59 protein-coding genes (1 of these 59 running past the window's edge) are annotated in these 54,882 nt (G+C 66.2%); 31 read left to right on the top strand and 28 right to left on the bottom strand.

From position 1 onward, the window contains the following. The 7 genes from rpsK to PAM7066_RS12965 form a co-directional block, all read right to left on the bottom strand. Positions 1-108: the beginning of a 30S ribosomal protein S11 gene (gene rpsK, locus PAM7066_RS12995; RefSeq protein WP_085854642.1), read on the bottom strand. The gene continues 285 nt to the left of window position 1, outside the view; 108 of the gene's 393 nt are visible here — the first part of the coding sequence; its start codon is at positions 106-108; its stop codon lies beyond the left edge, outside the window. A gap of 15 nt (positions 109-123) precedes the next feature. Next, a complete protein-coding gene (rpsM, locus tag PAM7066_RS12990) occupies positions 124-492 on the bottom strand; it encodes a 30S ribosomal protein S13 (protein ID WP_085854641.1) in 369 nt (122 codons plus the stop codon). A 486-nt stretch (positions 493-978) separates the two neighbouring features. Then, on the bottom strand, positions 979-1,629 hold the full coding sequence (locus PAM7066_RS12985; protein WP_085854640.1) for an adenylate kinase: 651 nt from the start codon (positions 1,627-1,629) through the stop codon (positions 979-981). Next, the gene (gene secY, locus PAM7066_RS12980) at positions 1,626-3,005 is read right to left on the bottom strand and encodes a preprotein translocase subunit SecY (RefSeq protein ID WP_085854639.1); all 1,380 of its coding nucleotides are present in this window, start codon (positions 3,003-3,005) and stop codon (positions 1,626-1,628) included. Before secY ends, PAM7066_RS12985 begins: the two co-directional genes overlap by 4 nt. Before the next feature lie 187 nt (positions 3,006-3,192). Then, the gene (locus tag PAM7066_RS12975; RefSeq protein ID WP_085854638.1) at positions 3,193-3,873 is read right to left on the bottom strand and encodes an outer membrane protein; all 681 of its coding nucleotides are present in this window, start codon (positions 3,871-3,873) and stop codon (positions 3,193-3,195) included. Between the two features lie 185 nt (positions 3,874-4,058). After that, on the bottom strand, positions 4,059-4,544 hold the full coding sequence (gene rplO, locus PAM7066_RS12970) for a 50S ribosomal protein L15 (protein ID WP_085854637.1): 486 nt from the start codon (positions 4,542-4,544) through the stop codon (positions 4,059-4,061). Positions 4,545-4,672: 128 nt separating this feature from the next. Beyond that, on the bottom strand, positions 4,673-5,362 hold the full coding sequence (locus PAM7066_RS12965; RefSeq protein ID WP_085854636.1) for a M48 family metallopeptidase: 690 nt from the start codon (positions 5,360-5,362) through the stop codon (positions 4,673-4,675). 116 nt (positions 5,363-5,478) lie between these two features. Here PAM7066_RS12965 and PAM7066_RS12960 point away from each other — a divergent pair, with 116 nt between their 5' ends. After that, positions 5,479-5,721: a DUF8831 family protein gene (locus PAM7066_RS12960; RefSeq protein WP_085854635.1), complete on the top strand. Its 243-nt coding sequence runs from the start codon at positions 5,479-5,481 to the stop codon at positions 5,719-5,721. On the opposite strand, the gene PAM7066_RS12955 is transcribed toward PAM7066_RS12960, so the two are convergent. Then, positions 5,722-5,970 (bottom strand): DUF167 domain-containing protein, encoded by a 249-nt coding sequence (locus PAM7066_RS12955; RefSeq protein ID WP_085854634.1) that lies wholly within the window; start codon positions 5,968-5,970, stop codon positions 5,722-5,724. Positions 5,971-6,078: 108 nt separating this feature from the next. On the opposite strand from PAM7066_RS12955, the gene PAM7066_RS12950 reads away from it, so the two are divergent. Beyond that, positions 6,079-6,657: a nitroreductase family protein gene (locus PAM7066_RS12950; RefSeq protein ID WP_085854714.1), complete on the top strand. Its 579-nt coding sequence runs from the start codon at positions 6,079-6,081 to the stop codon at positions 6,655-6,657. Then, the gene (locus PAM7066_RS12945) at positions 6,654-7,385 is read left to right on the top strand and encodes an EI24 domain-containing protein (RefSeq protein WP_085854633.1); all 732 of its coding nucleotides are present in this window, start codon (positions 6,654-6,656) and stop codon (positions 7,383-7,385) included. The genes PAM7066_RS12950 and PAM7066_RS12945 overlap by 4 nt, the downstream gene beginning before the upstream one ends. Here the strand turns inward: PAM7066_RS12945 and PAM7066_RS12940 are convergent. Further along, complete coding sequence (locus PAM7066_RS12940; protein ID WP_085854632.1) at positions 7,312-7,611, bottom strand: DUF1467 family protein; 300 nt, start codon at positions 7,609-7,611, stop codon at positions 7,312-7,314. The genes PAM7066_RS12945 and PAM7066_RS12940 overlap by 74 nt on opposite strands. 1 nt (position 7,612) lies before the next feature. Continuing rightward, the gene (gene mce, locus PAM7066_RS12935; RefSeq protein ID WP_085854631.1) at positions 7,613-8,017 is read right to left on the bottom strand and encodes a methylmalonyl-CoA epimerase; all 405 of its coding nucleotides are present in this window, start codon (positions 8,015-8,017) and stop codon (positions 7,613-7,615) included. Between the two features lie 129 nt (positions 8,018-8,146). Between mce and PAM7066_RS12930 the strand changes: the two genes are divergently transcribed. Further along, complete coding sequence (locus PAM7066_RS12930; protein ID WP_085854630.1) at positions 8,147-8,866, top strand: response regulator; 720 nt, start codon at positions 8,147-8,149, stop codon at positions 8,864-8,866. A 9-nt stretch (positions 8,867-8,875) separates the two neighbouring features. On the opposite strand, the gene PAM7066_RS12925 is transcribed toward PAM7066_RS12930, so the two are convergent. Continuing rightward, a complete protein-coding gene (locus PAM7066_RS12925) occupies positions 8,876-9,340 on the bottom strand; it encodes a DUF1993 family protein (protein ID WP_085854629.1) in 465 nt (154 codons plus the stop codon). A 104-nt stretch (positions 9,341-9,444) separates the two neighbouring features. On the opposite strand from PAM7066_RS12925, the gene PAM7066_RS12920 reads away from it, so the two are divergent. Both PAM7066_RS12920 and PAM7066_RS12915 read left to right on the top strand, forming a co-directional pair. After that, entirely contained in the window at positions 9,445-10,077 is a 633-nt protein-coding gene (locus PAM7066_RS12920; RefSeq protein WP_090929012.1) for an MT-A70 family methyltransferase, read from the top strand. A gap of 1 nt (position 10,078) precedes the next feature. After that, positions 10,079-10,786, top strand: coding sequence for a BglII/BstYI family type II restriction endonuclease (locus PAM7066_RS12915; protein ID WP_085854627.1), 708 nt, complete (start codon positions 10,079-10,081; stop codon positions 10,784-10,786). A 6-nt stretch (positions 10,787-10,792) separates the two neighbouring features. Here the strand turns inward: PAM7066_RS12915 and aspS are convergent, their stop codons facing one another. Continuing rightward, entirely contained in the window at positions 10,793-12,565 is a 1,773-nt protein-coding gene (aspS, locus tag PAM7066_RS12910) for an aspartate--tRNA ligase (protein WP_085854626.1), read from the bottom strand. A gap of 137 nt (positions 12,566-12,702) precedes the next feature. Between aspS and PAM7066_RS12905 the strand changes: the two genes are divergently transcribed. From PAM7066_RS12905 to PAM7066_RS12885, 5 genes are all read left to right on the top strand, one after another. Then, positions 12,703-13,911, top strand: a complete 1,209-nt coding sequence (locus tag PAM7066_RS12905) for an SAM-dependent methyltransferase (RefSeq protein ID WP_085854625.1) — start codon at positions 12,703-12,705, stop codon at positions 13,909-13,911. 48 nt (positions 13,912-13,959) lie between these two features. Continuing rightward, positions 13,960-14,601 (top strand): CPBP family glutamic-type intramembrane protease, encoded by a 642-nt coding sequence (locus PAM7066_RS12900; protein ID WP_085854624.1) that lies wholly within the window; start codon positions 13,960-13,962, stop codon positions 14,599-14,601. A gap of 59 nt (positions 14,602-14,660) precedes the next feature. Continuing rightward, the gene (gene carB, locus PAM7066_RS12895; protein WP_085854623.1) at positions 14,661-18,014 is read left to right on the top strand and encodes a carbamoyl-phosphate synthase large subunit; all 3,354 of its coding nucleotides are present in this window, start codon (positions 14,661-14,663) and stop codon (positions 18,012-18,014) included. A 64-nt stretch (positions 18,015-18,078) separates the two neighbouring features. Further along, entirely contained in the window at positions 18,079-18,510 is a 432-nt protein-coding gene (locus tag PAM7066_RS12890) for a DUF2267 domain-containing protein (protein WP_085854622.1), read from the top strand. Positions 18,511-18,549: 39 nt separating this feature from the next. Then, positions 18,550-19,137 carry a thymidine kinase gene (locus tag PAM7066_RS12885; protein WP_085854713.1) on the top strand — a complete coding sequence of 196 codons (588 nt, stop codon included), beginning with the start codon at positions 18,550-18,552 and terminating at the stop codon, positions 19,135-19,137. Positions 19,138-19,146: 9 nt separating this feature from the next. Here the strand turns inward: PAM7066_RS12885 and PAM7066_RS12880 are convergent, their stop codons facing one another. Then, on the bottom strand, positions 19,147-19,926 hold the full coding sequence (locus tag PAM7066_RS12880) for a TerC family protein (RefSeq protein WP_085854621.1): 780 nt from the start codon (positions 19,924-19,926) through the stop codon (positions 19,147-19,149). Between the two features lie 142 nt (positions 19,927-20,068). Between PAM7066_RS12880 and PAM7066_RS12875 the strand changes: the two genes are divergently transcribed. Both PAM7066_RS12875 and PAM7066_RS12870 read left to right on the top strand, forming a co-directional pair. Further along, entirely contained in the window at positions 20,069-21,361 is a 1,293-nt protein-coding gene (locus PAM7066_RS12875; RefSeq protein ID WP_085854620.1) for an adenylosuccinate synthase, read from the top strand. A 3-nt stretch (positions 21,362-21,364) separates the two neighbouring features. Further along, positions 21,365-21,589 carry a DUF2842 domain-containing protein gene (locus PAM7066_RS12870; RefSeq protein ID WP_085854619.1) on the top strand — a complete coding sequence of 75 codons (225 nt, stop codon included), beginning with the start codon at positions 21,365-21,367 and terminating at the stop codon, positions 21,587-21,589. Positions 21,590-21,603: 14 nt separating this feature from the next. Here the strand turns inward: PAM7066_RS12870 and PAM7066_RS12865 are convergent, their stop codons facing one another. Next, entirely contained in the window at positions 21,604-23,181 is a 1,578-nt protein-coding gene (locus tag PAM7066_RS12865) for a hypothetical protein (RefSeq protein WP_085854618.1), read from the bottom strand. Between the two features lie 107 nt (positions 23,182-23,288). Here PAM7066_RS12865 and PAM7066_RS12860 point away from each other — a divergent pair, with 107 nt between their 5' ends. Further along, positions 23,289-23,957: a thiamine diphosphokinase gene (locus PAM7066_RS12860; protein ID WP_245749679.1), complete on the top strand. Its 669-nt coding sequence runs from the start codon at positions 23,289-23,291 to the stop codon at positions 23,955-23,957. 4 nt (positions 23,958-23,961) lie between these two features. Here PAM7066_RS12860 and PAM7066_RS12855 read toward each other — a convergent pair whose 3' ends face one another. Then, positions 23,962-25,335: an L-serine ammonia-lyase gene (locus PAM7066_RS12855; protein WP_085854617.1), complete on the bottom strand. Its 1,374-nt coding sequence runs from the start codon at positions 25,333-25,335 to the stop codon at positions 23,962-23,964. Between the two features lie 160 nt (positions 25,336-25,495). On the opposite strand from PAM7066_RS12855, the gene rpiA reads away from it, so the two are divergent. Next, positions 25,496-26,278 carry a ribose-5-phosphate isomerase RpiA gene (gene rpiA, locus PAM7066_RS12850; RefSeq protein ID WP_085854616.1) on the top strand — a complete coding sequence of 261 codons (783 nt, stop codon included), beginning with the start codon at positions 25,496-25,498 and terminating at the stop codon, positions 26,276-26,278. 37 nt (positions 26,279-26,315) lie between these two features. Here rpiA and PAM7066_RS12845 read toward each other — a convergent pair whose 3' ends face one another. Further along, positions 26,316-27,131, bottom strand: a complete 816-nt coding sequence (locus PAM7066_RS12845; protein ID WP_245749678.1) for a MipA/OmpV family protein — start codon at positions 27,129-27,131, stop codon at positions 26,316-26,318. Between the two features lie 141 nt (positions 27,132-27,272). Here PAM7066_RS12845 and PAM7066_RS12840 point away from each other — a divergent pair, with 141 nt between their 5' ends. The 5 genes from PAM7066_RS12840 (at position 27,273) to PAM7066_RS12820 (ending at position 31,175) form a co-directional block, all read left to right on the top strand. Further along, positions 27,273-27,716: a tellurite resistance TerB family protein gene (locus tag PAM7066_RS12840; RefSeq protein ID WP_085854615.1), complete on the top strand. Its 444-nt coding sequence runs from the start codon at positions 27,273-27,275 to the stop codon at positions 27,714-27,716. 19 nt (positions 27,717-27,735) lie between these two features. After that, positions 27,736-28,542 carry an ABC transporter ATP-binding protein gene (locus PAM7066_RS12835; RefSeq protein WP_085854614.1) on the top strand — a complete coding sequence of 269 codons (807 nt, stop codon included), beginning with the start codon at positions 27,736-27,738 and terminating at the stop codon, positions 28,540-28,542. 157 nt (positions 28,543-28,699) lie between these two features. Further along, the gene (locus tag PAM7066_RS12830) at positions 28,700-29,419 is read left to right on the top strand and encodes a transporter substrate-binding domain-containing protein (protein ID WP_085854613.1); all 720 of its coding nucleotides are present in this window, start codon (positions 28,700-28,702) and stop codon (positions 29,417-29,419) included. Between the two features lie 95 nt (positions 29,420-29,514). Continuing rightward, positions 29,515-30,372, top strand: a complete 858-nt coding sequence (locus PAM7066_RS12825) for an ABC transporter permease (RefSeq protein WP_085854612.1) — start codon at positions 29,515-29,517, stop codon at positions 30,370-30,372. Beyond that, positions 30,369-31,175 (top strand): ABC transporter permease, encoded by an 807-nt coding sequence (locus PAM7066_RS12820; RefSeq protein WP_085854611.1) that lies wholly within the window; start codon positions 30,369-30,371, stop codon positions 31,173-31,175. Before PAM7066_RS12825 ends, PAM7066_RS12820 begins: the two co-directional genes overlap by 4 nt. Before the next feature lie 3 nt (positions 31,176-31,178). Here the strand turns inward: PAM7066_RS12820 and PAM7066_RS12815 are convergent, their stop codons facing one another. The 11 genes from PAM7066_RS12815 to coxB form a co-directional block, all read right to left on the bottom strand. Next, positions 31,179-32,573, bottom strand: a complete 1,395-nt coding sequence (locus PAM7066_RS12815; protein WP_085854610.1) for an FAD-binding oxidoreductase — start codon at positions 32,571-32,573, stop codon at positions 31,179-31,181. Then, complete coding sequence (locus PAM7066_RS12810; protein WP_085854609.1) at positions 32,570-33,382, bottom strand: MBL fold metallo-hydrolase; 813 nt, start codon at positions 33,380-33,382, stop codon at positions 32,570-32,572. Before PAM7066_RS12810 ends, PAM7066_RS12815 begins: the two co-directional genes overlap by 4 nt. A 67-nt stretch (positions 33,383-33,449) precedes the next feature. Continuing rightward, positions 33,450-34,034: a GNAT family N-acetyltransferase gene (locus PAM7066_RS12805; protein WP_085854608.1), complete on the bottom strand. Its 585-nt coding sequence runs from the start codon at positions 34,032-34,034 to the stop codon at positions 33,450-33,452. After that, complete coding sequence (locus tag PAM7066_RS12800; RefSeq protein ID WP_085854607.1) at positions 34,034-35,293, bottom strand: M16 family metallopeptidase; 1,260 nt, start codon at positions 35,291-35,293, stop codon at positions 34,034-34,036. The genes PAM7066_RS12805 and PAM7066_RS12800 overlap by 1 nt, the downstream gene beginning before the upstream one ends. Next, positions 35,290-36,669, bottom strand: a complete 1,380-nt coding sequence (thrC, locus tag PAM7066_RS12795; RefSeq protein WP_085854606.1) for a threonine synthase — start codon at positions 36,667-36,669, stop codon at positions 35,290-35,292. The genes PAM7066_RS12800 and thrC overlap by 4 nt, the downstream gene beginning before the upstream one ends. Before the next feature lie 3 nt (positions 36,670-36,672). Continuing rightward, positions 36,673-37,350 carry an SURF1 family protein gene (locus tag PAM7066_RS12790; protein WP_085854605.1) on the bottom strand — a complete coding sequence of 226 codons (678 nt, stop codon included), beginning with the start codon at positions 37,348-37,350 and terminating at the stop codon, positions 36,673-36,675. A gap of 69 nt (positions 37,351-37,419) precedes the next feature. Further along, positions 37,420-38,211, bottom strand: a complete 792-nt coding sequence (locus PAM7066_RS12785; RefSeq protein WP_085854604.1) for a cytochrome c oxidase subunit 3 — start codon at positions 38,209-38,211, stop codon at positions 37,420-37,422. Between the two features lie 13 nt (positions 38,212-38,224). Further along, positions 38,225-38,782 (bottom strand): cytochrome c oxidase assembly protein, encoded by a 558-nt coding sequence (locus PAM7066_RS12780; RefSeq protein ID WP_085854603.1) that lies wholly within the window; start codon positions 38,780-38,782, stop codon positions 38,225-38,227. Beyond that, complete coding sequence (locus PAM7066_RS12775; protein WP_085854602.1) at positions 38,782-38,973, bottom strand: cytochrome c oxidase system small membrane protein; 192 nt, start codon at positions 38,971-38,973, stop codon at positions 38,782-38,784. Before PAM7066_RS12775 ends, PAM7066_RS12780 begins: the two co-directional genes overlap by 1 nt. After that, entirely contained in the window at positions 38,970-39,899 is a 930-nt protein-coding gene (cyoE, locus tag PAM7066_RS12770; RefSeq protein ID WP_085854601.1) for a heme o synthase, read from the bottom strand. The genes PAM7066_RS12775 and cyoE overlap by 4 nt, the downstream gene beginning before the upstream one ends. Before the next feature lie 9 nt (positions 39,900-39,908). Continuing rightward, on the bottom strand, positions 39,909-40,910 hold the full coding sequence (gene coxB / locus PAM7066_RS12765; protein ID WP_085854600.1) for a cytochrome c oxidase subunit II: 1,002 nt from the start codon (positions 40,908-40,910) through the stop codon (positions 39,909-39,911). Between the two features lie 239 nt (positions 40,911-41,149). On the opposite strand from coxB, the gene tldD reads away from it, so the two are divergent. From tldD to PAM7066_RS12735, 6 genes are all read left to right on the top strand, one after another. Beyond that, positions 41,150-42,571 carry a metalloprotease TldD gene (tldD, locus tag PAM7066_RS12760; protein ID WP_085854599.1) on the top strand — a complete coding sequence of 474 codons (1,422 nt, stop codon included), beginning with the start codon at positions 41,150-41,152 and terminating at the stop codon, positions 42,569-42,571. A 198-nt stretch (positions 42,572-42,769) separates the two neighbouring features. Beyond that, positions 42,770-43,900: a DNA-processing protein DprA gene (gene dprA / locus PAM7066_RS12755; RefSeq protein ID WP_085854598.1), complete on the top strand. Its 1,131-nt coding sequence runs from the start codon at positions 42,770-42,772 to the stop codon at positions 43,898-43,900. A 66-nt stretch (positions 43,901-43,966) separates the two neighbouring features. Next, positions 43,967-46,633: a type I DNA topoisomerase gene (gene topA / locus PAM7066_RS12750; protein ID WP_085854597.1), complete on the top strand. Its 2,667-nt coding sequence runs from the start codon at positions 43,967-43,969 to the stop codon at positions 46,631-46,633. A 99-nt stretch (positions 46,634-46,732) separates the two neighbouring features. Then, positions 46,733-48,349, top strand: coding sequence for a DUF1217 domain-containing protein (locus PAM7066_RS12745; RefSeq protein WP_085854596.1), 1,617 nt, complete (start codon positions 46,733-46,735; stop codon positions 48,347-48,349). Between the two features lie 90 nt (positions 48,350-48,439). Continuing rightward, the gene (locus PAM7066_RS12740; RefSeq protein ID WP_085854595.1) at positions 48,440-49,144 is read left to right on the top strand and encodes a CoA transferase subunit A; all 705 of its coding nucleotides are present in this window, start codon (positions 48,440-48,442) and stop codon (positions 49,142-49,144) included. Continuing rightward, a complete protein-coding gene (locus tag PAM7066_RS12735; RefSeq protein WP_085854594.1) occupies positions 49,144-49,773 on the top strand; it encodes a 3-oxoacid CoA-transferase subunit B in 630 nt (209 codons plus the stop codon). Before PAM7066_RS12740 ends, PAM7066_RS12735 begins: the two co-directional genes overlap by 1 nt. A 99-nt stretch (positions 49,774-49,872) precedes the next feature. Here the strand turns inward: PAM7066_RS12735 and PAM7066_RS12730 are convergent, their stop codons facing one another. Next, entirely contained in the window at positions 49,873-50,709 is an 837-nt protein-coding gene (locus tag PAM7066_RS12730; protein ID WP_085854593.1) for a lytic transglycosylase domain-containing protein, read from the bottom strand. A gap of 342 nt (positions 50,710-51,051) precedes the next feature. On the opposite strand from PAM7066_RS12730, the gene PAM7066_RS12725 reads away from it, so the two are divergent. The 5 genes from PAM7066_RS12725 to PAM7066_RS18670 all read left to right on the top strand — a co-directional run bounded on the left by PAM7066_RS12725 (position 51,052) and on the right by PAM7066_RS18670 (position 54,846). Next, positions 51,052-51,255 carry a hypothetical protein gene (locus tag PAM7066_RS12725; protein WP_085854592.1) on the top strand — a complete coding sequence of 68 codons (204 nt, stop codon included), beginning with the start codon at positions 51,052-51,054 and terminating at the stop codon, positions 51,253-51,255. A gap of 142 nt (positions 51,256-51,397) precedes the next feature. Continuing rightward, entirely contained in the window at positions 51,398-51,604 is a 207-nt protein-coding gene (locus PAM7066_RS12720; RefSeq protein WP_085854591.1) for a Flp family type IVb pilin, read from the top strand. A 199-nt stretch (positions 51,605-51,803) separates the two neighbouring features. Then, positions 51,804-52,628: a Flp pilus assembly protein CpaB gene (gene cpaB, locus PAM7066_RS12715; protein WP_085854590.1), complete on the top strand. Its 825-nt coding sequence runs from the start codon at positions 51,804-51,806 to the stop codon at positions 52,626-52,628. A 151-nt stretch (positions 52,629-52,779) separates the two neighbouring features. Then, the gene (locus PAM7066_RS12710; RefSeq protein ID WP_090929009.1) at positions 52,780-54,174 is read left to right on the top strand and encodes a type II and III secretion system protein family protein; all 1,395 of its coding nucleotides are present in this window, start codon (positions 52,780-52,782) and stop codon (positions 54,172-54,174) included. Continuing rightward, complete coding sequence (locus PAM7066_RS18670) at positions 54,175-54,846, top strand: OmpA family protein (RefSeq protein WP_090928993.1); 672 nt, start codon at positions 54,175-54,177, stop codon at positions 54,844-54,846. It abuts the gene before it with no gap. Positions 54,847-54,882 lie beyond the last annotated feature (36 nt).

Here is a 54,882-nt window from a genome sequence, read left to right as displayed (position 1 = left end):
GGAGATCAGGATCTTGGTGTTGTTGAACGAAGAGTTCACGTGAGCAACGCCGGCGGCGATGTTCTTGGAAACCTTCTTCTTCGCGGTAGCGCGACGATCGCGTGCCATGTGTCCGGTCTCCCCTTACTTCTTCTTGCCGGCAATGGCCTTTGCGGGGCCCTTGCGCGTGCGTGCGTTGGTGTGGGTGCGCTGGCCGCGCACGGGGAGGTTGCGGCGATGGCGCAGGCCGCGGTAGCTGCCGAGGTCCATCAGGCGCTTGATATTCATCTGCGTCTCGCGGCGCAGGTCACCTTCGACGGTGTAGTTCTCGTCGACATGCTCGCGCAGCTTCAGGACTTCGGCATCCGACAGCTCGTTGACGCGGCGGCTGGCTTCGATGCCGACGGCCTCGCAGATCGCGCGAGCCGAGGAGGGACCGATGCCGGTAACGTAGGTAAGCGCGACGGGGACGCGCTTGGCGGTGGGGATGTTGACCCCTGCGATACGTGCCAAGTGTACTCTTCCTCTTCGTTGCGAGCCCGTAACCCCAGGCCCTTTTTTCACAACGTAAGCCCGAAGCGGTCCGCCGCAGGCTCAGGTCATTTCAGTCGCGGTTTCACGGAGCAGCGAGGCCCCGTATCATCCACATCTCATAGGATGGTGCGCCTTAGTCGGGATTCGCCCCGGGGTCAAGGGCAGCGCATGCGAATAGACGCCGCCCCGGGCGGATGGCCAGCATCTCGCAGGTGGGGCGTCAGTCCTCGTCGCGATCCTCTGCCCGCTTCAGGGCGCGGAGGGTCACGATCCCGCCGGCGATGAACAGCGCACTGCCAGCGCCGACCAGGAAGGTCAGTGTCACGAAATCCATGGGTCTGCCTCGGTCTGCTTCTTTTTATGGGACCGAAGCTACGCCCGATGGCGGGGGTCGCAAAAGGGGATTGGCCGGCGATCGGCGGGGCGTCGCCGAGGGGCCGCGGGCTGTGCCGCGGCCGCTGGAAGTCAGGCGTCGAGGACCTTTGCGATCGCGGCTGAAACCGTGTCGATCTCGCCCAGCCCATCCACGCGGGTCAGCTGGCCCTTGGCGTGGTAGTAGCCGATCAGCGGCGAGGTCTTCTTGTAGTATTCCAGGAGCCTCTGGCGGAGGCTGTCCTCGTTGTCGTCGGCCCGGCGCTTGAACTCGGTGCCGCCGCAATTCGCGCATTTTCCGTCCGCGGGGATCGGCTTGGTGATGTCGTTATAGACCTCGCCGCACTGGGCGCAGGTCGACCGGGCGATGATGCGCTTGACCAGCGCCTCGTCATCCACCTGCATCTCGATCACCGCGTCGAGACGCGCACCCTTCTTGTTCAGAAGCGCCGCAAGCGCGTCGGCCTGCGCGAGCGTCCGCGGAAAGCCGTCGAAGATGAAGCCGGTGCCGCCATCGGCGTCGAGCTTTTCCTCGATCAGGCCGATGACGATCTCGTCGGTGACAAGCTCGCCGCGATCCATGACCTCGGCGACGCGGTTGCCCATGTCGGTGCCCGAGCTGCGCGCCTCGCGCAGCATGTCGCCCGTCGAGAGCTGGATCATGCCGCGCTCATCCTCGAGCCGCCTTGCCTGCGTTCCCTTGCCGGCGCCTGGTGGCCCCAGAAGAATGATGTTTGTCGTCACCGACGTGCCCCTCCCCGTTTGGCTCCCTTCGCGGAGCCTTTGCCGCTGCGCTTCTTCCCGCGCAGCTGCGATTTTTCGATCAGGCCCTCGTACTGATGGGCCAGCATATGGCTTTGAACCTGCTGGATTGTATCCATCGTGACAGAGACCACGATCAACACGCTCGTGCCACCGAAATAGAAGGGGATGGCGGCCTGGTGGCGGACGATCTCGGGCAGGAGGCAGACCGCCGTCAGGTAGGCCGAACCGAGCACGAGGATCCGGACCACGACGTAGTCGAGATATTCCTCGGTGCGCTTGCCGGGGCGGATGCCGGGGATGAAGCCGTTCTGGTTCTTCAGGTTCTCGGCCACGTCCTCGGATTTGAAGGCGACGTTGGCGGTGTAGAAGTAGGTGAAGAACACGATCATCGCGCCGAAGAACAGCAGGTAGAGCGGTTGACCGGGCCCGAAATAGGCCAGGATCGCCGACAGGACCGGGCCGCTTTCGTTGCCCGAGAAGGTCGCGAGCGTGGTCGGCAGCAGAAGAAGCGACGAGGCGAAGATCGCAGGAATGACGCCCGCCGGGTTCACCTTGATCGGCAGATGCGACGAGCCGCCGTCATAGACCTTCATCCCGACCTGCCGACGCGGGTACTGGATGTGGATCTTGCGCAAGGACCGTTCCATGAACACCACGAAGGCGATCACGGCCACGATCATCAACAGGATGCCGACGATCAGCGCGGGACTGATGGCGCCCGAGCGACCGCTCGCGAAGAACTGCGCCAGCGCGGACGGGACCTCGGCGATGATGCCGACGAAGATGATCAGCGAGATGCCGTTGCCGATGCCGCGGTTGGTGATCTGCTCGCCCAGCCACATCAGGAACATGGTGCCGCCGACCAGCGTGATCACGCAGGCGATGCGGAAGAACCAGCCGGGTTCGGTCACCAGCCCGCCCGCCTCGAGTGACACGGCAAGGCCGTAGGCCTGGAAGGTCGCGAGGAACACGGTGCCGTAGCGGGTGTACTGGTTGATCTTCTTGCGGCCCTGCTCGCCCTCTTTCTTGAGCTGCTCGAGCTGGGGGACCATCGCCGTCATCAGCTGAACGATGATCGAGGCCGAGATGTAGGGCATGATGCCGAGGGCGAAGATCCCCATCCGGCCGATCGCGCCGCCGGTGAACATGTTGAGGATGCCGCCGAGACCGGCGCTCGCCTGCTCGATGAAGTCGCGCAGCTCGTTGCCGTCGATCCCGGGCACCGGGATGTAGGTCCCGAGGCGGTACACGCAAAGTAGCCCGAGCGTGAAGAGGATGCGGGAGCGAAGCTCGGTCGCCTTGCCGAAGGCAGACCAACTCATGTTCGCGGCCATCTGTTCCGCTGCTGATGCCATGGGGGGCCTTTCGAAGTCACAATGGGCCGATACGCTCGCGCCCGGCCTGGAGGATCCACGCCGATGTAAAGGCGCGGGAACGCCAGCGCAACCACCCTTGGCCTTCCCTCAAAGCGCTGGCCGCAGGGCCGTCACGCAACGGGGCAGCCGTGTGGCCGCCCCGTCCGTCGTCCGGCGATGAAGAGGATCAGAACCTGTAGGCGACGCGGGCTTGGAAGGTGATCACCTCGGCGTCGAGACCTTGCTCGGCGCCCAGTTCGTCCGCATCGGCCAGCGCGTCGAACTTGTGGTAGAGAACCTCGCCGCCGATCGAGACGCGGTCGCTGACGAGGACATCCGCGCCGGCGCCGACGACGTAGCCCCAGTCGCTCGCATCATCTTCGCCGCTGAGACCGTCGAGATCGTCCACTTCAACGTGTAGGTTGCCATAGGCGGCCCCGGCGACGCCATAGACCAGCGCACGGCCCGCATCGTAGCCCGCGCGCACCTTCAGGCGGTGAAGGCGGTCCACCGAGATGTCGACGCCGTCGAGGTCGATCGCGTCGACGTCGACATCGAGATTCGCGAGATTCGCGTCGAGTTCGGCGCCGAGGACGAAGCTGCCGAAATCGTGCTGGTAGCCGGCGAAGACGCCGCCGATGGCACCGCTGGCGTCGAGGTCGAGCGGTTCGACGATCTCGGCGTCGACATCACCGTAGCCGAGCGAGGCGCCAACATAGCCGCCGGTCCAATCAAGCTGCGAGACCGGAATGGGCGCCGGTTGCGGTTGCGGTTGCGGTTGCGGGTCCAGCGCGGGCGCGGTGACGCCACCGGCATGGGCGGACCCGGCGGCCAGAACGGCGGCAGCGAGCAGACAAATGGTTTTCATAATGGATTCCCTCAATGCCCCCCGTGGGCAACGCGGGTTCTACTGCCGGAGGTTGCGTGCGTATAGACGCCCCCGTGGTGCGGGGAAGCCCTGTGGCGGCGTCGACACGACCCTCGCCCGAATGGAAAGCGGCGCGCCCCGAGGGAGCGCGCCGCCAGCACAATCGATTGGTCGAAGGGGCCGGATCAGGCCGCGTCTTCGCCCTCGCCGGGGCGAGTGCCGCCGGTGACGGTGACCGAGCCGCCGGCTTTCTCGACCGCGTCGATGGCGCCCTTGGAGGCACCCGACACGGTGATCTTGGCGGCCGTCGTCAGCTCACCCTTGGCCAGCAGGCGGATGCCGTCGCGCTTGCGGCGCACGAGGCCCGAATCGAGCAGCTCGGTCTCGGTGATCTCTTCGCCAAGCTTGCCGGCGTCGATGAATTTCTGGATCAGGCCCAGGTTCACCACCGCGTAGGTCTTGCGGTTGATGTTGTTGAAGCCACGCTTCGGCAGACGCTGGTAGAGCGGCATCTGGCCGCCCTCGTAGCCCTTGATCGCCACGCCCGAGCGGGATTTCTGGCCCTTGATACCCCGGCCGGCGGTCTTGCCCTTGCCCGAGCCCGGGCCGCGGCCGATGCGCTTGGCTTTCTTGGACGCGCCGTCGTTGTCGCGCAGTTCGTTCAGTTTCATGTCGCTCTCCTACCTTGCCGGAAATGCCCCCCAAGCGACGGGAGCGGGCACACGCGGCGTTTCACGGATTCGCAGCCCCGAGGGCCACCGGGCGCCTATAAACGCCGGGCGCGCATGACGCAAGCGCGTCACGACCCCGCCAATGCCCGGCGCACGATGTCGACCCGAGCCGCGTTCGGCGGGTGGGTCCCGAGGAAACTGCTCCCTGGATCGGGCGCGTTCTGGAAGAACATCACGCCGCGCAGGGGATCGTAGCCGGCCTCGCGCGCGATCAGCGCGCCGAGCGCGTCGGCCTCGAGCTCGAACTCCTGCGCGTAGCGGCGCGCGCCCAGGAAGGCGCCGAAGTTCTGCGCCTCGCGGATGGCGACATCGTTCCCTCCGCCCGCCGCGACGAGCCCGCCGATCAGATCGGCGCCGATCCGGGCCGAGTTCTGCCCCCGCGCGATGTGCCCGGCGATATGGTGTGCGGCCTCATGGGCGAGGATGAAGGCCAGTTCGTCCGCGTTGCGGGTCTGCTGGACGAGCGGCAGGGTGAAGCCGATCACCGGGCGGCCATCGCGCGAGAGGGTCTGGAAGGCGTTCGCCTCGATATCAGGCGAATCGTCCAGCGCCACGAGGAAGTCGCACCGTTGCCTGGTGCGCTGGCTGCGGCAGGCGCGGACGGCCACCGGCATCACGCGGTTGACCACCTCGACCAGCGGCTGGGCCGAGGGCGGCACCGCGGCCGTGGGAGGCGGAGGCGGAGGGGGCGCCGGTGCCACCGGCACGCTGCAGGCGGTGGTGAGCGCCAGAAGGATCGAAAGGACGAATGCGCGCATCGGGTCGCTCCGGGTCGGGATCGACCGCAACATATCGGCGACGCGCGCGGGGACCAGCCCATTGCACCCCAGGCGGTTCCGCGAGAGGGTCGGCCCCAAGGACAAGGGGACGGGCAATGTTCACCATCGAGCACGAATTCGACGCCACGGTCATTACTCTGGTCGACGACCCGGCCGGACACCGGCAGGAGGATGTCACGATCAACGCCTTCGAGGATTGCGTGACGGTCGAGCAGTTCGACCCCCGTACCGAGCGGCCGCACAAGATCACCCTTTCGTTCGCGCAGGTGGCGGATCTGGCAGCGGCGCTCGACCTGCCCGAGGGCGCCTACAAGCTGGGCCGCCCCGTGAAGCGCTGACTAGAGGATGCGCAAGGTCTTGTTGCGGCCGGTGGCGCCCGAGGCGATCTCGAGCCGGGATTTCGGAACGTCGAGAGCCTTCGACAGGGCCTTGAGCACCGCAGCATTGGCCTTCCCCTTCTCGGGCGGGACGGTCACGCGGATGCGGATCGTGTCGCCCTCGGCCCGGATGTCGGCGGTGCGGGCATTCGGCGTCACGCGCAGGCTGAGGGTCGTGCCGGGCCGGGCGAGATGGCTGAGGTCGGTCATGCCCCTGCCCTACCACCCGGCCGCCGGAATTTCGCGCCGAATGTGGCCGCAGCCGTTGACCGCCCGCCAGCACGGCCCGACATGGAAGGCGAACCGACCGGAGTGCACATGCCACAGCCTGACCCAGCCGCCCTCGACTTCCTGCTGTCCCGCCGATCGCGCCCGCACAAGACGCTGGCGGATCCCGTGCCCGATCGCGCCGCGCTGGATCCGATCCTGACGGCGGCGCTGCGTGCACCCGATCACGGCAAGCTGGAACCCTGGCGCCTGATCGTGCTGGAGCGCGCTGCCCTGATGCGACTGGCCGAGCTTGTGAGCACGCGCGGCGAAGCACTCGGCCGTGCGCCCGAGGAGATCGACAAGCAACGCTCGCAATACGCCAACGGGGGCCTTGCCGTCGCGGTGGTCTGCACGCCGGTCGAGCACCCCAAGGTGCCCCGGGTCGAGCAGGTCCTGTCGTCCGGGGCCGTCTGCCTGCAATTGCTGAACGCCGCGCTGGCCAGCGGATGGGGCGCGAACTGGCTGACCGGCTGGGCCTGCCATGACGAGACCTTCGCGCGTGAGGGCCTCGGCCTCGAACCGCACGAGCTGGTCGCCGGTCTCATCCATATCGGCACGGAGACGAGCGCACCCCCCGACCGGCCGCGCCCCGACATGGCCGCCAAGATCAGCTGGGTGCTGGAGTGAAATTCCTTTCGGACGTTGCGAAGGCGGCCCGGCAGCTGGGCGATCCGGCGTTTCAGCGGGTGCTCTGGACCGGGCTGGCGCTGACCGTCGGGCTGCTGATCGCCTTCGGCGCGGCGTTCGTCTGGGGGATGAACTGGCTGCTGCCCGACACGGTTGCCCTGCCCTGGATCGGCGAGATCGGGTGGCTGGACGACATCGCCTCGGGCGCGTCCGTCATCGGATTGCTGGTCCTGTCGGTGTTCCTGATGGTGCCCGTCGCCTCGGCCTTCACCTCGTTCTTCCTGGACGACGTGACCGACGCGGTCGAGGCGAAGCACTACCCGCAGCTCTCGCCTGCGCCGCGCCTGTCGCTGGCCGATTCGATCCGCGACGGGGCCGGGTTCCTCGGCGTGCTGATCCTTGCGAACATGGCCGCCTTGGTGGCGTATCTGCTGCTGCCGCCCTTCGCGCCGCTCATCTTCTACGCGCTGAACGGCTTTCTGCTGGGTCGCGAGTATTTCCAGCTGATCGCCGCGCGCCGGCTGGGACGCGAGGGCGCGGCCGCGCTACGCCGGCGGTACAGCCTGCGGATCTGGGCGGCGGGTTGCGTCATGGCGGTGCCGCTGACGGTGCCGATCGTGAACCTGCTGGTGCCTCTCCTGGGTGCGGCGAGTTTCACGCACCTGTATCACCGGCTTCCCCGGCCCGCGGGCTCATCCGGTCGAACCAGTCGAAATCCTGCACGCTGATCTTCCCCGAGACGATCACCGCGGCGATCACCGCCCAGATCAGCGTGCCCCAGATCGTCGTCTGGATCACCTTGCGCTTCAGCGGAAAGCGCGCCGGGCTGCCGGCGTGGGTGCCGGGCACGATCTCGCCCTCGTCGCCCTGGGTCGAGAGGCCGATCGGCAAGATCACGAAGAACACCATGAACCAGACCACGGCATAAAGAACGATTGCGGCTGTCGGTCCCATGTCAGACCTCCTCGAGTTCGATCAGGCAGCCGTTGAAATCCTTGGGGTGCAGGAACAGCACGGGCTTGCCATGCGCGCCGATCCTGGGCTCTCCGTCTCCGAGTACGCGCGCGCCGTCGGCCTTCAGGCGGTCGCGCGCGGCAAGGATGTCGTCGACCTCGTAACAGATGTGATGGATGCCGCCCGCCGGGTTCTTCTCGAGGAACCCGCGGATCGGGGACGCGTCGCCGAGCGGGTACAGAAGCTCGATCTTGGTGTTCGGCAAGGTGATGAAGACGACGGTGACGCCGTGATCGAGCTCGTCCTGCGGCGCACCGACTTCGGCGCCGAGCGTATCGCGGTATTGCGCGGCGGCGGCTTCGAGGTCGGGGACTGCGATGGCCACGTGGTTCAGTCGTCCGATCATGCGAGACTCCGGGTTGCGGGGCGCTGATACGCGCCGCGCCGCGCCACGGCAACAGCACCGTGCGCTCTGGTTAGGGAGCTGTTAACCCTCGTCATGTCACACCTTTGCGTGAAACGAGGGAGACGGGGCATGGATGACGCGTCGAAGTTGAATTTCGCCCGCCGCGGCACGGCAGACAAGCCGCTTCTGGGGCAGACGATACTGGTGATCGAGGACAGTCGCCACGCCGGTGAGACGATGCGGCTGATGTGCCTGCGCGGCGGTGCGCGGGTGCGGCGCGCCGACAGCGTGCGGGCGGCCGAACGCCACCTGATCTCGTACCGGCCAAGCGCGGTGATCGCCGATCTGGGCCTGCCGGACGGGTCCGGTCTGGACCTGATCGGGCGGCTGTCGCGGGCGGTGCCGCGCGTGGGCGTGCTGATCGCGGTGTCGGGCGATCCGACGCTGGAGGAAGCGGCCATCGATGCCGGCGCCGACGAGTTCCTCGCCAAGCCATTCGCCTCGATCGCTGCGTTCCAGGCCGCGATTCTGCACCACCTGCCGGCCGACGCGCTGCCCCGTGGGCCGCGCCTCGTGGGCGACGAGATGGTCGAGCCGGACGCCGCCGCACTGCAGGACGACCTGGCCCATGTGGACGACCTGCTCGATCACGGCGCCGATGTCGCAACGCTGGCCTACGCGGCAGCCTTCACCTACGGGCTTGGCCGGACGATCGGCGACACCGAGATGACGGACCGCGCGGCAGCCCTGTCCTCTGCGCTCGAAGACGGCAAGCCGCAGCTTCCCGCGATATCGGCCCTTGCGGGGCTGGTGCAGGCGCGGATGTCGGGCGAACGGGTCGCGATCTAAGCGTCCACTTCAGGAATAGATGTGGAGGCCATCGAAATCGGCCTTCCCAAGGTCCACTCCCGCCGCGCGGAGGATCGCGTAGGTCATGGAGAGGTGGAACCACAGGTTCGGCAGGGCGAAGGTCGCGAGGTAATCCTCGGCGGTCTGGTCCAGCGTCGCCTCGCCGGCAAGATGAGCGATTCGCTCCGGCGCCGGGCCTTCGGCTGCGGCAATTTCGGCCCGGGCTGCGAAGATCGTGGCGCGCAGGCCCTCTTCGGTCAGATCGGCCTCGACCCTCTCGGGTGCGATGCCTTTTAGCGGCAGCACGGCCCGGCGGGTGAACCCGATCGCGCTGAACAGCTGCTGGCGCAGCGTCCACATGTCGGGCGCCAGCCGCGCGCCCAGCAGATCGTGGCGCGCGGCGATCGCCAGAAGCGCCTCGGCCCGGTCGAGGGCGTGCAGCGCGGATTTGAGGGCGAGGCGGTTGGTCTCCATCCGCGGACCGTGCGGTGGCAAGGGGGTGGCGTCAACCGGAACTCGTGGCTAAGTTCGCACAATGTTCTAGTGACAAGGTGCAGTCGGTGAGCGATATGTCGGACATGACGACCCAGCCCGCACAAGACTTATCCGAGTTTCTCGGCAAGGACCGGTTCGGCTGCGTGCTGGCCGATCCGCCGTGGCGCTTCACCAACCGCACCGGCAAGGTCGCGCCCGAGCACAAGCGGCTGGCGCGCTATCCCACCATGACGCTGGAAGAGATCTGCGCCCTGCCCGTCGCCGATCACCTGATGGACCGGGCGCATTGCTACATGTGGGTGCCGAACGCGCTGCTGCCTGACGGGCTGGAGGTGCTGCGCGCCTGGGGGTTCGAATACAAGTCGAACATCGTGTGGCACAAGGTGCGCAAGGATGGCGGCTCGGACGGGCGCGGCGTGGGGTTCTATTTCCGCAACGTGACCGAGATCCTGCTTTTCGGCACGCGCGGCAAGGACGTGCGCACGCTGCCCCCCGGACGGCGGCAGGTTAACATGATGCAGACCCGCAAGCGCGAGCATTCACGCAAGCCCGACGAGCAATACGACCTGATCGAGGGCTGCTCGTGGGGGCCGTACCTGGAAATGTTCGGGCGCGGCATCCGCGAGGGCTGGACCGTCTGGGGAAACCAGGCCGATGCGGACTGGAAGCCCGACTGGTCCACCTATTCCTACAATTCCGGCGTCGCGGCCGAGTAGGATGCGCCGGGTCGAGGATGCGGTCTTCGATCCCGCCGAGATGACGCGGGGCATCCTGCCCGAACACCTGCGCGACCGCTATTCCGTCACCAGCTACCGCAGCGCGGCGGCCGTCTTGCGCCAACGGGCGCCGGACGACTTGGAGCGGATCCTGCGAATCCTGGATGCGTTCACCATCACCCGGACCGAGATCCGCAAGCCCGGCGGCAACCGCATGGACGCCACGCGCCGCTTTGCGGACCTCGCCCTGATGGAGGGGTTCGAGGAAGAGGTGCGGATCGAGGCCGACCTGTATGTGACGCTGCGGGCGGGCAAGGGTGCAGGCGCCCCCGAGATCGACCGGATCCTGCGCGAGGATTACATCCACAACCACATGGTCGATTTCTGGCGCGGCCGCGTGGCGTTCGATTACGAGTGGAACTCGAAGGACCAGACCTACGACCGCGACCTCTACGCCTTCCGCTCGTTCTTCGAGGCGGGCGTGATCGACGTGGGCGTCATCGTCACGCGCGAGCTGTCGCAGGGGTTCTTCGCCTCGCTCGGCCCCGCGCTGAAGAAGGACGGGACCGAGGCGGGAACGACCGTGGCGGCGAAGTTCGGCGCCTCGACCACCGGCACGCACAAGCTGATCAGCCGCATCGCCGCCGGACGCTCGGGCGGATGCCCCGTGCTGGTGTTCGGCATCCTGCCTGGCAACGTCACCGGCTGAACCGGGTCACTCCCTGGGGAGGACCCGGAGGCCGAGTTCGCGCAGCTGCTGGGGCGTCGGTTCGGACGGGGCGCCCATCATCAGGTCCTGCGCCTGCTGGTTCATCGGGAACATGATGACCTGACGGATATTCTGCTCGTCCGCGAGCAGCATCACCATCCGGTCGATCCCGGCAGCGCAGCCACCGTGCGGCGGGGCGCCGTACTGGAACGCGTTGACCATGCCGCCGAAGCGGTTGCGGACCTCGGCCTCGTCGTAGCCGGCGATCTCGAACGCCTTGAACATGATCTCGGGGCGGTGGTTCCGGATCGCGCCGGACACCAGCTCGTAGCCGTTGCAGGCCAGGTCGTACTGGAAGCCCTTTACCTCGAGGGGGTCGCCGTCCAGCGCCTCCATCCCGCCCTGCGGCATCGAGAACGGGTTGTGCGAGAAGTCGATCCCGCCCTCGTCGTCCTTCTCGTACATCGGGAAGTCGATGATCCAGCAGAAGGCGAAGCGGTCCTTGTCGGTCAGCTCCAGCTCGTCGCCGATGACGGTGCGGGCGCGGCCGGCGACGCCTTCGAACTCGGACGGTTTGCCGCCGAGGAAGAAGGCCGCGTCACCCTTGCCGAGCGACAGCTGCTGGCGGATCGCCTCGGTCCGCTCAGGGCCGATGTTCTTGGCCAGGGGGCCTGCGGCTTCGAGTCCGTCCTCGCCGTCGCGCCAGAAGATGTAGCCCATGCCGGGCAGGCCCTGTTCCTGCGCGAACTTGTTCATCCGGTCGCAGAACTTGCGGCTGCCGCCCTTGGGGGCGGGGATGGCGCGGATCTCGGTCCCTTCCTTTTCGAGCAGGTTCGCGAAGATCGCGAAGCCCGAGCCGGCGAAGTGTTCGGACACGACCTGCATCTCGATCGGGTTGCGCAGGTCGGGCTTGTCGGTGCCGTATTTCAGCAGCGCCTCGGCATAGGGGATGCGCGGGAAGGCCTGGTCGACGGTGCGGCCGCCGCCGAACTTCTCGAAGCAGCCGCGCATGACGGGTTCGATCGTGGCGAAGACGTCTTCCTGTTCGACGAAGGACATTTCCAGGTCGAGCTGGTAGAAATCGGTGGGCGAGCGGTCGGCGCGCGGGTCCTCATCGCGGAAGCAGGGCGCGATCTGGAAATACTTGTCGAAGCCCGACACCATGATCAGCTGCTTGAACTGCTGCGGTGCCTGCGGAAGCGCGTAGAACTTGCCGGGATGCAGGCGCGACGGCACGAGGAAGTCGCGCGCGCCCTCGGGCGACGAGGCGGTCAGGATCGGCGTCTGGTACTCGTTGAAGCCCTGGCCCCACATCCTCTCGCGCAGGTCGCGCACCACGTCGGATCGCAGCACCATGTTCTTGTGCAGCGTCTCGCGGCGCAGGTCGAGGAAGCGGTATTTCAGGCGGGTTTCCTCGGGGTAGTCGGGCTCGCCGAAGACCGGGAGGGGCAGCTCGCCCGCGCGGCCCAGCGTCTCGATCCCGCGGCAATAGACCTCGATCTCGCCGGTCGGCAGGCGCGGGTTGATCAGGCTTTCGTCGCGCGCCTTCACCGTGCCGTCGATGCGGATGCACCATTCGGACCGGACCTTTTCCACGTCCGCAAAGACCGGGGAATCGGGGTCGCAGATCACCTGGGTCATGCCGAAATGGTCGCGCAGGTCGATGAACAGCACGCCACCGTGATCGCGCACGCGATGGACCCAGCCGGCAAGACGCACGGTGTCGCCCACGTTCTCCTTGGTGAGATCGGCGCAGGTATGGCTGCGATAGGCGTGCATGGCGAGGGTCCTTCGGTCCGGTTCGACAGGCGCGATGAACATGGGCAACGCCACGAAGTCAAGCGCGCGAGGGCCTTGACGATCCCGTGATCACGGACAGACTGCCCCTCGGGACAAGTGAACGAAGGGGTGGGGCCATGTGGGAGCGGCTTTTCGAGCGGATTCTGCGCTCGATCGTGAAGGACGGCACGCTCGAACTGACGCTTCCTTCCGGGCGGGTGATCGTCATGGGCCACGGCACCCCGCATGTGAAGGCACGGATCACCAGCGAAAGCCGCATCGCCGCGGTGGTGAAGGACCCCGACCTGGGCACCGCCGAGGGCTACATGAACGGCGAGATCCTGGTCGAGGGCGACAAGCCCGAGGACGAGGCGCTGCGCGACTTCCTTGGCCTGGTGCTCGACAACATGCGCAAGGGTCACCGGCATTGGAGTCAGGATGCCGTGGTCCGGATCGGCAAGCACGCGCGCCGGCTGTCGCAGTTCAACCCGGCGCCCAAGGCCCGCAAGAACGTGGCGCATCACTACGACCTGTCGGCCAAGCTCTACGACATCTTCCTCGACGAGGACCGGCAGTATTCCTGTGCCTACTGGCCGACGGACGACATCACGCTGGAAGAGGCGCAGCTGGCCAAGAAGCGGCATATCGCGAAGAAGCTGCTGATCGAGCCGGGGATGCGCATTCTCGACATCGGCTGCGGCTGGGGCGGCATGGCGATCACCCTCGCGGAAGAGTTCGGCGCCGAAGTCGTCGGCGTCACCCTGTCCGAGGAACAGCACAAGCTGGCCACCGAGCGGGTGCGCCGGAAGGGCCTGGACGGCAAGATCGACATCCGCCTGCAGGATTACCGCGACGTCGAGGGACCGTTCGACCGGATCGTCTCGGTCGGGATGTTCGAACATGTCGGCCAGCCGCATTACGACGAGTATTTCCGCAAGTGCCGCACGTTATTGAAAGAGGACGGGGTCGCGCTGATCCACACCATCGGGCGGACGAACCCGCCGGGGATCACCTCGGCGTTCATCCGCAAGTACGTCTTTCCGGGCGGCTACATCCCCGCCTTGTCCGAGACGTCGGCCGCGATCGAACGGCAGGGGCTGGTGACGTCGGACCTCGAAGTCTGGCGGCTGCACTATGCCAAGACGCTGCGGGTCTGGGCCGACCGCTTCGAGGCCGGCGCCGACGCGGCGCGAGCGCTCTATGATGACCGGTTCGTGCGGATGTGGCGCTACTACCTCGTGGCGTCCGAGATGAGCTTCGTTCAGGGCCAGCAGGTCGTGTTCCAGTTCCAGCTGGCGCGAAAGAACGACGCGGTGCCGATCACGCGGGACTACCTCTACAACTGACCGTGTTCCGTCATGGCCCCGTCGCGTGGCCATGCCATCTGAGCAGCCATGACACCCCCCTCCCCTGCCCGCCTGCGGGTCGAATTCGTCCTGCTGTTCGTGGTCGCCCCGGTGGCTGTTGCCGTGCTCTTGCCCGCCAGCAGCCTGTTTCCGGTCCTCTTCGCGCTGGTGGTCCTGTCGGGCTGGTTGCTCTTTCGCACGCCAGGTTTCGTGCTGAGCAAGCTCTGGCAGGGTCGGGTGTCGTGGTTCCGGGTCATCGCCTTCGCGGGTATCGCGGCGGGCCTCTCGGCGGTTCTGGTCACGAGCCTGCGGCCGGAGGCCTGGCTGATGCCGGGACGGGCGGCACCGTGGCTTCTGGTCGCGATCCTGCTTCTCTACCCGCTGCTGTCGGCCCTGCCGCAAGAGCTGATCTTCCGCACCCTCTTCTTCGAACGCTACGGCCCGATCCTGCCGGACGGCACAGCCGCGCTGATCCTGAACGCCGCGATCTTCTCGCTGGCGCACCTGATCTACTGGAACTGGATCGTCGCCGCGCTGACCTTCGCCGGCAGTCTGGCCTTCGCCCATAGCTACCGCGACAGGCGCTCTTTCCCCGAGGCGCTGGCGATGCACGCGGTGGCCGGCAACATCCTGTTCGCGCTGGGGATGGGTGCGTGGTTCTACTCGGGCAACGTGACCCCGCCGTTCTGAGGCCTTGCGCCGACGCGCCTGCCCCGTATAACCCCCGGCGATTTGCCTCGGGGGACGCCATGCCGAAACGCACCGATATCCAGTCCATCATGATCATCGGGGCCGGCCCCATCATCATCGGGCAGGCCTGCGAATTCGACTATTCGGGCGCACAGGCCTGCAAGGCCCTGCGCGAGGAAGGCTACCGGGTCATCCTGGTCAACTCGAACCCCGCGACGATCATGACCGATCCGGGGCTGGCCGACGCCACATACATCGAGCCGATCACCCCCGAGGTCGTCGCAAAGATCATCGAGAAGGAGCGTCCCGACGCGCTGCTGCCGACCATGGGCGGGCAGACGGGCCTGAACACCGCGCTGAAGCTCGAAGAGATGGGCGTGCTGGAAAAGTACGGGGTCGAGATGATCGGCGCCCGCCGCGAGGCCATCGAGATGGCCGAGGACCGGGGCCTCTTCCGCGAGGCGATGGACCGGATCGGGCTGGAGAACCCCCGCGCCACGATCGTCTCGGCCCCGAAGGCCGCCAAGAAGGGCTACGACATCAAGGCGGGCGTCGCGAAGGCGATGGAGGCGCTCGAGGATATTGGCCTGCCCGCGATCATCCGCCCCGCCTATACCCTGGGCGGAACGGGTGGCGGCGTGGCCTACAACCGCGAGGAATACGAGCACTACGTCCGCACCGGCATGGAAGCCTCGCCCGTCGCGCAGATCCTCGTGGACGAAAGCCTGCTTGGCTGGAAGGAATTCGAGATGGAGGTCGTCCGCGACAAGGCGGACAACGCGATCATCGTCTGCGCCATCGAGAACGTCGATCCGATGGGCGTCCATACCGGCGACTCGATCACCGTGGCCCCTGCGCTGACGCTGACCGACAAGGAATACCAGCAGATGCGCGCCGCGAGCATCGCCGTGCTGCGCGAAATCGGGGTCGAAACCGGCGGGTCGAATGTGCAATGGGCCGTCGATCCCGACACCGGCCGGATGGTCGTGATCGAGATGAACCCGCGCGTGTCGCGATCGTCGGCGCTGGCCTCCAAGGCCACCGGCTTTCCCATCGCCAAGATCGCCGCGAAGCTGGCCGTCGGCTACACGCTCGACGAGTTGGACAACGACATCACCGGGGTAACCCCCGCCGCGTTCGAACCGTCGATCGACTATGTCGTCACCAAGATCCCGCGCTTCGCATTCGAGAAGTTCCCCGGGTCCAAGCCCGACCTGACAACCGCGATGAAATCCGTGGGCGAGGCGATGGCCATCGGCAGGACCTTCCACGAATCGGTGCAGAAGGCGCTGGCATCGATGGAAACCGGCCTGACCGGCTTCGACGAGATTGCCATCCCCGGCATCGGCGAAGACCCCACCTCGTCCCAGTCGCGCGCCGCGATCACCAAGGCGCTGGCCCGGCAGACCCCCGACCGGCTGCGCGTGGCGGCCCAAGCCATGCGCCACGGGCTGAGCATCGACGACATCCACGAGGTCACGAATTTCGACCCCTGGTTCCTGGCCCGGATCCGCGAGATCGTCGAGGCCGAGGCGCAGGTCGCGAAGAACGGTCTGCCGCGGGACGAGGACGGTTTGCGCGAGCTGAAGATGATGGGCTTCACCGATGCCCGCCTCGCCACGCTGACGGGACGCGAAGAGGCGCAAGTCCGCCGCGCCCGCGAGAACCTGGGCGTGCGCGCCGTGTTCAAGCGCATCGACACCTGCGCCGCCGAATTCGAAGCGCAGACCCCCTACATGTACTCGACCTACGAAGTACCGGTCTTCGGCGAGGTCGAGGACGAGGCGCGGCCCTCGGACCGCAAGAAGGTCGTCATCCTCGGCGGTGGTCCGAACCGGATCGGCCAGGGGATCGAGTTCGACTATTGCTGCTGTCACGCCTGCTATGCGCTCAGCGAAGCGGGCTACGAGACCATCATGGTCAACTGCAACCCCGAGACCGTCTCGACCGACTACGACACGAGCGACCGGCTGTATTTCGAGCCGCTGACGCTGGAACACGTGATGGAGATCCTGCGCGTCGAGCAGGAGAACGGCACGCTTCACGGCGTGATCGTCCAGTTCGGCGGGCAGACGCCGCTGAAGCTGGCCAACGACCTCGAAGCCGCGGGCATCCCGATCCTGGGCACGCAACCCGACAAGATCGACCTGGCCGAGGATCGCGAGCGGTTCCAGGGCATGCTGAACGAGCTGGGGCTCAAGCAGCCGAAGAACGGCCTCGCCCGGTCGGATGAACAGGCCATCGAGATGGCGCGCGAGGTCGGCTATCCGCTGGTCATCCGGCCATCGTACGTGCTGGGCGGCCGCGCGATGGAGATCGTGCGGGACGAGGATCACCTGCGCCGCTACATCCGCGACGCCGTGGACGTGTCGGGCAAGAACCCGGTGCTTCTCGACAGCTACCTGTCGGGCGCGGTCGAGGTCGACGTGGATTGCCTGTCCGACGGCGAGAGCGTGCACGTCGCCGGCATCATGCAGCACATCGAGGAAGCCGGCGTCCATTCCGGCGACAGCGCCTGCTGCTTGCCACCACACACCCTGCCCCGCGACATCGTCGAAGAGATGGAGCGTCAGTCCGCTGCCATGGCGCTGAAGCTGGGCGTCGTCGGGCTGATGAACGTGCAGTTCGCTGTCAAGGACGGCGAGATCTACGTGCTCGAGGTCAACCCCCGCGCCTCGCGGACCGTGCCCTTCGTCGCCAAGGCCACCGACAGCGCCATCGCATCCATCGCCGCGCGGCTGATGGCGGGCGAGAAACTGTCGGCCTTCCCCGAGCGCGCGGCCTATCCCGACGGCGTCAGCGTGGACGACACGATCCCTCTTGCCGACCCGATGACGCTGGCCGATCCGCACATGCCCTGGTTCAGCGTCAAGGAATCGGTGCTGCCCTTCGCCCGCTTCCCCGGCGTGGACACGCTGCTCGGGCCCGAGATGCGTTCGACCGGCGAGGTCATGGGCTGGGACCGCGACTTCGCGACGGCGTTCCTGAAGGCGCAGATGGGCGCGGGCGTCGACCTGCCGACCGAGGGCACCGTGTTCCTGTCGGTGCGCGACTCGGACAAGTCGGACCTGCTGATCGAAACGGCGCGGCTGGTCAGTGACCTGGGGCTGTCGATCCTCGCCACGGCCGGGACTCACAAGGTCCTGAGCGACGCCGGGATCGAGTCGAAGAAGGTGCACAAGGTCTACGAAGGCGGGCGCACGATCGTCGACATCCTCAAGGACGGCGGGGTCGACCTCGTGATGAACACCACGGAAGGCGCGCAGGCGGTCGAGGACAGCCGCTCGATCCGGGCCGTCGCGCTGAACGACAAGATCCCTTACTATACAACGCTTGCGGGCGCCCATGCGGCCGCTTTGGCCATGCAGGCACGGCAAAAGGGCGAGATCGTGGTGCGCGCGCTTCAAGGCTGATCGGAACGCCGGGCGGGCAGTCTCCGTTCATTCACCAAGTGTATGAGTGAAAAGGAGATTGCCCATGTCCGACCTCGGTCTTTCGATGATCGACGACACGGTGAACGAGACCAACAACTGGCTGAACACGCTCGGCCAGGACCTCGGTCTCAATCACCAGCACGCCTACCACACCCTGCGCGCCGGTCTTCACACGGTGCGCGACCGCCTGACCGTGGACGAGGCCTCGGCGCTTGGCGCGCAGCTGCCCCACCTGGTGCGCGGTATCTACTACGAGAACTGGCGCCCCGCCGATACGCCGGTCACGACGCGTTCGACCAGCCAATATTGCGAAGAGTTGGGCGCGCACCTGGTGGATGCCCACGATCCCGACCCCGAAGCCGCCGCCCGCGCCATCTTCCGCCTGCTGAAGGGGAAGCTTGGCAGCGGCATCATGCAGAAGATCCGCGAGTCCCTTCCGAAGGATGTGGCCGAGGATCTCTACGACACGGCCTGAGGCTTGAGCACCATGCTCCGCCGGGCTAACCCGGCGCGCATGGCCAAGCTGTACTTCCACTACTCGACGATGAACGCGGGAAAGTCGACCCTGCTGCTTCAGGCGTCCTACAACTACAACGAGCGCGGGATGGAAACGCGCTTGCTGACGGCCCGCATGGATGCCCGCGCAGGCCCGGGGCGGATCGGCAGCCGGATCGGCATCTCCTCCCCGGCCGAGACCTACGGCCCCGAGGATGACCTCTTTTCCCGGATCGCCGGGTGGCGAGACGACGCGAAGATCGCCTGCATCTTCATCGATGAGGCGCAGTTCCTGACCCGGGCCCAGGTCTGGCAGCTGGCCCGCGTGGTGGACGACCTGAACCTGCCGGTGATGTGCTACGGGTTGCGCGTCGACTTTCAGGGCAGCCTATTTCCGGGCTCGGCTGCGCTTCTGGCCTGGGCGGACGAGATGCGCGAGGTGCGCACCATCTGCCATTGCGGCAAGAAGGCGTCGATGGTCGTGCGCCAGGGACCCGAGGGCAGCGTGCTGACGGAAGGGGACCAGGTGCAGATCGGCGGCAACGAGGCCTACGTCTCGCTCTGCCGCGTCCACTGGCGTGAGGCCACGGGCGACCGGGAAGTCTGAACCCGACCGCTACTCATGCGCTGCGGCTGGTTGGCGCGCGTGCCGGCGCCGCCGGGCGAACATGTTCAGCACCTCGACCAGCACCGCGAAGGCCATGGCCGAGTAGATGTAGCCCTTCGGCACGTGCCGCCCGAACCCGTCGGCGATCAGCACCATGCCGATCATCAGGAGGAACGCCAGCGCCAGCATGACCACGCTGGGATTGGCGTTCACGAACCGGGTGACCGCTCCGGCGGCTGCGAACATGACGCCGACGGCCACGATCACGGCCGCGACCATGATCGGCAGTTCATCGGTCATGCCGATGGCCGTCAGGATCGAATCCACCGAGAACACGGCGTCGAGCGCGATGATCTGCGCGATCGCCACCCCGAGCGATGCCGCGGCCTTGCCGCCGCCGTCGGCGTGATCGCCGGGACTGACCTTGTGATGGATCTCCTGCGTGGATTTCACGCACAGGAATACGCCGCCCGCGATCAGGATCAGGTCGCGCCACGAGAAAGCAGTCTCGAAGCTGGGCTCGCCATGCTCACCGGGGGCGCCCTGGATGCCAAGGTCGATCACCGGTGCCGTCAACCCGACAATCCAGGCGATGACCGACAGAAGCGCAAGGCGCAGGATCAGGGCGAGGGACAGGCCGACCTGCCGCGCAATCTTCGCCTGCCGCTCGGGCAGCTTGCCCGACACGATCGAGATGAAGATCAGGTTGTCGATGCCGAGGATGATTTCCATCGTCACCAGCGCGGCAAAGGCGGCCCATGCTTGCGGCTGGGCGAGAAGGTCTAGCATGGCGGGTCCATCGTGGTGATCCTGCCTGAACGGAGGACAAAGCGTACGGTTCCAGTCGGGCGATGCGAGAACCGTCGGCAGGGGCTGGCCCCCGTCGCGACGCTCGGCTAGGAACGGCCCGTTTGCAGCGAGGGAGATCGCGATGGCCAACGTGGCGGTAATCGGCGCCCAATGGGGTGACGAGGGAAAAGGCAAGATCGTGGACTGGCTCAGCGAGCGGGCCGACGTGATCGTGCGCTTCCAGGGTGGACACAATGCGGGCCACACGCTCGTCATCGACGGAACCGTCTACAAGCTGCACGCCCTGCCCTCCGGGGTGGTGCGCAAGGGCAAGCTCAGCGTCATCGGCAACGGTGTGGTCCTCGACCCGTGGCACCTGGTGCGCGAGATCGAAGCGATCCGCGCGCAAGGTGTCGAGATCACGCCCGACACGCTGATGATCGCCGAGAACACGCCCTTGATCCTGCCCTTCCACGGCGAATTGGACCGCGCCCGCGAGGGGCAGACGGCCGTCGCCAAGATCGGCACGACGGGGCGCGGCATCGGGCCGGCCTACGAGGACAAGGTGGGTCGCCGCGTGATCCGCGTCGCCGACCTCGCCGACGAAGCGACGCTGGCGCTGCGGGTGGACCGCGCGCTCGTCCACCACAACGCGCTGCGCAGCGGATTGGGGCTGGAACCCATCGACCGCGATGGGCTGATCGCCGAGCTACGCGAGATCGCACCGCAGATCCTGCCTTTTGCCAAGCCCGTCTGGCGCGAACTCGACCAGGCGAAGCGCGAGGGCAAGCGCATCCTGTTCGAAGGTGCCCAGGGCGCGCTTCTGGACATCGATTTCGGCACCTATCCCTATGTCACCTCGTCGAACGTGATCGCCGGGCAGGCTGCAACCGGCTCGGGCCTCGGGCCGGATGCGGTCGAATTCACGCTGGGCATCGTCAAGGCATACACCACCCGCGTCGGCGAAGGCCCCTTCCCGACCGAGCTTCACGATGTGGATGGCGAGCGGCTGGGTGAACGCGGGCACGAGTTCGGCACGACCACCGGGCGCAAGCGTCGCTGCGGTTGGTTCGACGCCTGCCTGGTGCGACAGACCGCAGCGACCAGCGGCATGCACGGCATCGCGCTCACCAAGCTCGACGTGCTGGACGGGTTCGAGCGGATCAAGGTCTGCACCGGCTACGATCTGGACGGCGAGCGGCTGGACTACCTGCCGACGGCCTCCGAGGCGCAATCGCGCTGCACTCCCGTCTACGAAGAGATGGAGGGCTGGACCGAGTCGACCGAAGGCGCCCGCAGCTGGGCCGACCTGCCCGCCGGCGCGATCAAGTACGTGCGTCGCATCGAAGAGTTGATCGGGTGCCCCGTCGCCCTTCTGTCCACCAGCCCCGAGCGGGACGACACGATCCTCGTGACCGACCCGTTCCGGGACTGAGCCGTGGCCCTGTCCCACAAGGCCAAGCGCCGCTGGTCGCTGGTGATCCTGCTGGTCGGGCTGCCGATCTGGATCGTCCTCGCGTCGACCGTGATGACCGCGTTCGGCCGTCCGCCTATCCTGCTGGAGTTGTCGGTTTACATGGCGCTCGGGGTCATCTGGGCGCTGCCGTTCCGCAACGTGTTCCGCGGTGTCGGTCAGCCGGACCCCGATGGGCGCGACGATTGAGGATCTCGCGCCGCCTACTGGGCGGCGCGAGCCTTCTCTGCCATCTCTGCGTCATCGGCGAGGGCGAAGCGGCCTGAGTCGATCTTGCGAAGGCGGCCCGCGCGCAAAAGCTGACCGAAGCTCTTCAATCCATCTTCGCGAGTTGTCGTCCCGGCCGGAGCAATCGCGGTCGCGCGCTGGATGAGCACGGGCCGTGGCGCGCCCTCTTGTCCTTCGATGATCTTCGAGTAAGCCGCCGCGGCCTCGAGCAGGTCGGGCAGTTCACGTGCACCAAGCTTCGCCGCGAAATCGGCAAATGTCGCTTGATCCTGTGGATCGCTCGCTTCCTTCGGCGAGTCGGGCGCGGGATCGTCATGTAGGGGGCGAGACGGTCGCACGGGCTCGAGGCGACGGTCGACGCGCTGCGACGACACCAGGACAAGCGGACCCAAGGGGTTTTCCGCCCCGTCGCCCGTTGCGGTGGCGCTGGGTTGGACGGCCTTTTGCAGGTCGTCCCGGAACTTCTGAATGGAGACGTCCTGACCCGGCGTTCGATCCCGCAATCCGCCGTCCGCCTTCGTCGCAGCGACGGCAGCGCGGAGATGCTGGATCGCGGCGCGCCGGCGGTGCCCTTCGGTATCGCCCATCTGAGCGTCCGTCTCGTCCAGCAACCGCGAGACGGTCCGGTCACCACTCTCTCCGGTTTGCGCAGAGCCGTCCTCGGCGGCGTCGACGTCCACTTTCCCGGTTTCCAGTCCGACGGCCGCAAGATCGGCCGCGAGGGCCGCGGCATCCGCGTCGTTCAGGCTCGTCTCGGCCAGAATCCGGTGAATAGTGTCCTCCGAAGCCATTTCCGATGTCTCGGCCTCGTCGTCCTCGACTTCTACAAGGTCCCCGTTGGCGAGGGCTGTCTGAAATTGGGCGCGACTCATCCCGACGACTCGCGGAACCCCGTCATCGCCCTCCACATCCAGTTCCACCCAATCCTCCGGTTCCTCGGCCGTAGATTTCCCCTCGTCGTCCGGATCATCCTCATGGGAGGCTGCGGCTTGCCCGTCGGAGATCTTCTCCGCCGGAGCGATGGTCGGTCTCAGATTTGCCAGTTCGACGTGACCAATACCCGCCGGTTCCCCAGAGGTGTCGGGCACATCGGAAGGCGCTTTTGCAGCGGGTTGCCCGGCCTCCGGTTCGCGGTGAGTAGGTGTGGCCGGGTCTGCCTCGGCTAGCGGCGGCTCGAGGTCCGCGCGATTCGCATGGCTTGTGGTCAGGTCGGCCGCTTCGGCGTTCTCGACGGAGGGTTGGCTGGTCGTCGGGGCCGTGGCCTCAGGCACGGGACCTGCCCCTGTCTCGTCCGGTTCGGCCACCTGGCGCAGGACGAGGCCGCCATCGGCCATTCGTGCGTCGACGCGGTGCCGCACCTCGCGCTCGGCGATCTGATGGAGCATCTGGGCATCGGGCTGCGGGGGTTCCGCTCCGAAATATCGGTCGTCCGCGGCGAGATCGCGGAAATACTCGGCAATCGACTGCATTGCGGCAAAGGGGTTGTCGAAACCCTCGAGCGTGCACGAGAACGTTCCATAGGACACGGTCAGGATCTTGTTCGATTGCGCCATTCGATCGTTTGCCTTCCCGCTGCGTCGAGCTGGTGCCACGTAACATGCAAGTGCTTACCAAAACGTACGGAACTGGGAAGAATGATGCATGAATTCGGGGCTGAAATGTGACCGCGCAGGAAGACGTGAACACGATCCTGAGAACGACGCGCCCCGTCACGCTTGTGGGCGGCGGGCCGGTGCTGGCCGAGGACCTTGCCTGGTCGATCTCACGCGCGCCGTGCATCGCCGCCGCGGATGGAGGCGCGGAAACCCTGGTCGCCGCGGGATACGTGCCAGAGGCGGTGATCGGCGACATGGATTCGCTTTCGGAGGCGGCACTGGCCAAGCTGCCGAAGGAGATCGTTCACTACGTCGATGACCAGGACAGCACGGATTTCGAGAAATGCCTGTCCCGGATCACCACACCGCTCATCATCGGGCTGGGGTTTCTTGGCGGACGCCTCGACCACACGATGGCGGCCCTGTCCACGCTCGCGCGCGACCGGAGGCGGTGCATTCTGCTCGGCTCGTCGGATGTCGTTTTCGCGGCGCCGGCGCTGCTGCGGCTCGATGTCGCGCCCGGCACTCGCGTGTCCTTGTTCCCGATGGGACCGGTCGCGGGACGCTCACAGGGGCTGCGTTGGCCGATCGATGGCATGCGGTTCGACCCGGGCGGACGGATCGGCACCTCGAACGAAGCGACCGGGCCAGTTCACCTTGAAGCGGAGGGCGTGATCGTCCTTCTGCCCCCGTCCGAGCGCGACGTGGCAGTGGACGCATTCGGGACGGGCTAGACGCTCAGCAGTTCGGGACGTTGACCGCCAAGCCGCCGAGCGACGTTTCCTTGTACTTTTCGCTCATGTCGCGGCCGGTCTGGCGCATGGTCTCGATCGCGGCGTCGAGGGGCACGAAATGGCTGCCGTCGCCCCGAAGCGCCAGTGAGGCCGCGCCCACCGCCTTCATCGCACCAAGCCCGTTCCGTTCGATGCAGGGCACCTGGACGAGGCCCCGGACAGGATCGCAGGTCATGCCCAGATGGTGCTCGAGCGCGATCTCGGCGGCGTTCTCGACCTGCTCGGGCGTGCCGTCCAGAACGGCGCAGAGCCCTGCGGCGGCCATGGCGGCGGCGCTGCCGACCTCGGCCTGGCAGCCGCACTCCGCCCCCGAGATCGAGGCGTTGTGCTTCACGAGCCCGCCCACGGCCGCAGCGGTCAGAAGAAACTCTCCGACGCGGGCGGTGCTGGCGCCCGGCACGTGGTCCAGCCAGTAACGGATGACGGCGGGCACCACCCCGGCGGCCCCGTTCGTCGGCGCAGTCACTACACGCCCGCCGGCAGCGTTTTCCTCGTTCACCGCCATCGCGTAGGCGGCCAGCCAATCCATGGCGAGGTGCGGATGCGGCTGGTTGCGCCCCCGCTCGTCGTTGAGCCCGCGCGCAAGGGCGGCCGCACGCCGCCGGACGCCCAGCCCCCCCGGAAGCACGCCGTCGGCAGAGAGACCGCGGTCGATGCACTCGGACATCTCGCGCCAGATCCGCTCCAGCCCGTCGTGCAGGGTTTGGCCGCCAATGCGCGACACCTCGTTCGCCCGCTTCAGCTGGGCGATGGACCGGCCCTCGCGCGCGCACATCGTCAACATTTCGGCGGCGGACTTGAACGGATATGGCACCGGCTGGCCGGGGTCACTGTCTTCGCCGGCCGCAAGCTCTTCGGCGCTGAGGACGAAGCCGCCGCCGATGGAGTAGTAGACCTGGCGCAGCACGACGTCGCCCTCGGCGTCGCGGGCGTAGAACTCCAGCGCGTTGGCATGGCCGTCCAGCGGCCGATCATAGTCGAAGATCACGTCGCGTTCGGGATCGAAGGCAAGTGGCGGCAGGCCCTCGGGCGTGACCTGCCGCGTCTCGTCGATCCGGGTCAGCAACGCCTCGGCCGGGTCGGCTTCGTAATCCGCGAGGGTGACGCCAGCGAGGCCGAGGATGACTGCGCGATCCGTCGCGTGGCCCTTGCCGGTGAAGGCCAGCGAGCCGTGCAGGCTCACCGCGACGCCGGCCGGCTTGAATGCCGATCCGCGCAGCAGGCCAAGGAAGCGGGCAGCCGCCACCATCGGCCCCATCGTATGGGACGAGGACGGACCGAGCCCCGGCTTGAACATGTCGAGCACGGATATGAACATCGCGTCTCCTTTCGGCGTCAGCCTTTCACGCCGGGGTGGCCGGCCGCTCGCGGGAAACGACATCGCGCCGCGCATCTGCGCCACGAAGGCCTTTCCCCTTGGCCGTAACGCCGCAATCCGCCTATACGTCGCAAAACGCAGCAGGAAAGGCGACTGCCCCATGTCCGCGAAGCTCTCTGCCATCGACACCGCCAAGTTCGTGGCCGCCAAGCGGGCCTGCGATTTCATCGAGGACGGGATGCGGGTCGGTCTCGGAACAGGCTCGACGGCCGAGTGGCTGGTGCGGTGCCTGGGCGAGCTGGTCGAGGACGGGCTGAAGATCACCGGCGTGCCGACATCGACGCGCACCGCGAAGCTCGCGCGACAGCTGGGCATCCCGATCAGCACGCTGGACGAGGTGAAGTGGCTCGACCTCACCATCGACGGCGCGGACGAGTACGACCCCGACCTCAACCTCATCAAGGGCGGCGGCGGCGCCCATCTGCAGGAAAAGATCGTTGCGACAGCCTCGGACCGGATGATCGTGATCGCCGACCGCACCAAGCAGGTGGACATGCTGGGCGCCTTCCCCCTGCCGGTCGAGGTGATCCCCTTCGGCTGGCAGACCACGAAGGCGCTGCTGGAAGAGACCATCGCCGCGCTCGACGTGATGGGCGACCGGATAGAGCTGCGGATGAACGGCGACGCCCCCTACATCACGGACGAGGGCAACCACATCCTCGACCTGCACCTCGGCCGGATCGGCAACCCGCGGCAGACGGCGCTGGTGCTGAACCAGATTCCCGGCGTGGTCGAAAACGGGCTCTTCATCGACATCTGCGACATCGTGGTGACAGGCAACGGCGACGGCCGCGTGCAGGTCAAGGACATCAACGTGGGCACCACCCAGGAAGACGTAATCGAGTTCGACGAGGACGAGAACATCTTCGCCGATCTGGACTGAGGTCGGTTCGCAGTTGCCGGCGGTCGGTCGGGCGACCCTAGAAATCCAGGGTGATCCGCCGGGTCAGCCCGACACGCATGCCGTACTGGTCCCGGTCGCCGTTCTCGACGATCGGGCTTTCGGCGGCGTCACCCACGAAGCGGTCGTAGGTCACGGCACCTTCGACGCCCCAGTTCTCGGTGAAACGATACTCGGCGCCGACCTCGACGCCGGCGCTGATCACGCCGCCATCCGCATCGTAGGCACCGAAATTCGGGGTCGCCGTGGGCACGTCGAAATAGGTCGAGGCATAGTCGTCCGAGCCCAGCAGGACGCGCGGGCCGGCCGACAGGGTCAGACGCTCGGAGGGTTGTGCCTTCAGGTCAGCGCCAAGCTCACCCACGAAGCTCTCGTGGCCGTTGAAGCCGTAGCGTACGTCCGCGAAGGCGTCGAAGCGCTGTGAGCTGTAGCCGATGCCAAGCCCGACCTCGTAGGTAGCGTCCACGTCGGACAACCCGTCAAGCTCGGGGCTGTCCTCGGCAGTGCGCTCGTCGATGTAGCGGAACGAGCCGCGCAGGCCGACGCCCTCGGGCTGGTAATAGGGATCGGCCGAACCGAAGTTCAGCGGACCGACGTTGAGGGAATTCAGCGAGAAGCCGAAATCGGGGCCGAACTCGTAATCGTCCGAGCCGAAATACTCAGGCGCCGTCGCCACGCCGCCGCGCAGCGTGAAGACGAGGTTGGGCGCAGGCTCGGCCACGGGCGCCGCGTAGACCGGCGCCGGCTCGGACGCAGGCATCGTCAGATTGCCGGCAAACGCGGCCGGGGCGGCAACGATCAGCGCGATGGCGGAGATGGCGCGAGTGACGGTCAAGGCAAAGTCCCTGCTGGCGGTTCGCCCCGACAATAGTCCGGCGATTGCGTCTTCAACAAGGCTGGGGGGCGAAGGTTCTCTTTTACGTGAAAATTGCTGGCAGCCTTTGCGATTATGCAACACCGACGTATATGGCGGTCCATGTTGTCCGATCTCCTTCGCCGTCTCACGGCGCCCGAACCCGAACAGATGCCCGATGGCGATGCGCGCCTCGCGCTGACGGCGCTACTGGTCCGCCTGGCAAAGGCCGACGACACCTATGACGCGGCCGAACGCGAGCGCATCGACCGCACCGTGGCCAGCCGCTACGGCCTTGCCCCGGACGCCGCGCGGCAGCTGCGCCAGGAGGCCGAAGCGATCGAGGCCGAGGCCCCCGACACGGTGCGCTTCACCCGCGCGATCAAGGACGGCGTGGCCTACGATGACCGGATCGGCGTGATTGAGGCGCTGTGGGACGTCGTGCTGGCTGACGGGCACCGGGACGAGGACGAGAACGCGCTGATGCGGCAAATCGCGCCGCTTCTGGGCGTGAACGACCGGGATTCGAACATGGCGCGGCGTCGCGTCGAGGATCGCCGCGCCTGACATTGCATTTTGCGCTCCGATGCGTCCTAGTCCGCCGAACCATGTCGGAGACCCCGTGACCGCGCCCGTTCTGAATATCAAAGACCTGCACAAGAGCTTCGGCGACCTCGAGGTCCTGCGCGGTGTCGATCTGGCCGCCCCGCGCGGGCATGTCGTGTCGCTGATCGGTTCGTCCGGCTCCGGCAAGTCGACCCTTCTGCGCTGCTGCAACCTGCTCGAGGACAGCCAGCAGGGCGAGATCGCGTTCGAGGGCGAGCCGGTGCGCTGGAAGGGCCACGGTGCCGATCGCCGCCCGGCAGACCCCAAACAGGTCACGCGCATCCGCACGAACCTGTCCATGGTGTTCCAGTCGTTCAACTTGTGGGCGCACATGACCGTGCTGCAGAACGTCATGGAGGCCCCGGTCCACGTCCTCAAGCGCGACCGCGCCGAGGTCGAAGCGGCCGCGCGCGGCTACCTCGACAAGGTCGGCATCGGCGACAAGGCCGACCGCTACCCGGCCGAGCTGTCCGGCGGCCAGCAGCAGCGCGCCGCGATCGCGCGCGCCCTGTGCATGGAACCCCGCGCCCTGCTGTTCGACGAGCCGACCTCGGCGCTCGATCCCGAGCTGGAACAGGAGGTCGTGCGCGTCATCAAGGCGCTGGCCGAAGAGGGCCGGACGATGATCCTGGTGACCCACGACATGAACATGGCGCGGGATTGCTCGGACCACGTGATCTTCCTCCACCAGGGGCGGATCGAGGAAGAAGGCGCGCCCGACCGCCTGTTCGGCAACCCCGAAAGCGACCGCCTGCGCGGGTTCCTCAGTTCGACGACCCCGGGCTGAGTCAAAGGGCCCGGAAACTGCCCATCCGTGGCCGGACCGCCCTCATGTTCCTCGCCCCCACCCGCGCAACGCCTTGACCGCCCCGGCATTCTTGTCTTTCCCCCCGACTTCGGGGCACTGTTCCCCCACAAACAAAGAACCAACGGGAGACTACCGCATGAACCGACTGATCCTCGGCACCGCGTTCCTGGCCCTCACGGCCGGCGCCGCCCTCGCGCAGGACACCGTGCGCCTCGGCACCGAAGGCGCCTACCCTCCGTACAACTTCCTGAATGACGACGGCGAAGTCGCCGGTTTCGAGCGTGAGCTGGGCGACGAGCTCTGCACGCGTGCCGAACTGACCTGCGAATGGGTGACGAACGACTGGGACTCGATCATCCCGAACCTGCAGTCGGGCAACTACGACGCGATCATCGCGGGCATGTCGATCACCGAGGCGCGTCGGGAAGTCGTCGATTTCTCCGAGAACTACACCCCGCCGCTGCCGTCGGCCTACGCGGCCCTGTCCGAGGATGTCGATGTCGAAGGCGGCGTGGTCGCGGCGCAGACCGGCACGATCCAGGCCGATCACGTCACCAGCACCGGCGCCACGCTGCTGGAGTTCCCGAACCCCGAAGACACCGTCGCCGCCGTCCGTAACGGCGAGGCCGATGCGGTCATGGCCGACAAGGACTTCCTGACCTCCTATGTCGAGAACAACGACGACCTCGTGTTCGTCGGCGAGGATGTCGCGCTCGGCGAAGGCATCGGCATGGCCTTCCGCCAGAGCGACGCCGAACTGCGCGAGACCTTCACTGCCGCGATCCAGAGCATGAAGGAAGACGGCTCGCTGAACGAGCTGATCGCCAAATGGCTGCCCGACACGCCCGAGTTCTGATCTGATCCACGGGCGGGCGCCTGATCGCGCCCGCCCGACTTCGTTTCCCGGATACGCCGGCCGAACACGCGCCGGCTTGGACAGGCCCCCTTCCCGTGTTCCCGAACTGCGCCGATCCTGTTAGCCTCGACGGCCTCGCCTGGCTTGCCTGCTACCTGACCACGGGCAAGCACCTTGCGTTCTATGCCTCGTTCGGGACGGTGCTCTTGCTGCTTGCGATCACGGCGCCGGTCGCGCTGGCGTTCGGCTTTGGCGGCGCCATGGCGGCGCGGGCGCGGTTCTGGCCGGTCAAGCTGCTGGGCCGGACCTATATCTCGATCGTCCGTGGCGTGCCGGACATCGCTTTCTTCCTGTTCTTCGTCATCGCGCTCGACCAAGGGGTCGAATGGCTGCGCCACCAGGCCGTCTGCCCCGACTGGGCCCAGGCCATCCGCCAGGGAAGCGAGTTCCTCGTCTGCCCGGCCGCCAAGACCCCGTCGAACAACGCGCCGCAATGGGCGCACGAGGTCTACGGCTTTGCCATCGCCGTCTTCACCTTCGCCATCGTCTTCGGCGCCTTCGCGGCCAACGTCCTCTTCGGCGCGATGATGGCCGTGCCCAAGGGCCAGCTGGAAACGGCGGCCGCCTATGGCATGAGCCGCGCCCAGACCTTCCGCCGCATCATCGTTCCGCAGATGTGGATCTACGCCCTGCCCGGCCTGTCGAACCTGTGGATGGTGCTCATCAAGGCGACGCCGCTGCTGTTCCTGCTGGGGATCGAGGACGTCGTCTACTGGGCGCGCGAGCTTGGCGGCACGAAGACGCCGAACTTCACCGACTACCCGCACGGAGACTGGCGGATGTGGTATTTCCTGGCGCTGCTGATCTTCTACCTCATCCTCACCCGCGTGTCCGAGGTCGTGCTCGACCGGATCATGGCGCGGCTGTCCATCGGTCAGGCGGTCGCCCAATGAGCTGCTGGCAGACGATACAGGACTACGCCCTGCGCTCGCTCGGGATCGGCGAGCGGCTGTTGCCGCGCGAGGATTTCACCCTGTGCCAGCAGATCACGCTGATCGGGTCGGGGCTGATCTGGAACGTCTACTTCGCAGTCGCGGCCTTGGCCCTCGGCTTCGGGCTTGCCGTTGCGCTTGCGGTCGGGAAGGCATCGCGGAACCGGCTGGCGAGGAAGCTTGCCGACTGGTTCATCCTGCTGTTCCGGGGCTCGCCGCTCTTCATCCAGTTCTTCTTCGCCTATTTCGCGTTCCTGTCCCTCAAGGGGCAGACGGCGCTGGCCGATCCGCTGACCGCCGCGTGGCTGGGCGCGACGATCATCCTGTTCTGTAACACCGCCGCCTACACGGGCGAGATCTTCTACGGCGCGCTGAGGGCCATTCCCCGCGGCGACATGGAGGCCGCGGCCGCCTATGGCCTGACCGGCTGGACAAGGTTCCGCCGGATCACCTTCCCCACCATGCTGCGCCTCGCCTGGCCCGCCTACACGAACGAGGCGATCTTCCTCTTCCACGCGACGACGCTGGTGTTCTTCTCGGGCTTTCCGGCGTGGCAGCAGCGGGGCGATGCGCTCTATTACGCCAGCTACTTCGCGGACAAGACCTTCAACCCGTTCGTGCCCTACCCGATCCTCGCGGGCTATTTCATCCTTCTGACGCTGTGCATCGTGCTGCTGTTTTCGCGCGCGTCGAAGCGGCTGAACCGCCACCTGCCGCGCGAGAGCCAGCGCCGCCTGCGCCTGCGCCCGAACTTCATGCGCTGACGCTCAGTTCTGCCGCAGCACCGCGCCGGGGTTCATGATGCCCTTGGGGTCGAGTGCCGCCTTGATCGCGCGCATCGCGGACAGCTTCGCGGGGTCACCATAGCGTTCGAGGATGCCGACCTTCAGCCGCCCCACCCCATGCTCGGCCGAGAACGAGCCGCCCCGCAAAGCGACCTCTTCGTCCACGATCCCGCGCAGATCCTCGGCGCGATCGGCGTAGTCGGATTTCGACCGACCCTCGGGTGGGAACAGGTTGTAGTGCAGGTTGCCGTCGCCCAGGTGGCCGAAACAGTTGATCCGCAGGTCCGCCACCTGCCGCAGCCGGTCGCCGCAGCCGTCGATGAAGTCGGGGACCGCCGAAAGCGGCAGGGCGATGTCGTTCGACACGATCGCGCCGATGCGCTTGTTCGCCTCGGGGATGTTCTCGCGCACGGCCCAGAGGTCGCGGCGCTGCGCCTCGCTGGAGGCGATCACGCCATCGCTCACCAGCCCCGCCTCGTGCCCTTCAATGAACAACCGCTCCAGCCGCTCGGTCGGGTCGTCCTCGGGGCCCAGCCCCAGGTCGATCAGCACCGACCACTCCGGCACATCGGCGAAGGGCAGCCTCACTGGCACGTCCGTGTCTTGCAGGAACCGCATCCCCTGGCCCGACATCAGCTCGAACGCCGTTACCCCGCCTAGGGGGAGCGCATGGCTCAGCAGCTTCAGCGCCGCCTCGGGGCTCTCGACCACCAGCACCGCCGTCCCCTCGCGCGCGGGGCGTGGGAACAGGCGCAACGCGGCCGCCGTGATGATCCCGAGCGTGCCTTCCGCGCCGATCAGCAGGTTGCGCAGGTCGTAGCCGGTGTTGTCCTTCCTGAGACGCCGCAGCCCGTGCAGGATCTCGCCCGACGGCAGCACCGCCTCGATCCCCAGCACGAGATCGCGCGCGTTGCCGTAGCGCAGCACCTGCACGCCGCCCGCATTGGTCGCCAGAAGCCCACCGATCCGCGCCGTTCCCTCGCTGGCCAGCGACAGCGGGAACAGCCTGTCAGCCTCCTCCGCGGTGGAGTGAACGTCAGCGAGGATGCAGCCCGCCTCGGCCACCATCACGTTCTCGGACGGATAGACGCCGCGGATGCGGTTCAGCCGCTCGGTCGATAGCAGGATCGGCGCTGCGTCGGGCATGGTCTGGCCGCCCACCAGGCCCGTACCCCCGCTCCAAGGCACCACCGGGACGCCCCGTTCGCCGGCGAAGCGGATGACGCGCGCGACCTCTTCGGTATCTTCCGGCGCAACCACCGCGCCCGCGCTGCCGCGCCATGTGCCGCGGGGTTCCGTCAGGTAGGTCTCCCCCGTTTCGCGCAGCGCGCCCTTGGACAGGAGGGGCATCAGATCGTTCAGCCAGTCAGCCGTCATCGCATTCCCGAAAGTGGTGGCAGGACGTACACCGTGGGCCGGTCGGGCAGATCACGCAAGCTGACTTCGATCGAAGGCTCCTCGCGCATCTCCACGGTGAACTCGCTGGAAATCCCGTCGAGGAACCGGCCCAGCGTCGCCGTGCCGAACCAGTGCATCGGCAGGATGACCGAGCTTTCCAGCCGCGTCAGCACGTCGATCATCGTGTCGAGGTCCACGGTCATCCCGCCGTCCACCGCGGCCATGACCACGTCCAAACGCCCAAGCGCGGCATACTGTGCCTCGTCCGGCTCGTGATGGAGGTGGCCCAGATGCCCGACGCACAACCCCGCAACCTCGAACACGAAGATCGAGTTGCCGAATTTCTCGACCCCCGAATACCCCGAGCGGATGTCGGTCGGCACGTTGCGCACGAAGATCTCTCCGACCTCCAGCCGGTGGTTATTGGGCGCGACCCCGTCGCCCCAGCCTTCAAGGACGTGGGGGATCCGCGGGTCGGGCGAGATCGTCCAATGCGAGGAATGCGCGTGGTTCATGGTGGCCACGTTCGGCACGATCGGCGCGCCCGCGAGCCAGCCGTTGTAGTCGGTCACGGCGGTGGTGCCGTCGGGCGCCTCGATCAGGAACTGCGAGTGGTCGAGGTAAGTCAGCCGCACCGTGTAATCGGGTAGCGCATCGCCCCAGGCAGCCGGCTGGACGTATTCGATGCCGGGCGCCGCGTCGGCGATCGCGATGCAGTGGCTCTGGCGATCCTGCGCGGCGAGGGGTGCTGTGGTCAAAGTGATGGCGAGGGTAAGACGTCGGAACATGGCGGTACCTCCTGCCCCGACGTTAGCCAGCCGCCGCGTACCGATCCAATAGCGGTGCCGTGATCGGCTATCCCGCATCGGTCCGGCCGCGGCGATCGGCGCGCAGATTGGCGTAGAGCACATGAGTGCGCCACCGGCCGGCGATCTGCAGGTAGGACTGCGCAACGCCCTCGTACTTGAAGCCCGACCGTTCGAGCACCGCGCGCGAGGCCTTGTTCTCGGGCAGGCAAGCAGCTTCGATCCGGCTGAGATCGAGGCGGTGGAAGGCATGATGGGTCAGCGCCTCGATGGATTCGCGCATGAAGCCCTGCCGCGCGAAGGGCGCGCCGATCCAGTAGCCCAGTGTCCCGGACTGCGCCGGCCCGCGCCGGATGTTGTCGAGCGTGATTGCCCCCACCAGCGAGCCCTCGTCGCGGCGAAAGATGAAGAGGGGCAGCGCGGTTTCCCCCCGCACCGACCGCTGCGCCCAATAGACGCGGTTGGTGAAGCTCTTGCGGGTCAGGTGATCGGGGGCCCAGACGGGCTCCCACGGCTGGAGGAACGACGCCGACTGGCGGCGCAGCTCGGTCCAGGCGCGGAAGTCGGTATGTTCGGGCGGACGCAGGGTCAGGCGGTCGCTCTCGACCCTGAGCCGCCGACGTCCGAATGCCATCACGCAGCCAGCCGGCCGGACAGGTCCGATAGGGCCGGCGCTGCACCCACGGGGCCGTAAAGCGCCATCGCGGGTGCGCTTTGGACCATGCGTTCGCCGAAGCCGCGCACCTGCGACAGGGTCACGGCGTCGATCCGTTCGACGGTTTCCTCGAGCGACGGGATGCGCCCCCAGATCGACAGGAGCCGCGCGAGCCGCTCGGCCCGGGCCGAGGCGCTTTCCAGCCCCATCAGAAGCCCCGCCTTCATCTGCGCGCGCGCACGCTCGACCTCGACCTCGGTCATGTCGTCGGCGGCGCGCTTCATCTCGTCGATGGTGACGTGGGCGAGGCTTTCGATCTCTTCGGGCGAGGTGCCGGCGTAGATCGTCATCAGCCCGCTATCGTCATAGGCGCCGGCCTGCGCGAAGATCGTGTAGCACAGACCCCGCCGCTCGCGCAGTTCCTGGAACAGGCGCGAGGACATGCCGCCGCCAAGCGCGCTTGCGTGGATCTGAGCCGCGTAGAAGTCGGGGTCGCGGTAGCTCGGCGCCTCGAAGCCCAGCGTGAAGTGGACCTGCTCCAGCTTGCGCTCTTCGCGGCGTTCGCTGCCGCGGAAGGTCGCGGGAACGAGGGGAGAGCCGGCTCGCGGCGCAAGGTGGCCGAACGATTCTTCGGCGAAGCGCACGATCGCGTCGTGATCGACGGAACCTGCAGCCGACAGAATCAGGTCGCCGGGGCCGTAGCGCTCGGTGACGAAGGTCGAGAGGTCGTCGCGGGTGAAGCCCGACACGCGCTCGGACGGGCCGAGGATCGACCGGCCGAGCGGTTGGTCCGGATAGGCCGCTTCCTGCAGCCAGTCGAACACGATGTCGTCGGGCGTGTCGTTGACCTGCCCGATCTCCTGCAGGATCACGCCGCGCTCGATCTCGATCTCGCGGGGATCGAAGATCGGGTTGAGCACGATGTCCGAGATCACGTCGAGCGCCAGCGGCACGTCCACCTCGAGCACGCGGGCATAGAAGGCCGTCATCTCGCGGCTGGTATAGGCGTTGATGTAGCCGCCCACGTCCTCGATCGACTCGGCGATCTCAAGCGCCGAGCGACGGTCCGTCCCCTTGAACGCCATGTGCTCGAGGAAATGCGCGATGCCGTTCTGCTCGATCCGCTCATGCCGCCCTCCGGCATTCACCCAGACGCCCACGCTCGCGGATTTGAGGCCGGGCATGTGTTCAGTCACGACCCGCAGGCCGTTGGGAAGGGTGTGGAGTTGGACGGTCAATTGATGCGCTCTTCGATAAGGGTCTGGATGTCGCCGACCACGTTCGGCACCGAGGTCATGCGCTCGGGCAGGTCGAACAGGTCGGCCATGCGCTCGGGCAGCGCCGGGCGGTGGCCGGTGGCGGCCTCGACCGCGTCGGGGAATTTCGCGGGATGCGCCGTGGCGAGGGTAACCATGAGGCTCTCGCCCAGATGCTCTTCGGCCACCTTCACGCCGACAGCGGTGTGGGGGCATAGCGTCTCGCCCGTCCGGGCATGCATGGCGCGGATCGTGGCGGCGGTTTCCTCTTCCGAGCAGGACCCCGAGTCGTAATCCTCACGCAGCGCCTGCATTGCGCCTTGGCTCACCGGAAAGCCGCCGTTCTGCTTCAGCTCATCCATCAGCTGCGCCACCGCGGCGCCGTCGCGATCATAGGCCATGAACAGCGCCCTCTCGAAATTCGAGCTGACCTGGATGTCCATCGAGGGGCTGATGGTGGGGCTGACCCCCTCCTTGCGGTGCTCACCGGTGGCGAAGGTGCGGTGCAGGATGTCGTTGCGGTTCGTGGCGATCACCAGCCGGTCGATGGGGAGGCCCATCCGCTTGGCGATCCAGCCTGCGAAGATGTCGCCGAAATTGCCGGTGGGCACGGTGAAGCTGACCTTGCGCGCCGGGGCGCCAAGCGCCGTCGCGGCACTGAAGTAATACACGACCTGCGCCAGGACTCGCGCCCAGTTGATCGAGTTCACCGCCGTCAGCCCCACGCGGTCGCGGAAGCCATGGTCGGCGAACATGTCCTTCAAGGCAGCCTGGCAATCGTCGAAATCGCCCTTCACCGCCAGAGCATGCACGTTCGCCTCGGAGGGCGTCGTCATCTGCCGGCGCTGCACATCGGACACCCTCCCCTCGGGGAAGAGGATGAAGCATTCCACGTTGTCGAGGCCGCGGAACGCCTCGATCGCGGCGCTTCCGGTGTCGCCGGAGGTCGCGCCTACGATTGTGATGCGCTCACCCCGGCGCGTCATCACGTCCTGGAACAGCTGGCCGATCAGCTGCATCGCGAAGTCCTTGAACGCGAGCGTCGGCCCGTGAAACAGTTCCAGCAGGAAGTGGTTCGGGCCGAGTTGCTTCAGCGGCGCCCGAGCGTCGTGGCCGAAGTTCTGGTAGGCGCGGGCGATCAGGTCCGAGAGGCGTGCCTCGTCCATGCCGGTGAACGGCTGCATGACCCGCAGCGCGATCTCTTCATAGGGGCGTCCGGCAAGCGCGGCGATCTCGGTCTCGGTGAAGGTCGGGATCGTCTCGGGTACATAAAGGCCGCCGTCACGGGCCAGGCCCGTCAGCATCGCGCCTTCGAAATCCAGGGCGGGCGCCTGCCCGCGGGTCGAAACATATCGCATTTCTCAGGCCTTCCTGCCGGTGCGGCCTGCCATACGCCAGCCCAGCAGCACTGTCATCCCCGCCCACAGGGCAGCGATGGAAAACCAGGTGATCGCGTATTGCAGGTGGTCATTCGGGATGTTGTCGATCGAGACGGGCAAGGGCATGACATCCGGCAGACCGGGATCGAGTTCGCGCGCGACGATCAGCAGCGGCTCTGTCCCGAGGGCGTCGGCCATCGCGTCCACGTCGCGGGCGAACCAGATATTCCGGTCACGCTCGGGCTCGGGGGTGAAGCGGTCGGTCTCGCGCGGCCAGTGGAGGTTGCCTGCCACGGTCAGTTTCTGCGCGGGACGCATCGGATCTTTCTCGGCGGTCGGAACGACGCCCAGGTCAACCATGACGCGCCGGGTCCCGGTTTCGAATGGCGCGATGATCCGGTAGCCGGCGCCGGTCTGACGGGTCGAGACCAGCACGTGCAACTCGGCACCCGTCGTCCGCCCGGTGGCCTCTACCGGCAGATAGCGGTCGGCCTCTGGCTGCGGGTCGGTCGGCAAGTCGACGGGGGGTGCCGAGATGCCGGTCTCGATTTCGTTCAGAAGCGTCATCTTCTGGTCGAGGCGGCTCACCTGCCAGAACCCCAGGGCAAGAAGCACGGCCAGCCCGCCGAGGCCGATGAACGCAAGTCCGATCCAGCGCATGACAATCCCTCAACGTCAAAGAGCGGCAGGGTTCCTGCCGCTCCTTTCGTCCTGTCCTCGGATGAGGCGTCAGGACCCCCAGATGTAGATCGACGCGAAGAGGAACAGCCACACCACATCGACGAAGTGCCAATACCAGGCGGCCGCCTCGAACCCGGTGTGGTGGTCAGGCGTGAAGTGCCCGGCCCGGACCCGGAGGTAGCAGACGAACAGGAAGATCGTCCCGATGATCACGTGCGCGCCGTGGAAGCCGGTCGCCATGAAGAAGTTGGCGCCGTAGATGTTCCCGGCGAAGCCGAAGGCGGCGTGGCTGTATTCGTAGGCCTGGAAGAACGAGAAGACGAGTCCCAGCAGAACCGCGATGATGATGCCGTTCGCCATGTCCTTGCGGTTGTTCTCGTGGACCAGCGCGTGGTGCGCCCATGTCGCCGCCGCACCCGAGCACAGCAGGATCAGCGTGTTGATCAGCGGCAGGTGCCACGGATCGAAGGTCTCGATCGCGGGGGGCGGCCACTGGCCCTCGCTGAACGTCTGCATCGGGTAGAGGGCGTGCTTGAAGAACGACCAGAACCACGCCGAGAAGAACATGACCTCGGACATGATGAACAGGATGAAGCCGTAGCGCAGGCCGATGCGGACCACGGGCGTGTGGTCGCCGACATTCGATTCCGTCACGACGTCCTTCCACCACGCGAACATCGAATACAGAACGATCACGAGCCCGATCGCGAACATGAAGGGCGTGATCCCGTGCATCCACATGACCGCGCCGAAGAGCATGACGAAGGCTCCGACAGCCGCGACGAAGGGATGCAGCGACGGTTGCAGGATGTGGTAGTCGTGGTCTTTTTCGTGCGCCATGGCGTCCCTCGGCTCAGTTGCTCGTGAGGCTCGCCTGCCGTTCTTCTTCGGGCAGGTCGATCTCGTAGAATGTATAGGAAAGCGTGATGTGCTTCACGTATTTCGCATCGCGGTGGTCGACGATGGCGGGATCGACGAAGAACGACACCGGCATCTGCACGCGCTCACCGGGTTGCAGCACCTGCTCGGTGAAGCAGAAGCAATCGATCTTGGAAAAGAACTGGCCCGCGTAGAACGGCGCGACGTTGTAGCTGGCCTGCCCCGCGATCGGCTTATCCGTGGGGTTGTAGGCCTCGTAGAAGGCCAGCCCGGTCTCGCCGATGCGGATTTCCATCTCGCGTTCGACGGGCTTGAACTCCCACGGCATGTCCTTTTCGAGCGTGGCATCGAAGCGCACGGAGATCGTGCGGTCGAGAACCTCGTCCGAGCCAGCCTCGGCGGTGTTCGTCGTACCCCCGTAGCCCGTGACGCGGCAGAACAGCGAGTAAAGGGGCACCGACGCCCAGGCCATCGCGCCCATGAAGACGATCACGCCGACCGTCCCGAAAAGGGTTTTGGTCTTGCCGTCCATCACTGCGGTGCCTCTTCGCCGGGGAGAAGCTCGGGTCGCACCACATGATCGAAACTTTGCGCGGCGCCGAGCTGCTTCACCTTCACCATCGTCAGACCGAAGACGACGCAGATGAGCCCGATGAGGACGACCAGCATCCCCACATTCCGCGACCGGCGACGGCGGTGGATCTCGTGCTCGGCGCGTATCATGCGATCACCCCCGCGGTCCGCAAGATCGCGTCGGTGAGCAGCGCGCCAAAGTGCAGGAAGAGGTAGAGGAGCGAGAACCTGAAGAACTTCTTCTCGACGAGGTAGCTGTCGGCCTCGGCCGCCTCTTCGTCGCGTCCGCGAATCTCCCACGCGCCCTTGATGAACCACGCGTTCAGCGCGATCGCGGTCACGAGGTAGATCGGTCCGCCGGCGGTCGTCAGGCCCAGCCAGACGGCGAAGGCGGCGAGCACCAGCGTGTAGGCGAAGATATGGCGCCGGGTCGTGCGGCGGCCGTGCGTCACGGTCAGCATCGGCACGCCCGCGTCGTCGTAGTCCGAGCGCATGAACAGCGCGAGCGCCCAGAAATGCGGCGGGGTCCACAGGAAGATCAGCGCGAACATCAGCACGGACTCGAGGCTCACCGAGCCCGTCGCCGCCACCCAGCCGATCATCGGGGGGAATGCTCCGGCGGCACCGCCGATGACGATGTTCTGCGGCGTCGAGCGCTTCAGCCACATGGAATAGACGACGGCGTAGAAGAAGATCGTGAAGGCCAGCAGGCCACCCGCCGCCCAGTTGGTCGCGAGCCCGAGCATCACCACCGCGAAGCCCGAGAGGGCAAGCCCGATAGAGAGTGCGTCCCGCCCCGTCACCCGACCCGACGGAATCGGCCGCTTGGACGTGCGACGCATCACGGCGTCGATATCGGCGTCCCACCACATGTTCAGTGCGCCGGCGGCACCGCCGCCAACCGCGATGAAGAGGATGGCGCAGAAACCCAGGAACGGATGCAGCGTCACCGGCGCCACCAGCATGCCGACGAGCGCGGTGAAGACGACAAGCGTCATCACCCGCGGCTTCAGCAGGGCGAAATAGTCGCCGAACTGGGCCTCGTGCTCTTCGTCAAGAATGGTGGCATCGGTCATGTGCGGTCCTTACTGCTCGACGATTGACGCGGCAGGCGCCTCTTCGATGTTCGTCGCCTCGTCCTCGACAACTCCGGCGTCGGCCTCGTTCAAGGTTGCGGCCGCGGGCGCCTCGACCGCACCGCCGGCATCCGCAACCTCACGCGGCGTGCCGCCGTACTCTGCGATCGCCCAGTCGAGCCACTCCTCGTAGGCCTCCTGGCTTACGACCTTGACCGTGATTGGCATATAGGCGTGGGCGATGCCGCAAAGCTCGGAGCATTGGCCAAAATATACGCCTTCTTCCTCGGCTTCGAACCACAATTCCGCGAGGCGACCTGGCACCGCGTCCTGCTTCACGCCGAAGGCGGGGATGGTCCAGGAGTGGATCACATCGGCCCCGGTCACCTGCACGACGACCGTGGCGCCCACGGGAACGACCATGGCGGTGTCGGTGGCGAGCTTGAACTCGTCCTCGGAATAGCCGGCCGCCTGCAACTGCTCGCGCACCTCGTCCGTAAGGCGGTTGTCTCCGCCGGTGAAGGGCGAGCCGATCATGTAGCTGTCGAACGAGAACCCGTGGTCGGGATACTCGTACCCCCAGAACCACTGGTAGCCGGTGGTCTTGATCGTGACGTCCGCCTCGGGAATCTCCTGCTGCTCGAACAGGACGGGAAGCGAGAACGCGCCGATGAAGACCAGGATGACGATCGGCACGATGGTCCAGGCGATCTCGATCGGAGTGTTGTGGGTGAAGGCCTGGGGCGCCTTCTTGCGGCGATGGCTGTAACGCACCAGCGCGAGGCCGATCAATCCGATCACGAAGACGGTGATGACGGTGATGATGATCAGCACCATCCCGTCGAGCCACTGCAGATCCCGCGCAAGCTCGGTCACGGCCGGCTGGAAGCCCGTGCCGCCATCCGAAGGCGCCCCGATGATCGGCAGGTCGCCGATCGGGTTCCCCTCCTGTGCGAGCAGTTGCCCGGGGAGAAGCGTGAGAAGGGCGGCAATGAGGTGGCGTGCGCGCATCGGCTCTTTCCTGTTCGGCTCGGTCGGGCAGCTTTCGCGCGCGCACGCCGATCCGGCGGCGCACTCGACCCGTGGAAAATTGGTGGCTTAAGACCATATCGGGGCCCGAACGGCAAGGCGCCGTGTTGCGTCAATTCGCCGTGCATCCACGCCGAGGCCCGCCGTGCCAGACCGGACCGCGGGATGGAAATGGCGGGCATCGCGCACATATCAGGCGGATCACGCAGACCGGAGACGACATGCCCGACGCCCCCTTCCGCCCGCTCGACACCCGGATCGACGAGGCAGCCGCCCTGCGCGCGCTGCGCCAGGCCACCGACGGAGCCGAGGATGGCGAACTCTTCTTCGAGAGAATGCGGTCTGAGTCGATCACCTATGACGACGGCCGTGTCCGCAACGCCGCCTATGACGCGACCGAGGGCTTCGGTCTGCGCGCCGTGAAGGGCGAGGTGACGGGGTATGCGCACTCGACCGAGTTGTCCGAGCAGGCGCTTCTGCGCGCGTCCGAGACCGCCCGCCTTGCCGTCGGGGATGGTGGCGGCACGATGGCCGATGCGCCCCCGGCGACGAACCGGCGGCTCTATGGCGACGCCGACCCGATGAACGACGCGGCCTTCGGCGTGAAGATCGAGACCCTGCGCGAGATCGACGCCTTCGCCCGCGACCTCGACCCGAGGGTGGTTCAGGTGTCGGCGACGCTCGCCGCCTCGATCCAGGAGGTCGAGATCCTGCGCCCCGACGGCCATGTCGTCCGCGACATCCGCCCCATGACTCGCCTGAACGTCGCCGTGATCGTAGAAGAAAACGGCCGCCGCGAGCAGGGCTACCACGGCGGCGGCGGACGCCACGCGCTGACCCCGCTCATCGACCGCGCCCATTGGGAGGACGTGACTCGCGAGGCCCTGCGCATTGCGCTGGTCAACCTGCGTGCCGAACCTGCGCCGGCCGGTATCATGGATGTCGTTCTCGGCCCCGGCTGGCCCGGCATCCTGCTGCACGAGGCGATCGGCCACGGGCTCGAGGGCGACTTCAACCGCAAGAGCCACTCGGCTTTCGCGGGCCTGATGGGGCAGCGCATCGCCGCACCCGGCATCACGGTTCTGGATGACGGCACCCTGCCCGACCGGCGCGGTTCGATCAGCGTGGATGACGAGGGCACGCCGTCGAACGCCACGACCCTGATCGAGGACGGCGTACTGGTGGGCTACATGCAGGACCGCCAGAACGCGCGCCTGATGGGCGTGGCGCCCACGGGGAACGGCCGGCGCGAAAGCTACGCCCACGCCCCCATGCCGCGGATGACCAACACCTACATGCAGCCCGGCACCGAAAGCCCCGAGAGCATCCTCTCGGGCCTCGACGACGGGCTCTACGCCGTGGGGTTCGGCGGCGGGCAGGTCGACATCACCAACGGCAAGTTCGTGTTCTCCTGCACCGAGGCCTACCGCGTGAAGAACGGCGTCGTCGGCGCGCCGGTCAAGGGGGCCACGCTGATCGGCGACGGCGCCACGGCGCTGCAGAAGATCAGGGGCGTCGGCAACGACATGAGCCTCGACCCCGGCATCGGGAATTGCGGCAAGGCTGGCCAATGGGTGCCTGTGGGAGTGGGCCAGCCGACCCTGCTGATCGGTGGGCTGACCGTGGGCGGATCCGCGGCCTGATTCCAGAATGGCGGCGAGGCGATGGGTGATTCTGCCCGCCGCCCCCAACCCTCGGTTGAAAAGCCCCGGCGAGTGAGAAAAATTTTCTCGTTTCCCCAGTTGGTTAACCGATCGCACGCAAAACGCCGGTTTTGGTTTACCGCCCGTTAACCTTTATGGACGACATCTGTGCCTGCAGGAGACGGAGCAAGGCGGGCAATGGAGTTTCTCCCTTCCACACCCCCCCTCATCCCCCCCCCCACCGAGGAAGACGCATTCGTCTGGCTTCGTCTCTTGCGATCTCGACGCGTCGGTCCCGCGACCTTCTTCCGCCTTCTGGCGGAGCATGGAAACGCCGGGGACGCGTTGATCGCCCTTCCGAAAATCGCCGCTGCTGCCGGGGTCGACAACTACTCCACCTGTCCTGCGGCCGTCATCCGGGCCGAGCTTGACGCAGGCCGCGCCATCGGTGCCCGGCCGTTGCTTTTCGGCAGCGCCGACTACCCCGAAGCCTTGGCCGAAATCGCGGACGCGCCGCCGGTCCTGTGGATGCGCGGCGATGCGCGCGTGCTGTCGCGTCCCGCCGTCGGCCTCGTGGGCGCGCGCAACGCGTCATCCCTTGGCCTGCGCATGGCGCGCGGGCTTGCCGACGGAATCGGCAGGGCGGGGTTCGCCACCGTTTCAGGCCTAGCCCGCGGTATCGATACCGAGGTTCACAAGGCAACACTCGAGACCGGCACGATCGCCGTCATGGCCGGCGGGCTCGACGTCATGTACCCGGCCGAGAACGCGGACCTCGCCGCCCGGATCGCCGAGACCGGCTGCCTCGTCAGCGAGCAGCCGATCGGCCTCAAGCCGCAGGCCCGGCACTTTCCGCGCCGCAACCGGCTTGTCTCGGGCCTGTCGCAAGCCCTCGTGGTGGTCGAGGCTGCGGCAAAGTCGGGCTCTCTCATCACCGCGCGGGACGCGCTCGACCAGGGGCGCGAGGTGCTCGCCGTGCCGGGGCACCCGTTCGATGCCCGCGCCGCCGGTTGCAACATGCTGATCCGCGACGGCGCCACCCTGATCCGAAACGCGGCGGACGTGCTGGCTGCGCTGCCTGATGCGACGGTCCATGTACCCCGGCGCACTGCGACACACACACCCGCCGCCGCCCCCGACGCGCCGCCTCCTCCCGACCAGATCGACGCGCGCGTCCTCGACCGGCTCGGACCCTCGCCCATCAGCGAGGACCAGATCCTGCGCGACCTTGGCCTGCCAGCTGGAAGCGTCTCGGATTGCCTCACCCGGCTCGAACTCGATGGCCTGATCGAGCGTGACGGGGGTGGTCTTCTGCGCCGCACCGGTTAAGCCGCGATTGACAAGGCAGTCCCGCTGCCCACATCTACCCGGCCAAACCCGAGCCCAGGGAGCATCATGCCCGTCGTCGTCGTCGAATCGCCTGCAAAGGCCAAGACCATCAACAAGTATCTCGGGCCGGACTACACGGTGCTCGCCTCTTACGGCCACGTCCGTGACCTGCCGCCGAAAGACGGATCGGTCGATCCAGACAACGAGTTCGAGATGCTCTGGGAAGTCGGCGCGGACTCCAAGAAGCACGTCAAGGCGATCGCCGACGCGCTGAAAGACGACAACAACCTGATCCTCGCCACCGACCCCGACCGCGAGGGCGAGGCGATCTCGTGGCACCTCGAAGAGACGCTGCGCGCCCGCAAGGCCATCAAGAAGGACACGCCGGTCAGCCGCGTGGTGTTCAACGCGATTACCCAGTCGGCGGTGACCGAGGCGATGAAGAACCCCCGGCAGGTCGATGCCCCGCTGGTCCACGCCTATCTCGCCCGCCGCGCGCTCGATTACCTCGTGGGCTTCAACCTGTCGCCCGTTCTGTGGCGCAAGCTGCCCGGCGCGAAGTCCGCCGGTCGCGTGCAGTCGGTCTGCCTGCGCCTCATCGTCGAGCGCGAGATGGAGATCGAGGCGTTCCGCCCCCGAGAATACTGGTCGGTCAAGGCCGAGCTTCAGACCCCTCGCGGCCAGACCTATACCGCCCGCCTCGTGACCTATGGCGGCAAGAAGCTCGACCGGTTCGACCTGTCCGACAGCACCCAGGCCGAGATGGCCGTGCAGGCCGTCGCCTCGCGTGACCTGAAGGTTGCCAGCGTCGAGGCCAAGCCCTCGACCCGCAACCCATCGGCCCCCTTCATGACCTCGACCCTCCAGCAGGAAGCGTCGCGCAAGTTCGGCATGGGCGCGCGCCAGACGATGAGCGCGGCACAACGCCTCTACGAGGCCGGCCTCATCACCTACATGCGGACCGACGGCATCGACATGGCCCCCGAGGCCGTGCAGGGCGCCCGCGAGGCGATCAAGGACCGCTACGGCGACAAGTACGTCCCCGGCTCGCCGCGCATCTACAAGAACAAGGCCAAGAACGCGCAGGAAGCGCACGAGTGCATCCGCCCCACCGACATGAGCAAGGCGACGGACGAGCTGCGCATCTCGGACAGCGACCAGCGCAAGCTTTACGACCTTATCTGGAAGCGGACGCTGGCCAGCCAGATGGAGGCCGCGCGGCTGGAACGCACAACGGTCGAGATCAAGTCCGCCGACGGCAATGTGGGTCTGCGCGCGACCGGCCAGGTCATCACCTTCGACGGCTTCCTGAAAGTCTATGAAGAAGGCCGCGACGAACCGTCCGAGGATGGCGACGACGCCCGCCTGCCCCAGATCCACGATGGCGAACCCGCCGCCTTCGCCGCGAATGGCCTGAAGCCCGAGGCCGAGAAGACCGAGACGAAGCACCTCAGCGACAACGGCGCGGTGCTGGCGCTGCAACACCACACCCAGCCCCCGCCGCGCTATACCGAGGCGACGCTGGTCAAGCGGATGGAAGAGCTCGGCATCGGCCGGCCCTCGACCTATGCGTCCATCGTGACGACGATCCAGGACCGCGAATATGTCCGCAAGGACAAGAACCGCCTGATCCCCGAGGACAAGGGACGGCTCGTGACCGCCTTCCTCGAAAACTACTTCCGCCGCTACGTCGACTACGGCTTCACCGCCGATCTGGAAGAGGATCTCGACCACGTCTCGGCCGGGGACGAGGACTACAAGCGCCTGCTCGAACGGTTCTGGCGCGACTTCTCGGCCGCCGTGGCCGAGACCAGCGAACTGCGCATCACCGAGGTGCTCGAGAAGATCAACGAGGTTCTCGAACCCCACCTATTCCCCCCGAAGGAAGACGGCACCGATCCTCGCCTCTGCCCGAATTGCGGCGAGGGGCGCCTTTCGATGCGGACGGCACGGTCGGGCGGCGCCTTCATCGGCTGCTCGAACTACCCCGAATGCCGCTTCACCCGCCCCTTCGGTCCGCCGATGGACGAAGCCGAGGCCGAGACCGCGATCCCGCCCGAAGGCAAGCTTCTAGGCGAGGATCAGGGCGACAAGATCTATGTCTTCAAGGGCCGGTTCGGCCCCTACGTCCAGCGGGGCGAGGTGACGGACGAGAACAAGAAGCCACCGCGCCAGTCGATCCCCAAGGGCTGGACGCCCGAAGAGACGACACTGGAACAGGCCGTGCGCCTATTGGCGCTGCCGCGCGAGATCGGTCCGCATCCCGAGGACGGCGTGATGATCTGGTCCAATATCGGGCGCTACGGCCCCTACATCAAACATGCCGAGACGATAAGCCACAAGGGCGGCACCAACGCGAACCTCGAGTCTGTCGAGGACGTGTGGGAGGTGGGGATGAACCGCGCTGTCCAGATCCTCGCCGACAAGCCCCAGCGCGGGCGCGCCGCCCCCGTTGCTCCGCTGCGCGAACTGGGCGAGCACCCGGATCGGGGTGGACCGGTCAACGTGATGAAGGGGCGCTACGGGCCTTACGTGAAATGGGAAAAGGTGAACGCCACCATCCCGGAGACGACCGATCCCGAAGCGATCACGCTCGACGAAGCGGTGATCCTTGTGGCCGAGCGCGAGGCGAAATCGGGCAAGAAGCCAGCCAGAAAGAAGGCGGCCACAAGGAAGGCCGCACCCAAGAAGGCGGCTGGTAAGAAGGCGGCAACCAAGAAGAAAGAAGACTGAGACCTCATCGACGGATCTTAGCGCCTTGTTAAGAGGGCGACCGTATCCGTGGCTTGCGGCAATCCGTTTGTCGCGACAGAATCGGAGGCCCGTTCGCAGATGAGTTTCGCACCGATAGTCGTCGGCAGCGGTCTGGCCGGGTGGTCGATCCTGACCCGGACGCGCGAAACGCAGCAGGCCGCCTTCGATCGGTCGCCCGTGATCGCGGGCGACGTGGCTGCCTTCAAGGAAAAGATCTCGTCGATCGAGACCTCGGATCAGCTTCTGGACGACCGCCGGCTGCTCCGCGTGGCCCTGGGTGCATTCGGCCTCGACTCGGATATCAACAACAGGGCCTTCATAAAGAAGGTCCTCGACTCCGACCCTGCGGACGAGAGATCCTTCGCCAACCGCCTCAGCGACAAGCGATATCTCTCTCTCGCTCAGACCTTCGGTTTCACCGGCACGGAGGGGCCCCAGGTCTCGGGGTCGGCCGTCTCGGGCGATCTGAAGGAGCGGCTGAAAGATGTTGCGACTCCCGACGACCTGCTCTCTGATCCGGTCCTTCTGCGCCTCACGCTGAAGACTTTCGGCCTTGAGAGCGACGAGAAGAACACGTATTTTCTGCGTTCAGTTCTAGAGTCCGATCCTGCGGATCCGACCTCTTTCGCCAATCGGCTGAGCGATCCGAAATATCTGAAGATGACCACGGCGCTCGATTTCGCGAACCGTGGCGCCGTCGAAGTCGGGTTGTCCGGTTTCGTCGCAGAGTTCGAGGCCGCGGCCGGGACTCTCGGTACCGTCGACGACCTTCTGAAGAACGAGCGTCTTCTTAACGCGACCCTCGACGTTTTCGGCCTCGACCGCAGCAACGACATCTTTCTGCGCGATGTGCTGACTTCGGATTTGACGGACGAGACGTCGTTCGTGAACCAGTTGCCGGACAAGCGCTACAAGGCGCTCTCGGGCGCGTTCAACTTCGGCGGCCCGGCCGTGACCGGCGAGACGCGCGCCGAGACATTCGTCGCGGCCGTCGCAGACAAGCTGAAGACCATCACCGAACCGCGTCAGGTCATCAGTGACCTTGCTGTGCGCGACGCGACCGAGGATTTCTTCGGCCTTGACGAAGCTTTCGCACCGTACGGCGTCGACATCCTCGGCAGGCGCGCGTTGCTTGACCGCATCCTGACGTCCGACCCGACCGACCCCAAGTCCTTCGTCGGCCTCAGCCCCGACAAACGCTACTATGCCGCATCCCGCGCCTTCGGGTTCAACATCCCCGAGCGGACCGAGCGCGCCTATCCCGATGGTTTCGCGGACCAGATCACGCGCCGCTACGCGGACCGGCAGTTCGAGATCGGCGTGGGGAACTCGGACCAGAGCATGCGGATCGCCTTGTCCCTCGAGCGTGAGCTCACGAGCATTGCGGAAAGCGGGTCATCCGCCGCGGCGCAATGGTACACCGTGATGTCCAGCCCGCCGCTCCGGCAGGCTTTCGAGACCGTGTTCAACTTCCCGTCGAGTTTCGCCGCACTGGATGTGGATCAGCAGCTCTCGCGCTTCATGGAACGGTCAGAGGCCACCTTCGGCACATCCAAGGTTTCGGACTTCGTCAACTCGGACAAGCTGGACGAACTGACGCGCCGGTTCCTGATGTTCAGCGCGATCGGTACTGCGCAAAGCGGGTTCACGCCAGCCAGCGCCGCATTGTCCATTCTATCCCGCGGGGCAAGCTGACCGGTCGATCCGGTCCCCCAGACGTGAAGCTGCGTTGACACGCACCCGGGCGAAACGAGATAAGCGGGCGGCAACACAAGGGGGAGCTTCATGAAGAAGGTCTACGACACGGCAGAAGCCGCACTCGACGGACTGCTGCGCGACGACATGCTGATCGCGGCCGGCGGATTCGGATTGTGCGGCATACCTGAACTGTTGCTCGAAGCGATCCGCAAGTCCGGCGTCAAGAACCTTACCTTCGCGTCCAACAACGCGGGAGTGGACGATTTCGGCATCGGCATTCTTCTCGCGACGCGGCAAGTGAAGAAGATGATGTCGTCCTATGTGGGCGAGAACGCCGAATTCATGCGCCAGTACCTGGAGGGAGAGCTCGAGGTCGAGTTCAACCCGCAAGGCACCCTCGCCGAGCGGATGCGCGCCGGCGGCGCCGGAATCCCGGGCTTCTACACCAAGACCGGCGTCGGCACCCAGATCGCCGAGGGCAAGGAGCACAAGGAGTTCGACGGCGAGACCTACATCCTCGAGCGCGGCATCATAGCGGACGTGTCGATCGTGAAAGCCTGGAAGGCCGACGAGACCGGCAATCTTGTCTTCAGGAAGACGGCCCGCAACTTCAACGTGCCGGCCGCCACCTGCGGAAAGATCTGCGTCGCCGAGGTCGAAGAGATCGTTCCCCGCGGCAGCCTTGACGGAGACGAGATTCACTTGCCTGGCATTTACGTCCATCGCCTGATCCAAGGCGCGCACGAAAAGCGGATCGAACAGCGCACCACGCGAAAGAAGGAGAACGCTTGATGCCTTGGGATCGCGATCAGATGGCCAAGCGGGCCGCGCAGGAACTCGAGGACGGCATGTATGTGAATCTCGGGATCGGGATTCCGACGCTCGTGGCCAACTACATCCCCGACGGGGTCGAAGTGACGCTGCAATCGGAAAACGGGATGCTTGGAATGGGTCCTTTCCCGTTCGAAGGCGAGGAGGACCCCGACCTCATCAATGCCGGAAAGCAGACGATCACCGAAATTCCCAAGACGGCTTATTTCGACAGCGCCACCTCATTCGGCATGATCCGCGGCGGCAAGATCGCGATGGCGATTCTCGGCGCCATGGAAGTGGCCGAAAACGGTGACCTGGCGAACTGGATGATCCCCGGCAAGCTGATCAAGGGCATGGGCGGAGCGATGGATCTTGTGGCGGGCGTGCAACGCGTCGTGGTGGTGATGGATCATCAGAACAAGAAGGGAGAGTCGAAGCTGCTGAAAGCCTGTTCGCTTCCCCTGACCGGGACCGGGGTGGTCAAGCGCATCATCACCAATCTCGGCGTGCTCGACGTGGTCGAAGGTGGCCTCAAGATTGTCGAGACCGCACCTGGTGTGAGCGAAGACGACATCCGCGCCGCGACCGAAGCTACGCTCGTCGCCTGACGCGCGAGCCTGTGGCGGCGGCGGATTGCCGGCGTCACAGACAACCAGGAGCAAAACGGTGACGTCTCCGGAACGACTCCGGCACGGGGCGACTGACGGTCAGTCTGACGCCGCCATCCTTTCGTCAACGAATACGCAGCCATCCGAGATCAGAACCGGGGGCGTCGCGCAAAGCCCCCGAGCCACGGCGAACGCGGCGAGCACCTTGGGCACGTAGTCTCGCGTCTCGGCGTATGGCGGCACACCTCCGTGCCGTTCGACGGCCCCCTCACCCGCATTGTAGCCCGCGAGCGCCAGGATCGGGTCGCCTTCGAACCGTCTCATCAGCCAATCCAGATAAGTGATTCCGCCGCGTATGTTCTGCCGCGGGTCGAAGCTGTCGGTCACGCCGAACCGTGCTGCGGTGGCGGGCATCAACTGCATCAGCCCCTCGGCTCCTGCGCCCGAAACCGCTTCGACCTGCCCTGCCGACTCCACAGCGACCACCGCGAGAGCCAGGGCGGGGGAGACCTTCGTCCCGACGCTTTCGGCAAGAAAGGTCGGGCCATAGCGATCCGCTATCAACTTCAACGTGGCCAAGCGGGGGCCGCCCGGACCACTGCGGGAGTTGTTCAAGGTGGCAATAACCTTGTCGAGCCCGCCGGGGCCGATGCCGTTGATCGGGATCGTCTCCCAGAACCAACCGAAGTTCCCGATCGCCTTTTCAACGGAACCAGAGTGGGGGTCGGAATCGGTCGCGGGCAGTTTTGCCGGTGCGACTTCCAGCAATCGCGCCTGCTCCACCGGGTCGATCTGAACATTGATGCGAGGCTTGCCCTGCGTTGGCAGACCCACACGCTTGAAGGTGAAGTCCCTGAGCGGCAGCACATCTTCGGCCTGCACCGGATAGCTCAATGCACAGAGAAGCCCGATCGCGGACGCCAGAATAGTTTTCATGGGACTGCTCGTCGGTTTGCTTTCCCCGAGCTACTCAGCTTTCGCCTGAACGCCCAATACTTTTCACCGTCTACGCGCAACATTTTCGGGCAAAGCTGCAGACGTGACGCAGAGGGCGAACTTTCCCGCGGAACCATCTGCGCTTCTCTCGACATTGTCGCCTCGCTCGCGCCTCAGCCACGCCAGCACAGATCCTCGAAAGATCTCTTAGCGGGTCTGAATGGTTGATTATTGAGGACTCAATGAAACTGCCCGATTCCCGCCTGAATTCGGCGGGGCCACGACCTCAATGCTCTCGTCTATCGGTCTGGAAATCCATTCATTCCCAAACGGAGCTTAACGATGAACATCTCAAACGAAGTCGGATTCTTCGTTGCGAGCGAGAATGGTGCGGTGAGCGTGGATTGGGTCGTCCTCGCTGCTGCTGGCGCCGGCCTCGCCATCTCGGTTCTGGCCACGGTGGGCCCCTTTTCTTCAGAGGCGCATTCGAAACGAGTTAGCCACGTCGCGGCCCACACGTCAGCGTACAATCCGACCTTCCCCTAAGATTCCGTCGTAGGCAGAGGAGCCGACCCGTGAATCCCAGAAAAGGCCGGAACGCCGCCCAAAACGCGCCCTAATCCCCAATCAAGTTACCACCATGCCCCGGACAACAGCCGCAGGGGCGATCAACCAGGAGCCAGAATTCATGAAACTCTTCAAGCTTGCCAAGACCTTCCGCAACGACGAAGACGGTGCCGTGACCGTCGACTGGGTCGTGCTGACCGCCGCCATCGTGGGCCTCGGCATCGCCGTTCTTACTACGATCAGCGGCGGCTTGACCACGGCGGCTACCAACATCGCAGCGGACATCACTAAAGCTGACGGTCTGGGCGACACCACGGTCTCCGAATAATCTCGATCCATAATGCAATCTTGCGGCGCTCTGCGATCGGCAGCGCGCCGCATTGTCTCATGAGGTTCCGCAGTCGCAACGCCAGACTCATCTTCAACGGATGAGTGCGCAGATCCATTGCGTTGCGACGTCGCAGGCGTCGTTTCGCCTCAAAGAGCAAATGCACAATGTTCGATCGCCCAGCGGGGAACTCTGCTCCATGCGCATCATCTTCGCCGCCGTCTTGCTTGCCGGTCTGAGTCTGGCCAGCTTCGCCGTCTTTCTTGCGAAGGACTACATGTCGACCCTTCAGGCAGACCAAGCCACCGCCGTCCCGATGACCAAGGTGATCGCCGTGAAGCGCGACGTCTCCTATGGCGAACCACTCGCGAAGGACGACCTGAAGTTCATCGAACTCCCTACCGGGAACATCCCCGCCGGCATATTCACTGATGTCGATGCCATGTTTCCCGAAGGCTTCGACGTGCAGCGCACTGTCTTGCGCGCGATGGCCACCAACGAGCCTGTGCTCGCAATCAAGGTCACCGGTCCCGGCGAGGATGCGGGCGTCGCCACCCGGCTCAGCGAGGGGATGCGGGCCTTCGCCATCCGGGTCGACGTGGCCAGCGGCGTGTCAGGTTTCCTGCGGCCGAATGACCGCGTGGACCTCTTCTGGACGGGAGCCCTGCCCGGGAAGAACGGCGAGGCCACGCGACTGATCGACACAAACGTACGGATCGTGGCCGTGGACCAGTCCACCGACGCCGAACGCAGTCAGGCCGTGGTCGCGCGCACCATCACCGTCGAGGCGACGCCGCGCCAGGTCGCCTCTTTCGCCCAGGCGCAGTCGTCGGGCAGCCTTTCGCTGGCGCTTGTCGGAGCCCTGGATCAGAGCGTGTCGGAGATGGTCGAGATCGACCAGCGCGAGCTTCTCGGGATTATCGACGAACCTGTCGTGGCCGAAATCCCGAGGCCGAAGACCTGTTCGATCCGCACCCGCCGCGGGTCCGAGGTCGTGGAAATGCCGATCCCCTGCACGAACTGACGCGCTGGAACCGGCCGGCGGCAGGGTGTTGCGCCAGATCCGCAGTCCATCGGCGGGTCCATCGAACGATTGTCAAAGATCGCCTCGCCCCCCATGCTCCTTGAAAGGCGGGCGCCAGATCCGCATCGGAGTGATCACAGAGGCAGATCACATGAGCATGAAGACCGCCTTCAAGGCCATCGCAATTGGCCTGATCTTGGCGCTTGCGCCGGTGTCAGCGCAGTACGGCTTCGCACAGAACCTGCGGGTTCTGTCGAACGGCACGTCGTCTGCCCTGCGCGTTCCCATGAACCGTGCGGTCGTCGTCGAAAGCGATGTTCCCTTCGCCGAATTGTCGATCGCGAACCCCGCGATCGCCGACATTTCGACGCTGTCCGACCGCACCGTGTATGTCCTCGGAAAGACTCCCGGACGCACCACCCTCACGCTGTTGAACGCCGAAGGCCGGCTGATCACGAACGTCGACGTGCAGGTCGTTCCCGATATCGCCGAGTTCAAGGAACGCATCGACCAGATCCTGCCCGGAGAGGGGATCGAGGTGCGCACGGCCAATGACGGCATCGTCCTGTCCGGCACCGTGTCGAGCATCATCTCCTTGGATGCCGCGCTCGAGCTGGCCGAACGTTATTCCCCGGGCCGCGTTTCCAACCTGATGAGCGTCGGCGGCACCCAGCAGGTCATGCTCAAGGTGCGGTTCGCCGAGATGTCGCGGTCGGTCTCGAAGACGCTTTCTTCGTCGATCGCCGTGGCCTCGAACAGGTTCCGCGGCGAAACGGGCACCTATCTCGACGGGGCCAACGGAATCGGCCAGGACTTGACCGTGGGGTCCTCCAGCCAAGGCGCCTTCGGCTTCAGCTTCGGGGGCAACTCGCTGCGGCTGGAGGTCCTTCTGGAAGCGCTCGAGAGCAAGGGCGTCGTGCGCACCCTCTCGGAACCCAACCTTACGGCTTTGTCGGGGCAAGAGGCGAGCTTTCTCGCCGGGGGTGAGTACCCGGTTCCCGTGCAGGACGACGACGGGATTTCCATCGAGTACAAGGATTTCGGCGTCGAGCTGAATTTCCTCCCGCGTGTGCTTGCGGACGAGGTCATCAATATCGAATTGAACGCGGCCGTCTCGAGCATCGACTCGAGCATCGGCGCGACCCAGTCCGGGATCAGCGTGGACGGCTTCTCGCGCCGCGAGGCACAGACCACGGTCCAGCTTCGGGACGGCGAAAGTTTCGCCATCGCAGGCCTGCTCGAGGACGATTTCCGTGATGTGAGCGCGCAGGTCCCCTTTCTCGGGGACATTCCGGTTCTTGGCGCGCTGTTCCGCTCGGCCGAGTACAATCGCGATCAGACCGAGCTCGTCATCATCATCACTGCGCATCTCGTGTCGCCGGTCCGTGGCGAGGCCCTTGCCCTGCCGACCGACCGCGTGACCCTGCCGACCGAGCGCGAGTTCTTCCTCTTCGGCAAGGTCGCAGGCGACGGTCCGACCGGCGCGGCCGGCGAAATTGCGCGGCAGGACTTCTCGGGCTCCTACGGCTACGTAATGGAGGATTGAATGGCCGCGCGGACGATCCCTTCCGCAATCGGCGTCGCCCTCCTGACACTGGCCGGCTGCGGCGAGACGACTGGCGTGACGACCTGGAACGCGCCGCTCGGTTCCGAAGTGGACGAAGGCGGGTTCGGCAACGCCACGATGAACAACATGATGGTCCAGTCCGGCAGGATCGGGCAGGTCGAGGGGCTCAACAACCGCTTCTCGACCGAAGTCGTGTCGGTCGTGACGTTTGCCTTCGACAGTGCGACCCTGAGCCCGCAGGCTCGTGCCGTGATCGCCCGGCAAGCCGCCTGGATCCGCCGATTCCCCGAGGTCAGGTTCCGCGTATACGGCCATACCGATCTGGTGGGATCGGACGCGTACAATTTCGCCCTGGGGCGGCAACGGGCAGAGGCTGTCGTCGGCGAACTCGTGCGCAACGGCGTCAACCGCGCGCGGCTCGAAGCGTTGGTCTCCTTTGGCGAGACCCAGCCCCTGATCGTAACGCAGGGGCGCGAGCGGGCGAACCGCAGAACGGTCACAGAGGTATCGGGCTTCGTCGGCCGCGGGGGCGACTTGTTGTACGGCAAGTACGCCGAGATCATCCTGCGCGAGTGGATCGAGAGCGCCACTTACGTACCGCAGCTCGACCCCGCTTCAATCACCGGCGCTGGTGGTGAAGCCGCTCAGTAGCGTCACTCCGGACCGTTCGTGAATGCCGGAGAATGG

The organism is Palleronia marisminoris, assembly GCF_900172315.1.
In the GTDB taxonomy this organism is placed as follows: Bacteria; Pseudomonadota; Alphaproteobacteria; order Rhodobacterales; family Rhodobacteraceae; genus Palleronia; species Palleronia marisminoris.
This window is presented reverse-complemented; position numbering and strand designations above follow the sequence as displayed.

Bases quoted from the DNA above. Each gene is read 5' to 3' on its own strand.
- PAM7066_RS12865 (WP_085854618.1), bottom strand. From the start codon at position 23,181: ATGGCGCAATCGAACAAGATCCTGACCGTGTCCTATGGAACGTTCTCG.
- PAM7066_RS12735 (WP_085854594.1), top strand. From the start codon at position 49,144: ATGCCTTGGGATCGCGATCAGATGGCCAAGCGGGCCGCGCAGGAACTC.
- PAM7066_RS12790 (WP_085854605.1), bottom strand. From the start codon at position 37,350: ATGCGCTGGATCGGACTTGCGTTCATCGGCCTCGGCGGGCTGGCCGTG.
- PAM7066_RS12745 (WP_085854596.1), top strand. From the start codon at position 46,733: ATGAGTTTCGCACCGATAGTCGTCGGCAGCGGTCTGGCCGGGTGGTCG.
- PAM7066_RS12835 (WP_085854614.1), top strand. From the start codon at position 27,736: ATGCGTCCTAGTCCGCCGAACCATGTCGGAGACCCCGTGACCGCGCCC.
- PAM7066_RS12775 (WP_085854602.1), bottom strand. From the start codon at position 38,973: ATGATACGCGCCGAGCACGAGATCCACCGCCGTCGCCGGTCGCGGAAT.
- topA (WP_085854597.1), top strand. From the start codon at position 43,967: ATGCCCGTCGTCGTCGTCGAATCGCCTGCAAAGGCCAAGACCATCAAC.
- coxB (WP_085854600.1), bottom strand. From the start codon at position 40,910: ATGCGCGCACGCCACCTCATTGCCGCCCTTCTCACGCTTCTCCCCGGG.
- PAM7066_RS12740 (WP_085854595.1), top strand. From the start codon at position 48,440: ATGAAGAAGGTCTACGACACGGCAGAAGCCGCACTCGACGGACTGCTG.
- PAM7066_RS12950 (WP_085854714.1), top strand. From the start codon at position 6,079: ATGCCACAGCCTGACCCAGCCGCCCTCGACTTCCTGCTGTCCCGCCGA.
- PAM7066_RS12930 (WP_085854630.1), top strand. From the start codon at position 8,147: ATGGATGACGCGTCGAAGTTGAATTTCGCCCGCCGCGGCACGGCAGAC.
- PAM7066_RS12955 (WP_085854634.1), bottom strand. From the start codon at position 5,970: ATGACCGACCTCAGCCATCTCGCCCGGCCCGGCACGACCCTCAGCCTG.
- tldD (WP_085854599.1), top strand. From the start codon at position 41,150: ATGCCCGACGCCCCCTTCCGCCCGCTCGACACCCGGATCGACGAGGCA.
- PAM7066_RS12725 (WP_085854592.1), top strand. From the start codon at position 51,052: ATGAACATCTCAAACGAAGTCGGATTCTTCGTTGCGAGCGAGAATGGT.
- PAM7066_RS12785 (WP_085854604.1), bottom strand. From the start codon at position 38,211: ATGGCGCACGAAAAAGACCACGACTACCACATCCTGCAACCGTCGCTG.
- PAM7066_RS12965 (WP_085854636.1), bottom strand. From the start codon at position 5,362: ATGCGCGCATTCGTCCTTTCGATCCTTCTGGCGCTCACCACCGCCTGC.
- PAM7066_RS12890 (WP_085854622.1), top strand. From the start codon at position 18,079: ATGTCCGACCTCGGTCTTTCGATGATCGACGACACGGTGAACGAGACC.
- PAM7066_RS12710 (WP_090929009.1), top strand. From the start codon at position 52,780: ATGAGCATGAAGACCGCCTTCAAGGCCATCGCAATTGGCCTGATCTTG.
- PAM7066_RS18670 (WP_090928993.1), top strand. From the start codon at position 54,175: ATGGCCGCGCGGACGATCCCTTCCGCAATCGGCGTCGCCCTCCTGACA.
- aspS (WP_085854626.1), bottom strand. From the start codon at position 12,565: ATGCACGCCTATCGCAGCCATACCTGCGCCGATCTCACCAAGGAGAAC.
- PAM7066_RS12875 (WP_085854620.1), top strand. From the start codon at position 20,069: ATGGCCAACGTGGCGGTAATCGGCGCCCAATGGGGTGACGAGGGAAAA.
- PAM7066_RS12920 (WP_090929012.1), top strand. From the start codon at position 9,445: ATGACGACCCAGCCCGCACAAGACTTATCCGAGTTTCTCGGCAAGGAC.
- cpaB (WP_085854590.1), top strand. From the start codon at position 51,804: ATGCGCATCATCTTCGCCGCCGTCTTGCTTGCCGGTCTGAGTCTGGCC.
- PAM7066_RS12960 (WP_085854635.1), top strand. From the start codon at position 5,479: ATGTTCACCATCGAGCACGAATTCGACGCCACGGTCATTACTCTGGTC.
- PAM7066_RS12815 (WP_085854610.1), bottom strand. From the start codon at position 32,573: ATGACGGCTGACTGGCTGAACGATCTGATGCCCCTCCTGTCCAAGGGC.
- secY (WP_085854639.1), bottom strand. From the start codon at position 3,005: ATGGCATCAGCAGCGGAACAGATGGCCGCGAACATGAGTTGGTCTGCC.
- PAM7066_RS12855 (WP_085854617.1), bottom strand. From the start codon at position 25,335: ATGTTCATATCCGTGCTCGACATGTTCAAGCCGGGGCTCGGTCCGTCC.
- PAM7066_RS12975 (WP_085854638.1), bottom strand. From the start codon at position 3,873: ATGAAAACCATTTGTCTGCTCGCTGCCGCCGTTCTGGCCGCCGGGTCC.
- PAM7066_RS12925 (WP_085854629.1), bottom strand. From the start codon at position 9,340: ATGGAGACCAACCGCCTCGCCCTCAAATCCGCGCTGCACGCCCTCGAC.
- PAM7066_RS12900 (WP_085854624.1), top strand. From the start codon at position 13,960: ATGACACCCCCCTCCCCTGCCCGCCTGCGGGTCGAATTCGTCCTGCTG.
- rplO (WP_085854637.1), bottom strand. From the start codon at position 4,544: ATGAAACTGAACGAACTGCGCGACAACGACGGCGCGTCCAAGAAAGCC.
- PAM7066_RS12905 (WP_085854625.1), top strand. From the start codon at position 12,703: ATGTGGGAGCGGCTTTTCGAGCGGATTCTGCGCTCGATCGTGAAGGAC.
- PAM7066_RS12780 (WP_085854603.1), bottom strand. From the start codon at position 38,782: ATGGACGGCAAGACCAAAACCCTTTTCGGGACGGTCGGCGTGATCGTC.
- PAM7066_RS12840 (WP_085854615.1), top strand. From the start codon at position 27,273: ATGTTGTCCGATCTCCTTCGCCGTCTCACGGCGCCCGAACCCGAACAG.
- dprA (WP_085854598.1), top strand. From the start codon at position 42,770: ATGGAGTTTCTCCCTTCCACACCCCCCCTCATCCCCCCCCCCACCGAG.
- PAM7066_RS12720 (WP_085854591.1), top strand. From the start codon at position 51,398: ATGAAACTCTTCAAGCTTGCCAAGACCTTCCGCAACGACGAAGACGGT.
- cyoE (WP_085854601.1), bottom strand. From the start codon at position 39,899: ATGACCGATGCCACCATTCTTGACGAAGAGCACGAGGCCCAGTTCGGC.
- PAM7066_RS12830 (WP_085854613.1), top strand. From the start codon at position 28,700: ATGAACCGACTGATCCTCGGCACCGCGTTCCTGGCCCTCACGGCCGGC.
- mce (WP_085854631.1), bottom strand. From the start codon at position 8,017: ATGATCGGACGACTGAACCACGTGGCCATCGCAGTCCCCGACCTCGAA.
- PAM7066_RS12885 (WP_085854713.1), top strand. From the start codon at position 18,550: ATGGCCAAGCTGTACTTCCACTACTCGACGATGAACGCGGGAAAGTCG.
- PAM7066_RS12880 (WP_085854621.1), bottom strand. From the start codon at position 19,926: ATGCTAGACCTTCTCGCCCAGCCGCAAGCATGGGCCGCCTTTGCCGCG.
- PAM7066_RS12805 (WP_085854608.1), bottom strand. From the start codon at position 34,034: ATGGCATTCGGACGTCGGCGGCTCAGGGTCGAGAGCGACCGCCTGACC.
- thrC (WP_085854606.1), bottom strand. From the start codon at position 36,669: ATGCGATATGTTTCGACCCGCGGGCAGGCGCCCGCCCTGGATTTCGAA.
- PAM7066_RS12810 (WP_085854609.1), bottom strand. From the start codon at position 33,382: ATGTTCCGACGTCTTACCCTCGCCATCACTTTGACCACAGCACCCCTC.
- PAM7066_RS12915 (WP_085854627.1), top strand. From the start codon at position 10,079: ATGCGCCGGGTCGAGGATGCGGTCTTCGATCCCGCCGAGATGACGCGG.
- rpiA (WP_085854616.1), top strand. From the start codon at position 25,496: ATGTCCGCGAAGCTCTCTGCCATCGACACCGCCAAGTTCGTGGCCGCC.
- PAM7066_RS12730 (WP_085854593.1), bottom strand. From the start codon at position 50,709: ATGAAAACTATTCTGGCGTCCGCGATCGGGCTTCTCTGTGCATTGAGC.
- PAM7066_RS12820 (WP_085854611.1), top strand. From the start codon at position 30,369: ATGAGCTGCTGGCAGACGATACAGGACTACGCCCTGCGCTCGCTCGGG.
- carB (WP_085854623.1), top strand. From the start codon at position 14,661: ATGCCGAAACGCACCGATATCCAGTCCATCATGATCATCGGGGCCGGC.
- PAM7066_RS12940 (WP_085854632.1), bottom strand. From the start codon at position 7,611: ATGGGACCGACAGCCGCAATCGTTCTTTATGCCGTGGTCTGGTTCATG.